A 57,671-nucleotide genomic window follows, 5' to 3' on the forward strand; every position below is an offset into this window, starting at 1 on the left:
GCGCCAGTGAAGATACCCGACGATGAGACCTCCGGCGATGGGTCCGAGCATGGGCGCCACTAGGGCTGGTATAGAAACAAAGCTCATGGTGCGCAGAAGATCTGACTTGGCAAATGTTCGCACCAGGGTGAGCCGGCCCACCGGCACCATCATCGCGCCGCCGCAACCTTGCAGGATGCGACAGGCAACCAGCAAGTGGATGTTGCTTGATATTCCGCATAGAAAGGACCCGAGAGTGAATAGACCAATCGCAGATGCGAATACACGACGGGTTCCGAACCGGTCCGCCATCCAGCCACTGATTGGGATGAAGACCGCTAGGCTGAGCGTATAGCTCGCCAGCACCGCCTTCATGCTAAGGGGAGCGACGCCGAGGGCGGAAGAAATCGCGGGAACGGCCGTATTGAGAATCGTTGTATCCAGCGACTCCATAAAAAAGGCGACAGCAACGAGCCACGGTAGGAGCCGTTTGGAGGCCTCTGAGGGATCGGATGAAGATGGAGGCGCGATCAACGGGCCGGCTCGGTTCATATGTAGGAAACGGCGGGAGGCTTCTTCACCTCGAACATGTTAGCGGATGTGTCCGACCCATGGTTTCTTATGTACGGGGTTCCGCTAATAGCTAACCCCGGTTAGTCGGACAACTGGAAGCTATCCAGAAACGGGCTTCTCGGAAGTTGGCCGGATTTGTACCGGGAAGCCGGGCTTATGGGAAGTGATCACGATTGGTTCCGGTTGACGAGCAATTCGGGCACAACCCCGATACGGCCGCTAGATAGCACCTTGGCTCTCGTCGAGGCCGGGGGGCTACAGCGGCAGGCCCATGCGTCGCAGCAGGTCGGCGTAGCGAGGGTCGGAACGCAAGCCATCAAAATCATGCTCGGCTTTGATCCAAGTCAGCCAGATGTCGCGCTCTGCATACGCTTTGTCCAGATAGCGGAAGGCCTGCGTTTTATCACCCACGAGCGCATAGTAGTCGGCGATGCCGTAGGGAGAGACATATTCCCGATTTGAGCGTTCGATGTCACGATCCAACGTCTTCTTCCAATAACCTTTCCATCCCTTTGTCTGATAAGCCGCGTGCAGCGATTTGACCCAGTTTGGGCTGGTGCCTTCGAGGGCCATCATCTTCTCATATTGGGCCAAAGCTTCTTGCGGCATTCCCTTGTGGCGGTACGCCTCGCCCAGAAAAAGAATCGCGTCATGGTAGTTGGGGTTAATCCGCAGTGCCTTGTGTTCCTGCTCGATTGCCAGATCGTACTGTCCGGTGGCCAGATAGTAATATCCGAGATGATTGTTGGCTGCCACCGAGAGAGGGTCCAGCCTGAGATAGAGTTCGCTCTCCCTCCGAGATTCTTCGCTCCGGCCCATGTAAAGGACGAAGTGCGAGTACATATGGTGCGCGAGCGTGTCGCCGGGGTTCAGATCGATGGCTCGCTGGAATTCTTTTTCCGCTCCGGCCCAGTCCCAGTCCCCCAGGAACTTCACCTGGGCCAGCGCGGCATGGGCGTCGCTCAAGGTGTCGTCCAGTCGTAGGGCCTTCAGGGCGGCGGCGCGAGCTAACGGAATGGCCATCTTTGGATCCAAGTTGGGATTCCCAAAAACGTACGTATCGGCCAGCCCGGCGTAGGCCGGCGCGTAGTTCGGGTACTCGGCAATCGCTTCCTGAAAATTTTTGCGGGCCAGCGACACCGCGTCCGGCGTCCAGTTTTCGAAGGAGAGGCGTCCCCGGATGTATAGCCGATAAGCTTCGGGGTCAACGGGCTCGACGCGGGCCAGCCGGGCTCTTTCCTCTGGTGTCAGCTTGATTTTGATCTGGTCGGCGATGGCTTTCGCCACATCGCGCTGCAAGGCCAGCACGTCGGGAAGTTCGCGCTCGTAGCTCTCGGCCCAAAGATGCTCCTCCGGCGCCGCCCTGACTAATTGGGCCCGGATCCGCACCTTGTTTGTGGACCGCCCGACCGAGCCTTCCACTACCGCGTCTACATTAAGTTCCCGGGCAATCTCGGGTACCGTCTTGCGGGTGCCTTTGTAGTGCGCGGTCGACGTCCGGGAAATGACGCGCAGACTAGAGATCGAGGCCAAGTCCGTAATCAGTTCGTCCGTCATTCCATCTGCGAAATACTCCTGCCCCGGATCGCCAGAGAGGTTCTCCAGGGGTAGCACAGCCAGCGATGTGATGTGCAACGGACTTGTCGCCCGCCTCTTCTCCCAGGTCCAAATCCATGTACCCAGCAAGGCCACAACCAACGCAAACACGAAGAACTTGCCGAAGGGGCTCCTGGCTTTGAATCGCCCGGCCATTGCGGCCTCTTCCGGCTCCGTTTCAGTTAGTGCGTTTGGATTCTCGGTGCCGGAACCGCGTTCCCGGCCCTTGACTTCCGTGACCGGAGCCACAAACCGGTAGCCCCGACGGGGTACTGTTTCCACAAAGCGTGGACTCTCGGCGGAATCTCCCAGAGCCTCACGCAGCCGGTTGATGGCGGCATTGACGCTGTTATCGACGTCCACGAAAGTATCTGCCGGCCACAGCTGTTGCCGCAGTTGCTCCCGGGTAACGATCTCGCCGGCATGTTCCAGGAGAAATGCCAGGATCTGAAACGGCTGCTCCTGGAGCTTGATCTGCATCCCCTGCTTGCGGAGCTCGCGGGCATGTGTGTCCACTTCGAAGACTCCAAATCGGAACACACGCGCTGTTATGGGTGACAGCACCGGCCAAGAACCTCTTCATTTTTGGGGGGCAGCCAAGTTTATCCCAACTTGGAGATTTCGAGTGCGTGTAATGCCGCTTTGCAAGCTCCTGCCGGCAAAGAAGTTGACGCGTAAGAAACATTCAATTTCCAGACTATGGACGCTAGTCGGCCTTCAAGCGCACGGTCGCAAGCGTTGCTGGCGAACTCGGGCTGGGATGGAGGGTCTATGAAAACCAGTTACGCGATCAAGAAACGAGCCACTCAAACGTGGCAATGGGGCGTCCTTTGGCTATTTGCGCTTTGCCTGATGCTGAATACAGCCTCCGTCGCGCAGGACGCCGTCACGGAATGGAATCTTAACGCTGAAAAGGCGGTCCTCTCCAGTGCCATTAACTCAGACGCAGTGAGCACGGCGCGCGTCTATGTGCTGATGCACGCCGCCATCTTCGATGCCGTCAACGGCATTGAGCGGCGCTACACACCCTATCATGTGGACGTCGCAGCCCCACGCGGGGCTTCGCGGCGCGCAGCGGCCATCGAAGCCGCTTACACCACGTTGGTGGCTCTCTTCCCATCGCAAAAATCGACGCTGGATGCGGAGCTGGCATCCTCGCTGAATTCCCTTTCGGCTGATGATGAAGATTCGCAAGACAGCGAATCGATTGCTCGGGGGCTAGCTTGGGGGCAGCAAGTTGCCAACGACATTCTGGCCTGGCGCAGCGACGACGGATTCAACAAAGCATTGCCCCCGGTTACTGGGGGACTGGCGCCAGGACAATGGCGGCCAACTCCGCCCGCTTTCCAGTCTATGGCCCTCCCGCAAGTTGCGACCATGTTGCCATACGCGATTGCGTCACCATCACAGTTCCGTCCGGCGGGGCCTCCGGCCTTGAACAGCGCGCAATATGCGGCCAATTTCAACGAGACCAAGACGCTGGGAAGCGCCACCAGCTCGAGCCGAACAGCGGAACAGACGCTGATCGCGCGTTATTGGGCCGGAAACGCCTCCGTCTCCTGGAACCGCGTGGCCTCGTCGCTAGCCATCGCCCACCACACGACGCTGTCGGAAAATTCGCGCTTATTCGCGCTGATGAATCTTGCCTTGGGCGACGCGACCGTCGCCGGGTGGGATTCCAAGCTCCACTTTTTGTCGTGGCGGCCGGTCACTGCCATTCCTCTTGCAGATAGCCTCAACCCGGATACCGCGGCAGATCCTAATTGGAAGCCCCTGTTGAACACCCCCCGCCATCCCGAGTACGTTTCCGCGCATTTGATTTTCAGCTCGGCTTCGGCGGGTGTGCTAGCGATCTACTTTGGCGACGACACGACCTTTTCTCTCGAAGCTGTCAGCCTGCCCGGAGTGTTCCGGACTTACAACAGCTTCTCTTCTGCGCTGGACGAAGTCACGCTGGCCCGAATTTACGCCGGCATTCATTTCCGCTCGGCCTGCGTGGATGGCAGGACCATAGGGACAGCGATCGCCCAGTATGTGACCGAGCATGTAGCTCAAGCGGACCATGGAGAAAAACGGGGACAAGTGAAACACGATCATCCTGAAGGCGAAGGCCTAAGTGTTGAGAACGCAGACCCGGATAATTGATACCCAACCTTTGATACCCAACCTTGAAGTTCGAGCAGGATGAGCGAGCCCCAAACGATGGTCCACAGGAAGCAGGCCTCCGAACTTAGCGAATGGTTACCTAAGAGAACCCTGTGGAGGGTAAAACAATGAAAGCAAGATTGCTTATTTATACGCTGTTGAGTGTTGTCCTCTTACATGGATGGTCAGGCGCCAGGGCGCAAACCTACACGGTTACCGACTTCGGCACGCTTGGCGGTACGAAGAGTCAGGCCAACGATATCAACAATCGCAGTCAGGTCGTGGGCAATTCGACCCTCCCTGGGGACACCGTTAGTCGCGCCTTCCTATGGCAAGACGGCGTGCTGGGCGACCTCGGTTCGCTCGGCGGCACGTTCACCACTGCCAACGCGATCAATAATCGCGGCGAAGCCGTTGGAGCATCAGAAACAACCGGCAATACGGCGCGTCATGCGGTTCTGTTCCGCGATGGCGAAACGGTAGATCTCGGCGCACTTCCTGGCAGCCAGTTCGGCACGGCCTTCGGCATTAGCCAGCGTGGCGAAATCTTTGGTGGTTCGACCATCACAGGTAGGGGTCCGTTCTTTCACGCAGTCCAATACAAGGATGGTGAGGTGGTTGACCTCGGCACGCTCGGCGGGCCAAGCAGCTTCGCTGGGTACGCGAATCATCATGGCCAATCGGCTGGAAGAGCGGACATTCCGAGTGGATCCTCGCGAGCGGTTATCTTCGGCGACGGGACGATCACGGATCTCGGAACGCTCCCGGGTGGCACATCTAGCACTGCGAGAGCCATCAACAATCGCGGCCAAGTTTCCGGGATATCGGATACCGCCAACGGCGAGCTTCATGCGTTCCTCTTAAGCGACGGCGTGATGACCGACCTCGGAACGCTCGGAGGCAAATTTAGCGATCCCTTCGGCCATTCGATCAACAATCGCGGTGAAGTTGTTGGCAAGTCGACCACCGCCAGCGGTCAAATGCACGCTTTCCTCTTCGCCGATGGCGTGTTGCGAGACCTCAATGACCTGATTCCCGCGGACTCCGGCTGGGTCCTGACCGCGGCTCAGGCAATAAATGATCATGGGCACATCGTCGGTTTTGGCGCCATCAACGGCCAACCCATGCCTTTCTTCTGACGCCTGATGACGATGACTGAAAGGAGCGAACATGAAGACGAAACACAAGATTCCACTCTGCGTTCATGATCTGGACTTCGGCTTTTCTCACGCTGGCTCTCGTCGATAGATACGCAAGCCGTGGTTTGCTACCCGGCACATAGACGTAAATCACACGCCCCCTAGAAGGGGCTCATTTGGCATTTTGTTTCGGGCCGCTCGCGATCACTCCCGTATCGTCGGCAACCCGGAAACTATCCAGAAACGGGCTTGTGGGAAGTTCTGGGAGGATGGTCGGCTACACGGAAGTTGGAATGTTCTCGTCCTTAGGCGGTTGGCCCACTCTTGTCCCGTTTCGGTTCCCGCATCGGACTTCCCGACATTTCATAAGTGCCATAATGGAAAACGAACAAAGCCTGGGCCGCCCGCCCGGTTGCCACTAGGGAACGGGGACAACGCTTGAATTCTACCTGCATCATCAGCGCACCCTTTTAAAAATCGCAAGACGGTGCGGCACCCGGCCGTCTTCCGCTCCAGACACTGTCATCCCTCACTCCGCAGCGAAGCCGTTTCTCGCGTCGATAATTTCAAGGCGGAGTGGGGGATCTGCTGTTTGTCGGTCGGGGAGCTCACAAAAGCAGATCCCCCGCGCAAAAAGCGCGCGAGGGATGACAGTGCATAAGGAGCGCCATCCCCCTGTCTCCCGGCTCCTGTGAAACACACTGTTCATGCAACCGTGATGCTGCAGAAATGATTCGGGCTTAGCTTCTTCTCGGTTACAAAACTCAGTTTCCCCAAGGAGAAGTGACGATGTCAAAGAAGTTAGCTTCAGTGTCTCTGCTTGGCATGCTGCTTGCTGTTCCGCTTGCTTTCGCCGTAGACGGTGATCGGGACGATGATCGTTCGAAGCACCTCAATGATCGTAAAGGGATTCGCCACGTGTTGCTCATCAGCATCGACGGCATGCACGCAGTGGATTACCAGAATTGCACCAAGGGTGGCTATTGTCCGAATTTGGCGGCGCTCGGCAAAACGGGCGTGAGCTACACAAACACGTCCACTTCCAAGCCGTCAGATTCGTTTCCTGGATTGATGGCGCTGGTCACGGGCGGCACACCGCGTCTGGTGGGTGCTTATTATGACGTTGCTTACGACCGCGTTCTCGCCCCACCGGCTACTACCACTGGAAACGGCAATCTCGCCGGACCCTGTGTTCCCGGCGTGCCCAACGGTACCACCACGGAATATGAAGAAGGCAACGATATCGATCAGAGCCTGCTGAACGGCGGCGCACCCGGAGCCAGCCTGATTGATGGTGGCGTAAATTCTCTCGATCCCACCACATTCCCACGGGATCCGTTTGCCGGATGCTCCCCGGTTTACCCGTGGAATTTCATCCGCGCGAACACGATCTACGGTGTGATCCATAAAGCCGGCGGCTACACCGCCTGGTCGGACAAGCATGCCGTTTATGCAGCGGTTTCGGGACCGACTGGCACCTCTGTCCCCAGCAATGTCGATGATTACTATGCTCCCGACGTCAACTCCAACATTATCGGGCTCTCCGGCTTGACCACAGCCGACGGCCTTGTCTGTTCCGTCGGCGGAAATGCTCCCGACAACAACGGCGGCGCCTGGACCGACAGCTTCCAGAACATCCGCTGCTACGACCAGCTCAAGGTGAACGCCACCCTTCATCAGATCGATGGCAAGACCCACCTTGGCGACAAGAATGCTCCTGTACCGAATATTCTGGGCATGAACTTCCAGGCAGTAAGCGTCGCGCAAAAGCTAATCGAAACCGTCGGTGGAGTGAAGGTGTTCGGCGGCTACCTTGATGCGGCTGCCACTCCCAGTCCCAGTCTCAAGACCAACATTACCTTCGTGGACGATGCCATCGGACAGATGACATCGGAACTGAAAAAGCAAGGGCTGTTGGAGAGCACGTTGTTCATCGTTACGGCCAAGCACGGCCAATCGCCCATCGATCCAACCAAGTTCCAGGAACTCGGCAAGGGCATCACCACTACTCCGGCCACTCTCCTGGCCAACGCGGGATTTTTTCCGCCTCCGCCGATTGGAGGTCAATCGGAGAATCCCAATACGCCAGGTGCAATCGGGCCAACCGAGGACGATATATCCCTGATGTGGCTGGGTACCGGCGCCGATACGAAGGCTGCAGTGGCCCTGCTGCAAGCGAATAGCAGCGCTATTCAGGCCGGCACGATCTTCTCTGGAGACTCATTAGAAGATATGTTCGACAAGCCCGGAATTCCCCCATTCGGCGATCCGCGCACGCCCGACATTATCGTGCAACCGGTCCCCGGCGTGATTTATACCGGGAGTCACAAGAAGCAGGAAGAACACGGAGGGTTTGCTCATGACGACACCAACGTGATGATCCTGCTATCCAATCCCAATTTGGGACCGAAGACGGTGAGCACGTTCGTGGAAACCAGACAGGTTGCTCCTACCATCCTGAAAGCGCTCGGCCTTAATCCCAATCGCCTGGACGCAGTGCGGAAGGAAGGTACGGAGGTCCTACCGGGTGTGGAGTTTTAATTTCAGATAGTCCGCTTCCTGTCATTCAGAGGACGGGTGACCCAGCTTCTCTCCGCAGGCCACCCGTCCGATCTGAGCATCGGCGCATACAGAACCACCTGCCGTCGCGGATGGTACAGTTGGTGTTGGGCCGCCCGCCACTCGTCCACAAATAGATCAGGGTATTCTTGTACTGCTACTACCTTTTTGTGCAGCCCTGATTATTCTTGCCTTGGACGCAAGTGGTGCCACCGGGCCCTTGGGCTACGCCTTTTCCATTCTTGGTCTTGGCTTTGGCACCGTTGGCGGTTTGAGTAGTTGTTACTCCGTTTTGATTCTTCTGGGCGACAGCAGCATTGCCCGTCCTCGGGTTGACGGCAGCGGCAGTCTGGCCATTCTTGCAAACCGTCTCACCGCGCCGGTTCTTGACGCAATCTTGAGAAGCTTGAGCAACGGTGCTCAAAGCAAGAAACACACACCCGATCAACACCAAACTTTTCATTTGCATCCTCATTTATTAAGGTTCTGTTCGACTAGACCGACGTGTCAAAAACGGTCTCCTGCCTCCGGCGGTGATTGAGGAACTCAATACTCACAATAATCTGCACTTACAATAAGTTGCGATTCGGCGTCACGCTACTGGCAGAAAGGGCAGCAGGCGCACACAAGTCGAGCTTCACTATGGGATATCTGATTGGGTTGATATTGGCCTTGACGGTGGCTGGCCTAGCCGCCGTTGTGGGCTTTGACCGCAAGCGTGTGTTCTATCCGACGCTGCTCATCGTAATTGCCTCATACGATGCGTTGTTTGCCGTGATGGGAGCCTCGTACTCCGCAATCTGGAAGCCCAGCGGGCAGGCAGAAGCGCGGTCCATCCACTTCGGTATCCTTCCTTCAAGAAGCGCTTATCATGAAGTAGAAAAGGATCTGCTTGCTTATGCTCTCCCGCTTGCTATGTAGTGCTGTGACTCTGGGAGTCACGGTTTCTCTTCTCTCCTGCACTGCCAATGCGGCTCCGAAAGCGCCGATTCCTGCGCCGACAGCCGACGCTTCGCTCACCGCGACTTCGGGCAAGCAGAGAGCGGTATTCTCTGGCGGCTGTTTTTGGGGAACTCAGTCGGTATTCCAAAGGGTGAAGGGCGTAATCAAGACAACGGCAGGATATGCCGGCGGCTCCGCATCGACCGCCACGTACGATCAGGTGACGACGGAGACAACCGGGCATGCCGAATCGGTGGAGGTTCAATACGATCCATCCAAGATCACTTATGGACAGTTGCTGCGTATCTTCTTTTCTGTGGCTCACGATCCCACGCAGCTCAACCGGCAGGGACCGGATGTGGGCACGTCGTATCGTTCCGCAATCTTTTATGCGAATGACGAGCAGCGGCGCATTGCTACCGCTTACATCGCGCAACTGGATGCTGCCAAGGTTTTTCCGAAGCCGATTGTCACCCAGGTGACGCCGCTGAAGGGCTTCTACCGCGCCGAGGACTACCACCAGGACTATGCGCTCCATCATCCTGACAATCCCTACATACTCGTCTGTGATCGTCCCAAGATCGGCGAGTTGAAAGAACAGTTTCCTGATTTGTTTGTGGAGTACAAGGGACATTGATCGGGGGCCGGGTTTTCACCACGGAGGCACGGAGTACACGGAGGGAGATTAAGAACAGGGGAGGACGGTCTGTGCGGGCGGTGGGGAGAACGTCTTGTTCCTTGATACTGGTGCTGCGCCCCAAAGACGGCTTTCCGGCGCCCCTTCGTGACCGGAAAGCGAGACTCAATCCGTGCGCCCAGTAGCAGAAGACAAAAGTGGCGTCATCAGGAACCCAGTTCGGCGATCTGGCGGTCTAGTTCAGCTAGCGCTTTCTCCAACATCTGGCGATGAGCTGGGTTGGTGGCCGAGTTGAGTTGCGATTGGACGCTCGTTCGGGATAGCAAGAGGCCGTCGAGTTTGCGCCGTCCCTCCATCTCCTCTGGGGTAAGGATTTGATTTTGGGCAGGCTCGCGTCTGGCTTCGGACTGTTGCTCTTCTACCGATTTGCTTTCAAAACCTCGTGCCATAAAAGCTCCTATTGGGGGAACTCCCGGCATTCGGTTCTACGTGCAGCCGAAGACGCAGCCCGCTGTGGCGGGCGTCTACCGAGAACCTACTTAATCTGAACTGTGAGAAGCTGCGCGCCTGAGACTACGTAGTCCATCGGCGTGGAAGTTTCGTCTACGGCGGACTCTCCGCTTACATACATGTCCTGGCCGCCGCGCATGCCCTGCATTACGTTCATCACCGACAGGGGAAGCGTCGGCATCACTTTGTCTTCAACCATCGCTTCGGGATTCGCCTCGAGAAGCGAGACGTACAGGTTGTTGTTGGCGTGCTCTTTATTGAGCAGATCGATGGTGGATCCGAGCTGCAGGGTGCGTCCGAAGGCGGAGGGTAACTTGCGGCTGCGGTCCAGTGTCTCGCTGTCGCTAACCAGAATTCGCAGTTGGCCTTTGGGTACGGACGTTGGAATCTTCACCGGAATCTGGCGAACGATGGGATCGCCGCGATACGGACGCAGTACGGCTTCGATAGTGATCTCATCCCCCGGACGCGCCTCAGTGACATCGGTGCGTGCGGTTTCCAGGCGCGCTGTGCGGCGTTCCGGAGTCACGTCGAAATTGAGATTCACGCCTTGGATTCCCGGTGTGGTGTAGGGGTTCTCGAAGATGCGTCCGAAGTGATCCCCAAGATTGAGCGCAGCGAGCACGGAACTGGGAGCGACGTCGCTCGAGCTGAACATGTTGTGCATGTGCACTGAGGGGAAACCGTTCACCGCGATGTCGCCATTCATGCGGTAAGTGACCTGATCGCCGTACTGATTCTGCGACTGCAGCGCCTGGTAAACCGCAGTCATCATGATCAGCGGCGTGAGTTTCGCGTTGTTCAGCACTGAAAAGTTCATCTGCTTCGGTTTACTGCCGCCATGAATCGTGACCGTTACGGGAATCATCTTCGAGGCTTCGCCGAAGCGTCCGAGGATTCCGCTGTGTCGGTCCTGGACGAAGGTGCCTACCTCGTCGGTAGTGTTGACGATCTTGTACGCGTAGTAGGGCGAGGCCAGCGTCGCGATCACATTGGCCTTAGTCATCGGCATGTCGACCATGCCGTACTGGGTGAGTGGATGTCCGCAGGCGAGCAGCCTCTGGGGATCGATATATGTAACTGTGCACGTCGCAGCGATATCGAGGTCGCCGCTCACGAGCACAGCGCTCACCGCCGAGCCGGGCTCGATGGGCTCAGGCTGGTGCTCGTTTGTTGCCGATCCCACTCCCATTACGGGAACAAGTCCGGCTTGCGCGAACTGCGATGCGAACTGGCGAATCGTACCTTCGCTGAACCCGCTGAAAACGAAAGGCGCTTCGATAGGCTGCATCAGCGATGCGAAGTTCTTCAGGTCACCATCGCCGGGGACGTCACTTCCCACCGACGTTTTGCCGATTGCTTTGGGTACTCGCGCCGCGCTCATGGGCTCAGGCTGCGTGCGATCGAGTGCGTCGATCTCGAGCATCTCCTCGATTGGCGTAATGCCGCAAATCGGCTCCTTGGAAAATTGCCCGATACGATACGAGATCGCGCCCACCAGCTTGCCGTCGATGTACACCGGGCTACCGCTCATGCCCGCGACTACGCCTGTGTACTCCACCTTTTGGCCATGGAGACGAGCAAGGATCAGATCGCTCTTGGGGCCATTGAGGTTGGGAAGAATGCCAAGGACTTCAACCTCCATGGGCTCGGGCTTCGTTCCTTCAAAGACGGTGTAAGCGACGCCACGCATTCCACGGTGGATTTCGCTGACCTTCAGGATCTCCGGAGCTACGCGAGGCGCCGAAACCGGAGTTGCTGATTGCGCAACCGCCATACTGCACACAAAAATTAAGACCGAAATCCGACCGAGGAAGGCGAAAATACTCTTCATACTTGACCTGCGAACGACTCGGCAACGAGGGATGGATTTAGCGGGACAGATTGGCCGGTGAAGGCCAAACACGCCCAATCCAGATGGTTTCCGGGTAGTTCGACATCTATACTAATACAGAGACTCAGCCAAACAATAGGCAAAGAGTCTGTAGGAAGGCACAGGAAATGTCCCTTAGCGGTACTAAGGTGGGGGGCTCGTGGCTCTCCAAAATCGTCATCATCGGCCTGTTCTGCCTCGCATTTGCAACATTCCCCAGCCCGGCGCAGAACTCCCAAGGTTCATCGCAGAACCCGCAGACCCAAACTCCCCCAGAGGCGGGAGGCCCACAGGGTGATATCGGCCCAATGGCCGTCCCCAAGAAGAAGCCAGAGGACGAAAAGCCGGTAGAGCGCGCTCCCAAGGTGAAGAACCCGGTGGAAATAGGCACGTTTTCCCTGAAAGTTGACGTGCCACTGGTGAACCTGCCTATCAATGTTGTCACCAACAACGGCCAGTTCATTCCTGGACTCAGGCAGGAGAACTTCAAGGTCCTGGAAGACGGTGTCCCCCAGAAGATCGACACCTTTTCCCAGCAGAACGACAAGCCAATCACTGCCGTAATGGTGATCGAGTTTGCCTCAAACAGTTACGCCTTCATGTACGACGCGCTCAATGCCGCGTATTCGTTTACTGGCCAGCTCAAGAAGGAAGACTGGATTGCAGTTGAATCGTACGACATGCAGACGCACCTGCTGGTGGACTTCACCCAGGACAAGAACCAGGTGATGGGGGCGCTGGGCCAGCTTAGGATTCCAGGTTTCAGCGAAACCAACCTCTTCGACGCCCTCTACGACACAGTGGATCGCCTCGAGGGAGTTGAAGGCCAAAAGTACATTGTCCTCATCTGCAATGGCATTGATACGTTCAGCAAGCTGAACTACGACAAGGTACTCAAGAAGCTTCAGGGCTCGAAGAACATCACCATCTTCTGCATCGGAACCGGGCAGGCTTTCAGGTTATACCTGGAGGGGCGCGGATACATGGGGCCGCTCGCCAACCTTGATTTCCTTCAGGCCGACAATCAGCTCAGAACATTCGCCAAGATGACCGGCGGCCGCGCGTACTTCCCCCGATTCACGGCGGAGTTCCCCGAAGACTTCGCTGATATTGCTTCGGACATCCGCAACCAGTACGTGATCTCATATCGCCCAAGCAACACCAAACAGGACGGCACCTGGCGGAAGGTGAAGGTCGAATTGGTGGATCCACAGAACGGGCAGCCACTCATCGTGCAGGATCAGCGCCGCAAGAAACTTAAATACGAAGTGATCGCACGAGATGGGTATAAGGCGAAGAACGAAGTGGAATAGCTCTTTATTCTTTTGTCATTCCGAAGCGAAGCGAGGAATCGCTACCGTACCCACGCATTCTCGTGTCAATAGGGATTCCTCGCTACGCTCGGAATGACAACCGCCTTACATCCTGAACCAATAATCCAGCACCAGCAGCACCGCGACTCCTACAAAAACCAGCAGCGCTACCTTGATCCCCGGCTCCTTGTTCACTTCGGGAATCAGATCCGACGCCGCTACGTACAGCGTCACGCCAGTCGACAGGGGCAGTCCCACGTGCAGCATGGGCGATAGTACGCGCATGGTAAGCACGCCGAGCAGAGTCGAAGCTCCGAGAATCACGGAGGAAATAAACGCCATGCGACGCGAGCGGCCGCTGGCTAGCATCACCGAGCCTACTGTGAATCCTTCGGGAATTTTGTGGAGAAACACCGCCAGAAAGATCAGCCAGCCGAGCCAGTTCGAAATTAGGAATCCCGATGCAATGGCTATGCCGTCGAAGAAGGTGTGTACGATTAGCCCGAGCAGTACGGAATAACTCTTGTGAGAGTGAAGGAATTCGCCCTCGTGAGTTTCTTCACCGAAGTGGAAGTGCATGGTAAGGGTGTGCTCGAAGAAGTGCACGAGAAAGTAGCCGAGCATGATGAACACCGGCGCGCGTTCGGGAGCAACGCGAAGGCTCTCGGGAAACATCTCCACCAGGGCAGTGGCGAGCATGAATCCCGAGCCTACTGCCATGAAGTAGCGCAGATAGCGCCGCTCCCAATGGCGCTGGATAATGATCAGCCCGCCAACTCCGTCGGCGAGCGCCGCGGTAAGCCCGAGGATGATGGTGAGCGCGAGCGGAGACATGTTTATGTAGCGGAACGGTGCATGGTAGAACGTCCGTCGCGGCGGACTGCGTTTCTACGAAGATGTATGTGCAAAGCCGATTTCACCCGCTGTGCCGGATGTGCATTACGTCGCCGTCCTGCACGATATAGTCTTTGCCCTCCAGCCGCAACGTGCCACGTGAGCGCGCGTTGGCTTCAGATCCCGCATCGAGGAGCTGATCCCAGTGAATGGTTTCTGCACGGATGAAATGCTTCTCGAGATCGGAATGAATTGCTCCCGCAGCGGCTTGCGCTCGTGATCCGCGTTCAATCGTCCACGCGCGGCATTCGTCCTCGCCCACGGTGAAGAACGAAATCAGGCCGAGCAGTTCGTAACTCTTGCGGATCAGGCGCACCAGCCCACTCTCGGTGAGTCCGTAGCTGGCAAGGAATTCCCCGGCTTCTTCGTCGGGCATCTCGGCTAGCTCGGCCTCAACCCTACCGCAGATTGCGGTCACGCCGGCGTTTGGACGCGAAGCATATTCAGTTAATTTGTACTTTGCCGGCGACTTCTCGAGGTCATCGCCAAGTGAAGTGCTCTCATTGACGTTAAGCACATACAGGATGGGCTTTTGACTGAGAAACATGAAGCCGCGGATTCGTTTCTTGTCCTCAGCCGACATTTCCATCTCGCGTAGCGGCCGCTCGGATTCCAGATGGGTCTTCGCGCGTTTGAGCAGGTCAAACTCGCGTTCGAGCTCTGCGGTCTTCATCTTCTTAAGATCTTTTTCGAGACGCTCCAATCGCTTCTCGATCTGTCCTAGATCGTTCACGACCAGATCGAAATCGACATTCTTCGCGTCGCGCAACGGATCGATCTCGCCTACATGTGGGATCGACGGCTCGTCGAAGGCGCGCAACACGTGAATCAGCGCGTCGACAGTCCGCAGATTATTCGCGTAAGCAGATTCCTTAAGCGCTTCCTGGCCGATAGCGGCCACATCGGAGTATTCCACTGTGGCATGAACCAGCTTTTTGGGATTGTAGAGAGCTGACAGCTTATCCAAACGCTCGTCGGGAACTTTCGCTACACCAAGATGAGCTTCGCGCGGATTGTGTCCACGCTCGGCGACATGCGCCTTGGTGAGGATCTTGAACAGCGACGTCTTGCCCACTTGAGGCAGGCCGATAATGCCAGTTTTCATGAATGCGGAGTCCTACAGTGCTGAAAATCAGCAGGAACAGAATTTTCTATCTTAGCAGTGCCTGTGCTGGAGTGCTCAGCATCAGCGGCGCAGATGTAATTGCAGTCCCGCTCTTGCGACCAGTGGCGATGCAAGTGTGACCACAGTCGTGCGTGCAACCATGTAGCGGTCGTTCAGCAGATTTTCCGCCGCGATGTAGACATCCGCGTACGAGTTGAGCCGCCGCGATATGAAAGTGTCGAGCTTGAAGTAAGGATCCAAGGTCAGCGTATTACGATCGTCGTCGAACACCGAGCTGTTGCTGCGTCCCTGAAATGCCACAGTCACGAATCGAGGATTGCTGTAGCGCGCCTGGAAAGTGAATTCGTGGCGCGGTACCTCTGGAACCTGCAGCCCAACCAGCGTCTGATCGGCGGGGAAGGAAGTTACAACCGCGTCGACGAACTGGTATTGAGCAGAAATCTCGATCCACTTCATCATCGCCCAGTCCGCCTGGGCCTCGACTCCGCGTGCTCGTGTGCTGCCAAGGTTCTGCCGTTGGCGCGTGATGAGCGCCGGAGTCGAACTCAGAGTCACGTTCGCAATCGGCCGGTGCACAGTTGCCCAGAAGAAACCTTGCCGCAGGTTCAGCCTGCCGTTGACCAGCTTCTCAGTGGGTCCAAGTTCCCAGCCAGTGAGCCGTTCCGCACGTAGTTGCGGATTGGCGGTCGTCATAATATTCCCTAATCGGAACGAACGGTACAACTCGTTCAGCGTTGGAGAACGGAACGATCTGTAGGCGGAGGCTTTCAAAGCAATGCGATCGTTCAAGCGAAACGTGGTTGCCAGTTTGGGGTTCCATGCTGTTTCAGAGCGGTCAGGGAACGGTGTCAGTACTGTGCTGCCTGAGGGCAGCGTGACGGTTCGCGTGAATCCGCTCACTGGTCGCCAATCATCGAAACGGACGCCGCCGGTTAGAAGCCAGCGAGGTTTTATGCGCGCGATATCTTCCAGGAAAACACCGGTGTTGCGAATGATTCCGCCGGCATTCACAAGGCTTGAGGGTTTGCCCGCAGTGAAGACTTGATCGTCGCTCTCTCCCGTAACATGGGAGAACTCCCCACCGGCAAGCAATGTGTTCCAGCCAACCGTCCGCGAATATTGCGCGCTCAAGCCGAACTGCCGGGACGGAACCTGTTGCACGCGGGCAAGGGTTTCGGTGTTGCGGTCGGCAGCAATTGAAGCGAATGTCTGGTGATAGGTTTCGGTTCCGCCGTATCCGCGTACTTGCAACAACGAGTCGGATGGCCCTTCAAGATCGAGTCCTGTAACCGCCTGCCAGGCCCGCGTACGATTTATTTCGATGATAGTCCCGTTATGGCGTGAATCGTCGTAGCCAAGTCCGCGAATGAAGAAGCGAGATCGTTGCGAAAGCTGTCGTTGAACTTGTAGCTGGCCGTTGCGGTGCAGTGAGTTTGCCGGATCATCAACGGCTCCGCGCTGCGAGAACTGCACAGGAATATAACCCGCAGTGCGAAAGTACTCTGCCGCGCCAGACGTTATCCACCTTCCAAAACTGTGGCCGAGATAACCGGAGACGTTTGGAGTTTCCTGGTTGCCGTAGGAGAGATCCAGGCTCGCGTCGGTTCCCTCCTGCGTTCTTGTCAGCAATTGAGTCACGCCGCTGAGTGCTTCGCCTCCGTATAGGTCGGAAGCGCCGCCACGCAGCATCTCCACACTCTCGAGCGACTCGCGAGGAATCTGGCTCCAATTCACCCAGCCGCCGAACGGATCAGTAATCGGCACTCCATCGAGCAGCACGAGTGCGCGGCTGGCACCGCTTGATCCCATGCCCCGCATAGACACGCCCTGCGTAGTTGGATTCGACGTGCGGCTGCTGTTGCGGCGAAACTGGTCGAACCCGGCGACCTGGCGCAACACGTCGTCCACTTCAAGCGCACCACTGGTGCGAATATCGGCTGGGCTCAGCACTTGAACGCTTTGTGGCGAGTCATCCAGAGACAAAGCAGTGCGCGAGGCTGTGACTTCTATTTCTGTGTTTACCGTGTCCGGTTGCAGGACGATGACGAGGTTCTCGTCGCTAATGCCTGCCGGTATCGCGCGTCGCGTCGCGGCGAACCCACTCGCCGAAATTGAGATTTCCAGCTTGTCGTTGCTGAAATTCCTGAATTCGAACGTGCCATCCCGACCGGTAGTTGCCGTGAATTCGGAGGACCCTTGCTTGAGAGCTACTGTGGCGTTGCTGATGGTGGCGTGAGAAGCGTCTTCAACGACACCGCGAATTTGCCGCGGCGATGGGGATTGCCCCAGACAGAGGCAAGTCCAACCAAGCCAAAGAGCGACTACGGCCTCGAATCTGAATCGAGGTCTCCCTTGGATATAGCTTGGACAATCTACTCGCACGGAACTCCGAATACGATGATGCATCCAGCAGCTCAGGATGCAACTAGAACACCATCAAAGCACCAGGATTGTCGAGTAGCTGGGAGCAGAATGCGTCAGTCGCGCGGTTCCCTGGAGACGAGTACAACGGCACCAACTCCGGCAAACAGCACGATTCCTTCAAGGATGACCGATGTTTGATGCAAACGGTCGAAGGTCGCCCGGCCTGCATCCTGACGAGGAAGTGCCTGAATCGGCCCGCCGACTGCAGCGCGGATCCGTTCCATCTGTGGTGTGATTCTGAACTGTGAGAATGCTGTGCAGAGGAGCATCAGGCCGACAAGTCCGCGCAACATTCTCGGCTGCCTGAATGTTCCCAGGAACGTGGCCGCCAAAAAGATCACTCCGCAAGCCAGACCGATTCGGTGAAGTGCTCCCAAGGATCGACCGACAATTGTGCCTGCAATATCCTGCGCCGGCAACGCGGAGAAAACCGTTGGCGCCACAACGAACGAAAAGAAAACGATGCTGCCGATCCAGACTACGAGGGAAACAATCAGAAGGAAACGAGCGAGAGATTGCATCTTACGACGGCACCGGCACGTTCTCGATGATCTCGCCTACAATGCGTTCAGCCTGCTCCGAGGCTTTGAGGGTGGAACTGTAGCGCGCGTTTACGACCACACGGTGCGCGAAGACCGGCACGACAAGCCGTTTGAAATCGTCCGGCGTCGTGAATCTACGTCCTTCCATGAAGGCCATTGCCTGTGCGGCGCGATACAGCATGAGCGAGCCGCGAGGCGATACTCCCAGCGAAAGCTGCTCCGACTGGCGCGTCTTGTTTACGATTTCCAACGTGTAGTTCACGAGCGATTCGTCGACTCGAATCTTTTTTACCTGCTCCTGCATTTCGATAACGTCGTCACCGGTCAGCACCGGGCGAACTTCGCCCAGACGCGCAGCGCCCGCTTCTGCGCGCAGGATTTCACGCTCGCTATCTGCAGCCGGATAGGTCATCTGGACTCGAACCAGAAAGCGATCCATCTGCGATTCCGGCAAAGGATAGGTTCCGTGATGTTCGACAGGATTCTGCGTAGCGATTACGAGAAAGGGTCGTGGAACCTCACGCGCCTGTCCTTCTACAGTCACCTGGCCTTCATTCATTACTTCCAGCAACGCAGACTGCGTCTTAGGCGTGGTGCGGTTGATTTCGTCGGCAAGCAGGACGTTCGTGAAAACGGGCCCGGGCTTGAAGTCGAAGCGCTCTTCGGCAGCGGAATACACCGACGTACCGAGCAGGTCGCTGGGCAGCATATCGCTGGTAAATTGAACGCGCTGAAAAGTGCAATCCAAGGAACGGGCGAGTGTCTGTCCCAAGGTGGTCTTGCCCACTCCCGGAACACCCTCAATTAATAGATGCCCGCGGGCAAACACCGCCACCAGAGCCAGGCGAACTACCTCGTCGCTTCCGCGGATCACGACTCGAAGGGCACCTTCCAGGCGTTGGGCGCGCTCATGCAGCGAAGCAATCTCATTTTCGAGCAGGCGAGGCATCTCGCGTGATTGTACCGTCTCCTATTGGGATTCCGTAACCCTATGGTGCAGTGAACGGTCGCGCGAGCTCACTTTGCAGAAAAACTTGCACCACAGAGGACACTGAAGTGCACGGAGGAGCTAAAAGCCTACAGCAGGACGGTCTTGCTCTCCTTGTGCGGTTGAGATCTGGTGCAGAAGACTCAGATTGAGTCTGGTGGACGCCCGGTCAGCCGCGCAATGCGCTTGGAAATCGGAGGGTGCGTAGAGAACAGGCTCGCGAGAGTCTCTCCACCTAGCATCGGCGCCACAATGAACAGGTGCGCCGTGGATGGCGACGCCTGCATTGGAAGGCGTTTCGAATAAGCATCCAGCTTCTCCAGGGCTCTTGCCAGAGCGTAGGGATTGCCGGTTGTCTGGGCCCCAGTGTGGTCCGCCTCGTACTCACGGGAGCGCGACACCGCCATTTGAATCAGCAGCGCCGCAATTGGTGCCAAAATCATCATCAGCAATTCCATGAGACCACCACCGCCGCGCTCACGGTCATTGCGATCGCCGTAGCCACCAAACATGCCGGCCCACATTGCCGAACGAGCCAGGAAGGTGATGGCTCCTGCGATGGTCGCTGCCACCGAACTGATCAGGATGTCGCGATTGCGCACATGGCCCAATTCATGAGCGAGGACACCCTCGAGCTCCTCATCGTCCAGCAGATTGAGAATGCCTTGCGTCACTGCGACGGAGGCATGTGAAGGATTGCGGCCGGTGGCAAAGGCGTTTGGCGACTCGTTAGGGATGACATAGATCTTTGGCATCGGCAAGCCGATGCGCTGCGTCATGTGCTCGACTACGTTGTAAACACGAGGCAACTGTTCCCGGCTCACAGGCTGCGCACCGTACATGGCGAGCGCGAGCTTATCCGAAAAGAAATACGCAAAGAAGTTGCCGAACGCTGCAAACGCCAACGCAAACGCCATTCCGCGCTGTCCACCCAAGGCCTGTCCTACAAACATCAGGAACAGAGTCATTCCGGTCAGCAAAGCCACCGTTTTAAGATTATTTCCCATAAGCTTTGTAGATGTAGATGTTCAAGCCTGGCGCAGGATTCGGGGGCTTGTTGGCGCTGATTAATGATACGCCGCCCAGCTGAGACACCTATCCTTGCTGCTAAATACGCATGAACACTAGCAAATGTTCCATCCGCAGAAACAACAAACCCGGCTCCGAAGAGCCGGGTTCGAGACAATTCTGGATGAAGGACTTAGGCGACTCGGCGGCGAGTTTCTGCGTTGCTGGATCCCTGTTCGAAATCAGTCAGGCTCTTGACGGCCGCAAGACCAATACCGATTCCCTGGAAAAGCTTCGATTCGCGCTCTTCGGAGAAGCGGAGCAGATTAGGGAGCGAGGCCACGAGAGCAGAGACGCCAGTGTCGATCTTGCCGTGAGTTTCGAAGCTGATCTTCTTCCATACTCCGCCCGGGCAGTCGGTGAGGAAGATGAGGCTGCCAATCAAGTCCGCACACAAGTAAGAGGCTAGTGCGGCACGCTTGTTCTTGCCCCAGAGTAGTGCGCCGGCAGCAACAAATGCGGCGGCAGCGCCCCAATCGATAGCTGCATGCATTCCGGGGCTGATCGCCTTGGGCAGCGGCTTGGTTGCAAGTTCTGCGAGTCTGGTAGAGATCGGCATTCGTGTTCACTCCTCTGAAGGAGATGCTTTGGCGCAACGGCAAGTTGGTATCTGCCCGCGTTAACGCCTTGAAGTTACCTGCAGCTCCCCTTCGCCAGCTAATGCCTGCAGAGACTCTGCATACGGGGCTTTCGCAATGCCTCGCTCCGTGATGATCGCTGCTACGTAACGGTGCGGCGTCACATCGAAAGCAGGATTCTCGACTCGAACCCCATCAGGTGCGATCTGCTTTCCCGCCATGTGGGTTATTTCCCGTGGCGAGCGCTGCTCGATTGGAATCTGATCGCCGTCCGGAGTCGAAAGATCGATCGTTGACCATGGCGCGGCCACATAAAAGGGAATCCGATGTTCCTTGGCGAGCACGGCGACCGTGTAGGTTCCGATCTTGTTTGCCACGTCGCCGTTGGCTGCGATCCGGTCTGCGCCAACGACGACCGCGCTTATCTTGCCCTGCTTCATCACTGCGCCAGCCATATTGTCAGAGATTACCGTTGTGGGAATTCCATCTTTCATCAGCTCCCATGCCGTCAGGCGCGAACCTTGGAGAAACGGGCGCGTTTCATCCGCGAAGACGTGGATCTTCTTCCCGGATTCCACCGCGGCGCGAATCACGCCGAGAGCCGTGCCGTATCCGCAAGTAGCCAAGGCTCCGGCGTTGCAATGGGTGAGCACGCTGCCGGATGCAGGCATCAGCACCGCTCCGTTACGTCCCATCGTCTGGCACGCTGCGATGTCTGCCGCATACATCTGCTGAGCTTCATGGATGAGCCCTCGTTTGATTTCGTCAATCGAGAATGACGAAAGTTGCTCGAAACGTTCGCGCATACGCTGGATGGCCCAGAAGAGATTCACGGCCGTCGGACGAGTTGCAGCAAGGGTTCCGCAGATCTCCTCAAACTCTGGCCGAAGTTCGTGGTAGTTTTTGGCCCGAGAGTCGCGCACACCAAGGGCGATACCCATCGCCGTCGTCACGCCGATGGCAGGGGCACCACGGACGATCATGTCGCGAATCGCAGTAGCGACCTCAGCGTACGTGCGACAAGTAACGTAGATCTCTTCAGTAGGTAGGCGCGTTTGATCGATAAAACGCACGCCAGCATCGGTCCATTCCAGGGTTTTGACCATGTTCTTAAATTCTAAAGGCGTTTCGGGTTTCAGGTTTCAAGTTTCGACGAAGCCTGCTCGCGATTCCTAACGAGAGGGTGTGGCGGGGCTTTGTCCACAGTGAGACCCGAAACTTGAAACGCTTAGGCCGTGGCCTTTTGCCCAAGATGGGCGGCTCGCACTTCGGACGCTTTGAAGATGGAAACGAACTCAATTCCACCGGCGGCTTTTTCGACCGCTGGGCGCCCGCCGGCTTCCTCCCGCTCGACGAGACACGCAACCCCGGCAATGTCGAATCCGAATTCGCGCGCGGCTTCAATGGCCTGAATAGTTGAGGAGCCCGTGGTGCACACGTCGTCGACGATCACCACACGCGCACCCTTTTCGCGAAAACCCTCTATACGTTGGCCGGTTCCGTGCGTTTTTTCCTGCTTGCGAACCAGGAAGCCGTGGATGAGAAACTCCGAGACGTCTACTGGTTTCGGCCGGGCAGGCGCGCGTGTCTGTACGATCTGGGCGGTGAGAAGAGCAATACCGGCAACGATTGGATCGGCGCCCAGCGTCATTCCACCGGCCGCGCGCGGCTTCCACTTTTTGCTTTGAATCACGTCATAAAACACGCGGCCAGTGAGGCGCATGCCTTCCGCGTCCAGAGTAGTTGTGCGGCAATCGATGTAGTAGTCGCTCATCCCGCCAGAAGAAAGCTTGAACTCTCCGAGTCGAAACGACTTGCGCGCGAGCATGTTCAGCAGAAGTTCGCGTGAGTTGGGCATTATCGATACATTAGCATTAGCGAAAACCAGCCGAGTGTTCAGTTTTCAGTAATCAGTTCTCAGTAGAGGCCACGCTGACCAGACTGGTATTCGCCTTTTCTGAATACTGAGAACTGATTACTGACTAGTTTCCTACCGAAGCTTGTCCATGTGAACGAACCCGCCGGTCGCGACAAAGATCATCCCAAACAAGAACGCGTTGTATCCCGAGTGAACAAGAAAGCTGCAAGCTACCGATTGTGTTCGGGCGCGCACGTACGTCAGGACCATGCCTACCGTGAAGAGCACGAGTAGCGGCGCCCAGGCATGCGCGAGTTGTCCTTCGTGGGTTAGGGCAAACAGTAGGGAATTCACTACCATGGCGGCAAGGTAGCCGATGCGGCGAAATAGCACGGGATACAGAAAGCCGCGGAAAAAGAGCTCTTCGAATAGCGGTGCGATGAAGATCCCGAAAAAGGCAAGCACCCAGGCTGCGTGCGTGGTCTTAAAAAACTCGTCGATTGGAAGTGACTTCGGGATGGGCAGAAAGCTTGACACCACTTGAATTACGAGCGAAAGACCGAGCCCTAACGCCGCATAGGGCATGGCAGCAACCGGCCATCTCCACTTTGCCGCCCGCCAGAAGGGTGCTGTTGTCCCTCTCCGTACCACCAGCATCATGAAGAAAAGAGTGACCAGATAACCCATCGCCTGCGGCGGGATTACTGCCAACGGCTCAGCCGCGAGCTGCGCAAAGGTGTAGTGCTTCCATCTCGGCACGGCATGGATGGCGCCGAAGACAATTGCAGTCAGCAGTCCTGTAGCGATGACGTAAAAGACTACGATCAGAGCAACGTCAATGAGCCCCCACGGGGGGGCTTCTGCTGGCGCCGAAGTTGAGGGGATTACTTCGATTTCGCGTGTGTCGGGTCCCGGTTCAGATACCGGATCGAACGGAGGATTGGGGGTCAGCGACACGATGTGCTGAGTTGAATCTACACGAAAGAAAACCTTTGAACCACGGAGACACAGAGCCACGGAGAAAACAACCGGAAAGCAACTTTAGCCTAGAACCTTGATTCAGTAATCGGTACGCAGGCTGGTTGGCAACTGAGAGAAAAACCTCAATTGCCTTTCTCCGTGCCTCCGTGTCTCCGTGGTGAAGAACCCGCAGGAGCTGTCCACTTTGAGTGGGCCATGTACTCTGCCAGCGCTTGCCCCGTGTATGACTTTTTTGCTCGCGCGATCTGCTGCGGAGGTCCTTGCGCGACTAGCCGCCCGCCGTCTTCTCCGCCTTCGGGACCTAGATCGATAATCCAGTCGGCGTTGCGGATCACATCAAGGTTGTGCTCGATGATGATGATCGTGTTGCCCAGATCGGTCAGCCGGTGCAGTACATCGAGCAGTTTCTTTACATCCTCAAAGTGCAGACCAGTCGTTGGTTCGTCGAGTAAATAGAGAGTGCGTCCGGTCTGGCGCTTGCTCAACTCCCGTGCCAGCTTGATGCGTTGAGCTTCACCGCCAGAGAGTGTGACCGCGGATTGCCCGAGTTGGATGTAGCCAAGACCCACATCCACGAGTGTCTGCAGCTTCTGACGGACCTGCGGAATGTCTTCAAGAATCGGCAGGGCATCTGCTATCGATGTCTCCAGCAAATCGGCGATGGACTGTCCTTTGTACCGGACCTGTAGAGTCTCGTGGTTGTAACGCTTGCCGCCACAGACCTCGCAGAGCACATACACGTCTGGCAGAAAGTTCATCTCAATGCGGCGCTGGCCTTCACCCTGGCAGGCCTCGCAGCGTCCACCGCTTACGTTGAAAGAGAAGCGACCTGCCTTGTATCCGCGCTCACGCGATTCCGGCAGCATGGCGTACAGATCGCGAATCTGCGTGAACACTCCTGTGTACGTAGCGGGATTCGATCGCGGCGTTCGCCCAATCGGTGTCTGATCGATGCGAATAACTTTGTCCACACTTTCTATTCCAGTAACGCCCTTGTGGGCACCGGGCTCTTCCCGTGAGCGATAAAGACCCTTCGCCAGCGCGCGGTAGAGAATGTCATTCACGAGTGTGGATTTCCCCGAACCGCTTACGCCAGTCACTACCGTCATTACGCCGAGAGGGAAATTGATGTCGAGATTCTTGAGATTGTTTTCACGTGCTCCCAGAACGGTAATGGCTTTTCCGTTCGCCTGGCGTGGCTCGAAGCGAGCACCAATGTTTACTTGCCCCGAGATGTATCTGCCGGTCAACGACTCGGGTGCGTGCTCGATCTGCTCGGGAGTGCCCTGTGCGACTAGTTCTCCACCGTGGCGTCCTGCCCCGGGGCCGAGATCGATGACGTAGTCGGCACGTCGGATTGTTTCCTCGTCGTGCTCGACCACGAGGACGGTGTTGCCGAGATCGCGCAGGGATTCGAGTGCGGTGATTAGCCGATTGTTGTCGCGATGATGCAATCCGATGGATGGCTCGTCGAGCACATACAGCACGCCACGCAGCTTCGATCCGATCTGTGTCGCCAGGCGGATGCGCTGTCCTTCGCCGCCTGACAGCGTTGCTGCCGATCGGTTGAGCGAGATGTATCCCAGTCCAACGGCGTTCAGGAATTGCAAACGCTCGCCGATTTCACGCAACACGCGACCTGCAACCAGTTGTCCGCGTTGGTCCAGCTTGATCTTTTGCGCCGCCTGTAAAGCATGGGACACGGGCATGCCAGTGAAATCGGCGATGCTGATTCCGTTCACTCGCACTGCCAGACTTTCCTGACGCAGGCGCTTGCCCTGGCACAACGCACACGTTGTGGCAGACATGTATTCGAGCAGCCACTCGCGATAACTTTCCGACGAAGACTCCTCCAGGTTCTGTTTCAGGAATGCCAAAATGCCATGAAAGCCACTGCGTGCGGCTTCCCGTTCGGGAGGTCCATAGAGAAGCAGGTTCTGCTGCTCGGCAGGCAGCTTCTCAAATGGAATGCTCAAATCCAGCTTGTACACCTGCGCAGCAATCTCAATCAGCCGCTGCAAATAGGTCGAACCTGAGCCCGGTCCTAACGCGCCTTCAAGCAACGGCTTCGACCAGTCGACAATCAGCTTTGCAGGATCGAAATCGTACTTGCTGCCGAGCCCATGACACTCCGGGCACGCACCATAAATGCTGTTGAAGGAGAATGACCGCGGCTCCAGCACAGGCACACTAATGCCGCACTCCGGGCACGCCATTTTGGCGGAGTACATACGCTCGTCGCCATCAACTACCGCCAGAGTTACCAAGCCATCTGCAAGCTTCATCGCAGTCGCGACCGAATTTTCCAGTCGCTTTTCGATGCCAGGTTTCACCAGCAGACGATCAACGACGACCTCGATCGTGTGGTTCTTACGCTTATCGAGCTTGATCTCATCGAGCCCATCTTCGCCGCCATCGAGGTTGCGCAGCTCTCCGTCGATGCGTGCTCGCGTATAGCCTTGCTGCGCCAGTTTCTCCAGTTCCTTTTTGAACTCGCCTTTTCGTCCGCGCACAATAGGCGCAAGCAGCATGACGCGATCTTCGGGCTTCAGCGACATCACCTGCTGTACGATCTGCTCCGCCGACTGCCGGCTGATCTCTCGCCCACACTTCGGACAATGCGGCACGCCTACGGAGGAATACAGCAGACGCAAATAGTCGTAAATCTCAGTGATTGTGCCTACTGTCGAACGCGGATTGCGCGTCGTAGTCTTCTGCTCAATGGCGATGGACGGGCTGAGTCCATCGATGGCGTCTACTTCAGGTCGCTCCATTTGGTCGAGGAACTGCCGGGCATATGCGGAGAGTGTTTCGACATATCGCCGCTGGCCCTCTGCGTAGATAGTGTCGAACGCTAGCGAGGACTTGCCCGATCCGCTCAGCCCCGTGATTACCGTAAGCGTATTGCGTGGGATCTCGACGTTGATGTTCTTCAGGTTGTGTTGACGAGCCCCGCGGACCCGGATCGAGGTAATTGGCATTTAAGAGAGTGCAGACCTACAGGAAACTTCTTTGAGCAATGAACGCAACTTTACATCCGTATCTTAGTTGTCAACATCAGGCAGCGTCAACGCGGGTTACATTTGGTTTCCCGGTCGTCGGTCCGCCACTAGTGACGATCGTGCGTGGGCATTACCTGCGTAATCTGGCTGGATTCAACCACTTGGCGCATAACACTAGAGTGTGCGGTCGCGCACTCTGGGTACATGAACCATGGAGACGGATGCGTTTTCCGGGTTCAGGAGCAGAATGTGCGAATCAAGCCGGGTTAACCAACTGGCTTCTGCGCATCGACATCAAAAGGCGGACAGAGAGTGAATCCTCAATTGGTAAGTTCGGCTACTGTGAATAACTTGATCCTGAGCACTATCGTATTTGCCACGATTATTTCAGCCATGTTTCTGGGTGTTTATTCCGGATACGTAGCCGTAAGCGGGATCCTTCGGGTGATGAGCCGGAAGCCAGCCAAGGCTTCAGCAACCGTGATCGAATTTCCAGCCAACGCCGCCAGCTAAAGTTTCCTTACAAACGACGTTACCTCCCCAAAAGATCAAGCCTCCCCCGTGGGGCTTTTTCTTTTTGTGGGAATAGTGTCTCTACCGAGGGACGTTGCCGGGCTGCTGGGGCTGTTGTTGCTGCTGTTGCTGGCGCAGACGTTGCAGCTCCTGAAGCAACTGCTCAGGCGTCTTTACCTGCTGCTGTTGTTGCCCTGGGGGCTGTACCTGCTCTGAGGGCACAGGCGGAGGGGCTTGTTGCTGAATCACTGGCTGTTCCGCAACGTCGGTGTCCTCGTCGTCTGGATTGGGCGTTGGAACGTTCTGCCGAGTGGCCATCTGGCCGGGGCTAGCCCCGACAGCCGGAGCGGCTCCGTGTGGACTGAGCATGATGCGTTCCACGCTGCCTGGATCGTCCACTGCGCCCACGAGAATGAAGTCATAGCGGGTTCCGTTCAGGATTGAGTTCAAAACCTGCCGCGGAGCCCCCGGTCCAAACTGCCCAAAAACCCGCTCGGCATTGGGCTGAGTGCCCTCCAGAGTGGCGTGCGTCACGTTGCCTACGGCCTTCAGAATGTCGGCGAGCGTTGAATTTTCTGCCGCTACGGTGAGCAAACCACCCATATAGCTGATGCGCGGCGGATTCGGTGGCTGCTGTTCCGCCCCTGCTGGAACCTGAGGCAGGGGACAAACGCCTTGCTGATTCGCCGGTTGGGGCGATGCTGGCGGCCGCTGTTCCGCCCCAAGTGGAGCTTGAGGCTGAGGACAAACGCCTTGCTGATTCCCCGGTTGCGCCGACGTTGGCTTCGGTTGTTGGGCACCAAGCCCGGAAACCTGAGGCTGTGGATTCGTCTGTTCCGACGGCGCAGGCGGGTGCGGAAACCTGATAGGTTGACGCTGTCCCGGCGAAGCCGGCGCCGCCTGATCCGGCGGAAACTGCTGCGCAGGACTAGGGAATTGCTGAGCCTGCGTCGTGGGCTGCTGCGTCTGCGAAGGGGGAATGCGGCGCATGCGCCCATACACCGACGACGACGGCTGGGCCGGCTGCCCAGTTTGCGGTGCACTGCTCTGCGTCTGCTGGCTGCTCAGGACCGTAGTAGAGAGCAGAAGCAGCGAGAACGCACTAATGGAAACACTTTTGGACACGCGGGTTTATGCTACTCCAAAGGCGGGTAGCTCACCAATAAATCGAGCCACCCGTATGAGAGAACGCCGAAGACTATCCGAGTTGCAGGATTTCGCATCTTACGACGTAAGAAAGCTGCTGACTGGCAGCCGTGTCTTCGCTTTTGAGAGGAACATGATTCGCACTTATTCACGTTTGCTTGCTGCACTTTTTTTGACCGTTCCAACGCTGTTAGTGACTTCGGCGCAAGCCGCAGAGAGCTGCTACACGGCTCCTGACATGGAGGCGTCGGCCCGCATGGGGATCGAGTCGGCTGTACAACAGCTCTTTAGCGCGGCAGCTGCTGGCAATACCGCCGCCATGCAGCAGAATTCAATAGCTGCGATCGCAAATAATTTTCAGGGAATCACGAATGTAGTTCAGGCGAACAAGGACAAGATCGCCGGCGGCCAAGCGCGTATCCGCAATGAGTGGGTCCTCGACGCGCCAGGAACGACGCCCTATCAGCGCGCCGAATTCTACTGCGGAACCTTCAATTCACTGCAACGATCGTCGTTTGTGATCCCCGGACTGCCGCCCGGAAAATACGCCGTTGCGATCCAGGACGTTACGGGATCAAAGCAGCCGTTCACGATCACCTACATTCTGCAGCAGGAAGGCAGCCAGTGGAAGCTCGCCGGATATTATGCCAAGCCGCGCCAAGTGGGCCCACACGACGGACTCTGGTACTGGGTGCAGGCGCGTGATTTCAAGAAACGGGGCAGCCAGCACGTGTCGTTTTTCTATTATTTGACCGCTGCCGACCTTCTCGCCCCAGTGAATTTCATGAGCACGCCGCAACTGGAAAAGCTTTACGAGGAACAGCAAGCCGCTATCCCGAAGGATATTCCACAAAATCCGCAGCAACCGGTACCTTTAACGCTGAACGGATATACCTACAACATAGTTCAGGCCTTCGTTGTGCCAGATGAAAAACAGGGTTTGAACCTGGTTTACAAGTACTCATCGCCCGATATCTCCGATCAGGTGAAGACCTTCCAGCAGAATATGGCTTTTATCAAGGCGTTAGCGCAGCAATATCCGGAATACAAGCAGGCGTTTACGTCGATCGTGGCCCGCGCGGTTGGGCCGAATGGACAGGATTTTGGGACTCAGCTTCCGGTGAACGACATTAAATAGCTCCCTTTTTTCACCACGGAGACACGGAGTCACGGAGAACGGCCGGTTCGAGGTGGTTAACCCCGTAGACCCAAGCCTCCTAATCGCCTCAAGACTTGTCGGTATATCCAAAAAACACGCCCATTCATGCCTTTCTCCGTGTCTCAGTGTCTCCGTGGTGAAAGGGTCTTTAGCGTCGAAATCCGGATAGCGGCATCCGATGGAGCTAACATAAAGTGCTTCCATGAGCACCGCAGCCGTGACGCAAATCAGCAATCCAGCCGAACTTTGGGATGCCGTAGTCGTCCGCAACCGCAAATTCGATGGCGCCTTGTACTACGGAGTGAGCACAACGAGCATCTATTGCCGTCCGTCGTGCCCATCTCGACGCCCAAAACCGGAAAACGTGCAGTTCTTTTTCGATCCTGACAGCGCTGAGCGCGCCGGATTTCGTGCCTGCCTGCGTTGCAAACCGCGCGAACAAGCTGGCTCGCAAAAGCTTCAGTTAGTGCGGAACGTGTGCCGCGCGGTTGAGAAAAACGTGGATTCGCCTCTGCCAATGAAGCAGTTAAGCGCTGAGCTTAAGATGAATGCGGCCACCCTAGACCATACTTTTAAGCAGAGTACGGGAATCACCATCAAGCAATACGCCGAGGCGCGGCGGCTTTCCTTGTTCAAAACTGCTCTCCGATTCCGGCAAGACGTGACCACCGCGATCTACGAAGCTGGATATAACTCCAGCAGCCGCGTCTATGAGCACTCGAATGCGAGGCTCGGAATGACGCCCGCGGCATACAGCAAAGGCGGAGATGGTGCGACAATTCGCTACGCAATTGCGCCTTATTCAGCGGGAAGAGCGCTGCTTGCGGTCACGGACAAGGGCATTTGCGGCGTCAAATTGGGAAACGATCCCGCCCGATTAGTCCGCGAACTTGAAGGCGAGTATCCCAAAGCGGAACTTGTGCATGCAGATGGCGAGCTTCGCGACTGGATGAGCAACCTCTTGCGGCGTCTTGAGGGCGAAGTTGATCTACCTGAGCTGCCCGTTGACGTGCGCACAACGGCCTTCCAACGCCGTGTTTACGAAGAGTTAAAGCAAATTCCTGCCGGAGAAACGCGCACTTACTCACAGATTGCGAAGAAATTGGGCGGAGAATCGGGCCGCAGAGCGGTTGCCCGAGCGTGCGCAACCAACAATGTAGCGGTGTTTATCCCATGCCATCGCGTCGTCCGCAGCGACGGCGGAATGGGTGGATACCGCTGGGGATTGGATCGAAAAGAGGATTTACTAGCGCGAGAACGTCAGAACCGGCGGCGGTAGCTGCTGGGTGAGTGTGCCCCGATCCATAAAACCAAAGCAATAATGGCAGCCAATCAAGGCTGCCATTGTCGTCTTTAGGGCGCAAATACGCCGCCTGCAGTGCCAGCTAACTACTTTACGGCGACGGTTTTAAGGCGCGCGCTGAGGCGGGATTTGTACCTGGACGCCGTATTCTTGTGAATTGTGCCCTTCTGGACGGCCTTATCGATCACCGAAACCGTCGCTCCAAAGCTGGATTGCGCATCTTTACGGTCGCCTTTAGCGATTGCCTCGCGCAATCCGCGCAGCGCTGTGCGCAGTCGGGACTTGTTTGCGCGGTTCACTAGCGTACGTTTTTCGGTCTGACGGGCGCGTTTAAGCGCGGAAAAATGGTTTGCCATGCCTTACTTTTGTTCCTTTAAGGGAGCTTAAATTGCCTAATCGGGTGGGATTTGGCGCGTAAACACCTGATTTTAACACGCGTTAAGGCCGTCTGGTCAAACCGAATGCAGCAGAAAATCCGCACTTTTGCGGCGCTGGAACACCAGTCTTGGGGTGCTGAGAGCCAGGTTTTGAGGCGCTTTAGGCGCAATTCCAGCGCACTCTTGAGGCACTCAGGAGCGCCTTTTGGGGCTTTCTCGCACTCGTTCCGGCGCCTTCTGGCGCCACCCGGCCTGCCATTTCAAGGCACGAAAGCATCTAATAAGCATCTGAAATCAGCCGCCAAGATTCGGAAATTTTCTGTCCCAGGAGCGTCCAAAAGGACAATGAACAATTGACACTCCGTTTATTGACTTCGAGGCGGACCGGGGATACTCTACGCCCGATGGATGTGCTCCACGAACGTGGACAACATTCCGCAGTTCCTCTGCTCGACTCAGCCAACAACTGTGATCGCGAATTCGGGCGCGCCCGCGTCTCTGGAGATTTTTTCACCACGGAGACACGGAGACACGGAGGAAGACAAAATAGGGCTGACTCTCGATATGAGCAATCTTCTTTGTTAAATCCGACAAGCATAGGAAAAAAGAAGACCGACCCTTTCCTGTTTTCCTCCGTGCCTCCGTGTCTCCGTGGTGAAAAAGAAGTGTACGTGAATCCGTCAGCTAAATTTCCCCTTCCGGGAGGACGAACCCTAACTAATCGATGAATAAGCAGCTTGAGATCACTCCGAACCTGGAGGCCCTGTTTGGTACCAGGGATGAAAACCTTCATCTGCTCGAAGGTGGATTGAACGTCTCTATCGACCTTCGCTCCGACCACATTTTCCTCGAAGGCGCGGCCCGCGACTTAGCTCGCGTGGAGCAAGTTTTCGCCGACTACGAGCATCTGCGCAAGACCGGATACACCTTCTATAACGGCGACCTCGGATCGATGTTGAAGATCGTGATCTCCGACCCGTCAGCCACACTGCGCGGACTCGCCGAAGCGGGACGTCAACGTTCGTTCGGCAAGCGCGTCGTGCAGCCCAAGAGCTTGAATCAGCGCCGCTATATCGAGGCCATCGAGAAGAACGACATGGTCTTCGGCATCGGCCCAGCCGGCACCGGCAAAACGTATCTTGCCGTCGCCATGGCCGTTGCTGCCTTGGTCAACAAGCAGGTGAACCGCATCATCCTGGCGCGCCCAGCGGTGGAAGCCGGCGAGCGCCTCGGATTCCTGCCCGGCACTTTGCAGGAAAAAGTTGATCCCTATCTGCGACCGTTGTATGACGCGCTCTACGACTTGCTCGACCAGGAAAAGGTCGATCGCTTTCTCGAGCGCAACATCATCGAGATTGCGCCCATCGCCTTCATGCGCGGACGCACGCTCAACGACAGCTTCATCATTCTCGACGAGGCACAAAACACGACCTCCGAGCAGATGAAGATGTTCGTCACGCGTTTAGGCTTCAATGCCAAAGCGGTAATTACTGGCGACATCACGCAGATCGATTTGCCCAATGCACGCCGTAGCGGACTGATCGAGGCGGCCGAGGTTCTCAAGAACGTAAACGGCATCTCGTTCAACTTCTTCGACGAAGGCGACGTAGTGCGCCACGTGCTCGTGCAGCGCATCATCCGCGCCTACGACGATCACAAGCAGCGGCTCGAGCAGCAGCTATCATTGTTGCCGTCCGGGGCTCCAGCGGAGCCGATGGTGGAGAGATCGAGTCCGTCGCCCGTGCTGGAACAGTAGTCAGTACCGGCGGCGGTAGCTGCTGGGTGAGTGCGTATACCTGATAACACTGACCTGGCGGCTACTGCCGCCGGTACTGATTATTCCCTATGAAAGACCCAGACCATCCCGCCAGTAGTTCCCAAATAAAAACAGCAGGATTGCAGCGTTTTCTGCGCGCGGCCCAGCGAATGGCTGGGATCTCTGGAGAGGTGAACGTCCTCGTCACCTCCAGCGCGCAGATGCGTCGCCTGAATCGCAATTTTCGTGGCAAAGACAAGGCCACGGATGTTCTGTCGTTTCCAGCCACCCATAATGGGAAGGTCAAGCTGGCGGGGGACATCGCGATTTCGAAAGAGATCGCGCGAAGGAATGCGAAGTCTTTGGGACATTCGCTGGAAACCGAACTGAAAGTTCTCTTGTTGCATGGCCTTCTTCATCTGGCAGGCCACGATCATGAAAAAGATCAAGGCGAAATGGCCGCCGTGGAGCAGAGGCTGCGCGCAAAGCTGAAGCTGCCGACCGGATTAATCGAGAGATCGACGCTGAGCGGAGCTACAGTCAGAAAAAGGAATCCCTCCTTTTCCTCTGTGTCCTCCGTGTCCTCCGTGGTGAAAAATGGCGCCAGGAGCACCCCATGCTCATAGCCATCGTCATCGCGCTCGTGATCCTGTCGGCTGTGCTGGCGCTAGTTTCTTACGTGGAACGCCTTTATGCCGAAAAGGGAAAGCTCCTGTCGCGCGATTTTGAAGAGAACATCGAGGCTTATGAGCAGCGGGTTGAGCCCAGACTTGGAGTAAGTTCGGCGCGGGCCGCGCTCTCAATGCAGTTGCTCTCGCAGCTCCTGACCGCCTCGATTGCTCTCATCATCGGGTACGCTACGTTCATGGAGGGCCGCTGGACGTGGGGCGAGGTAGTCCAGGCGGCGGTTTCGATCATCCTCATCATCGTCGTCTTCAATCGGCTGATCCCGTATCTGCTTTTTATCCGTACGAAGGGAGACTGGCTGACGAAATCTATTCCCGTTCTGAAGCTCTTGATCTGGTTCGCTCTGCCGCTCACGATTCTTCTCGGCTTCAGCATGTCCGTTGCGTCGCTTGCCGAGCCACAAGAAGCCGAGCAGGAAGAACACCACTCAGAAGCAGTCGATGCGCTCCTCGAGGCAGGCACGGAAGAAGGAATCCTCGAAGAGAGCGATCGCGAGCTGATCCAGTCGGTGGTCCAGTTTGGCGACAAGATCGTCCGCGAGGTAATGAAGGCGCGGCCTGACATGCTTGCTGTGCCTGCGAATACCACCATCGAACAATTGACCGAACTGCTGCGGAAGCAGCCGCACTCGCGAATTCCGGTGTACGATCCCGATCTCGACCACATTCAGGGCGTCGTCTTCGCCCAGGATGTGCTTCAAGTACGCGATGAAGACGCCCGCACCGAGACCGTGGCGAAGCTCATGCGCCCAGTCCACTTCGTTCCCGAAATGAAAAAGGTGAGCGAGTTGCTGCGCGAGATGCAGCGCGAAAAGATCCAGATGTCCATCGCCATCGACGAATACGGCGGCGTGGCCGGCCTGGTCACGCTCTCGGACCTGCTCGAAGAGATCGTCGGCGATATCGGCAGCGAACACGAGCGGCGCCCCCAGATCGTGCGCGAAAGCGAGAGTTCGTATGTATTGCCCGGCGCCACCGATTTGGACATGCTGGAAGAACTGTTCGACTACCGGCCCACCGACGTAGAGGCCACAACGGTAGCCGGACTCATAAGCGAGCTCGCCGGCCGCATCCCACAACCCGGCGAACAGGTCGAACACGACCACCTGCGCTTCGACGTCCTCGAATCTACAGATCGCCGCATAGAACGCGTCCGCGTAAGCAAGCTGGTAGCCGAGCCAGAACCGCAGAAGTCAGGAGCGGCCTAGGAATCGGGTGAGCGAGCAGTACCGGCGGCGGTAGCCGCTGGGTCAGTGGGAGCGCAGCGACTACTGCTCGTCGTGCCCGCCACTACTGCCGCCGGTCTGCTGTGCCTCGCCCGACGCCGCGGGAACGTCGTCTTGGTTCGTCCAGCTCCGGGATTGGGCCGTCTTGGTCATTGATCACGTACTCCTTGGCGCGTCCGATTCCCAATTCGGTCCATATATAGCGCTTACCGCCGCGCTCTGACCAGGGGCTGTTCAGGCTACGCCATAAGCTGGCATCCCGCAGCCGCTGCGTTGAATGTGCCTTCAGGGCATTTAGCACACGGCTCGGCTGAGTGGTTGCGCTAGCAATCAGGGAATGAGCGTGATTCGTTCTCACATTAATTGCCAGAACAGTCCAATCGTGGAAGTCACAAGTCTCGCGGATCGCCGCTTCTACGCACTTACGTTGTGCATCACTCAGGCTAACTGGCGCTTGCTTTAGGCGGCGGACGTTGTACCCGTGCCAGCGGTCATTGCTGGGAATGAATGCTGCGCCGTATTGATTGTGGTGGCGATCGGTCGCTCCTCGCTCATCGCCATGTAGCCACGTGCCATAACAGCGAAACGTGATGAGGTAAGCGAGAGGAAGGTCTGCACTCATGTTCCTGCGAGCGGCGGCCGCCGCGCGCGAGGCAGTGTAGCACCACGCAACTACTTGGCACGAGAGTCGTCGGGCAGTACCGACCGCAGTGGCAACCGAATCTGCGGGGGCATACCGAGCATCAGTCGCTGCGCTCCGATTGACCCAGCGGCTGCCGCCGCCGGTACTGCCGCTGCAGCCGCCGACCGACTGACTCCAGCGTCCCGACTGGATAGACCTATTGCTTTCCCATAGGACTCGTGTCATGCTCTATGGGATTCCAATAGGAGATCGCAATGAGGGAGCAGTACCGGCGGCAGTAGCCGCCGGGTTCGCGAGGCATACCGAGCGGTAGTCGCTGCGCTCCGATTGACCCAGCGGCTGCCGCCGCCGGTACTGCCTAGAGCATCCTCTATGGGATCCCAATAGGAGACTGCCATGGGCGAGAAGGAAGTGCGTCAGGGGACGTTGGCGCTGATGGTTCTCAAGACGCTGGAGAGCATGGGAACCCTGCACGGTTACGGCATCGCGCGGCGCATTGAGCAGATTAGCGGCGATTTGCTGTCGGTCAACTATGGGACGCTCTATCCCGCGCTTCTGAAGCTCGAGCAGGAAGGGTACATCGCGTCGGAGTGGGGAGTCTCTGAGAACAACCGTCGCGCCAAGTACTACCGGCTTACTCGGGCTGGCAAAAAGCAGGTTGAGCGCGAGATGCGTGATTGGCAGGAGACCACCGCGATCCTGGCGCGGTTCCTGGCTCCGGAGGAATCGCAATGAAAAATCTTCGTGCCCTGCTTGCCCGAGTTGCCGGTTTCTTCGACCGGGATCGTCGCGATTCTGAGTTACACGCAGAGCTTGAGAGTCATCTGCAGATGCATATCGACGACTCCGTCCGCTCGGGCATGTCGCCCGAGGAGGCGCGGCGACGGGCGCTACTTAAGCTCGGCGGCGTGGAGAAAGTGACAGAAGCTTATCGCGAACAACGAGGACTGCCGTTTCTCGAGACGCTCGCACAGGACGTCCAATTCGCGTTTCGCGGGATGCGCAAGAACGTCGGATTCACCTGTGTTGCGGTTGTCACACTTGCATTGGGTATTGGCGCAAATACGGCCCTGTTCTCTGTGGTGAATGGAGTACTGCTGAATCCGCTGCCGTATCCCGAATCGGAACGGCTGGTCATTGTGTACAGCTCCTCAAAAACATTCGACCATTCTTCAGTCTCATATCCGAACTTTCTCGATTGGGAGAGACAGAACAAGAGCTTCTCCTCAATGGCTGCCTTCCGTAGCGATGACTGGAATCTGACCGGACAAAGTGAGGCGGAACGTCTGCGCGGCTACATGGTTTCGTCCGGCTTCTTTGCGACGCTGGGGGTGGCTCCAGTAATTGGTCGCACCATCTCCGTAGACGAGGACAGAATCGGCGGAGCTCCCGTGGTGATGATTGGACACGGATTGTGGCAGCGAAAATTCGGAGCTTCCGCTGACGTCCTGGGAAAGACGATGATCCTGAACGGTGTGGGATATACCGTTGTAGGAGTCGTCCCCGCCAGCTTTCGCTTATATAGCGGCGACAACACTGAGATTTATGTTCCGCTGGGACAATGGGATGATGCGACATTCCGCAACCGGCGTGTCGGAATGGGAATGCGGGTACTCGGACGCCTTAAACCTGCAGTTACAGTGGAGCAGACGCGGGCCGACATGGAGAGCGTCGCGCGCAGCCTGGCAGCCGCATACCCCGAGTCAAATGCCGGTTCAAGCGTGAGCCTGACTCGCTTGAAGGACGACATGGTAGAAGGCACGGGACCGATGCTCCTGGTATTGTTTGCTGCCGTCGGCTTCGTGCTTCTTATCGCGTGCACCAACGTCGCCAACCTGCTGCTGGCCCGCTCGACGGGACGCAGTCGCGAGTTTGCCGTGCGCAGTGCGATGGGAGCGAGTCAATCCCGCCTGGTGCGTCAGCTGCTGACGGAAAGCGCGCTGCTCGGCCTGATAGGCGGAGCGCTTGGGTTGTTGTTCGCAGTAGAAGGCATGAAACCCTTGCTTGCCGCCGTTCCACATGCTCTGCCTCGGTCGCGCGAGATCGCGGTGGATGGCCGGGTGTTGTTATTCACTTTGGGAATGTCTATTGCAGCCGGCATTCTTTTCGGCCTCATTCCGGCGTTGAAAGTCTGGCGGACGAATCTGCAGGAGACTCTGAAGGAGGGCGGTCGCGGTTTGTCGGGCACGCGGCATCGCGCGCAAAATGTTTTTGTAGTAATCGAGATGGCGGTCGCACTGGTGTTGCTGGTTGGCTCCGGGTTGATGATCCGAAGCCTGGTCGTCCTATTGGGAGTGAATCCCGGTTTCGATCCGCACAACGTGCTGACCCTCAATGTCACGATGCCTCCGGGTCTCACGTCCGATGCGCCCCACATCCGCGCTGCATTGCGTCAGTTGCATGATGTCGTCCGAAACACGCCGGGAATCGAGTTTGCCTCTCTGGACGGCGGCACGCTGCCGATGGATGGAGACTCGGAACTTCCGTTCTGGCTCGAAGGTCAACCCAAACCCGCCACCGACTCGGAGATGAATTGGGCGCTCTTCTACCTTTCGGAGCCGGATTATCGGCAGGCGATGGGAACTCCGCTACTCCGAGGACGGTTCCTAACAGAGGCGGACACGGAACGCTCAGCGCCGGTTGTAGTGATTGACGAGTTCCTCGCGAACAAGTTCTTCCCGAATGGGGACGCAATCGGAAAACATCTTAATCTTGGCATTCTTGAAACACAGCCAGAAATCGTTGGCATCGTGAGCCACGTGAAGCAATGGGGCCTGGACACGGATTCGCAATCCAAAATCCAGGCGCAGATCTATGTGCCTCTGACGCAGGTGCCCGACATATTCATGCCACTCATAAAACGCGGAATTGGTTTGGTGGTGCGCTCGGAAGCAGCGCCGTTGTCGTTAATTCCGGCAATTCGGCTCTCGATTTCGCAGGTCAACAACGAGCACGTGGTCTACGGCGCCCAAACGTTGGAACAGATTGTCTCGGATTCTCTCGCGGACCGTCGTTTTGCCATGGTGCTGCTTGGCGCGTTTGCTGGTCTGGCTTTGCTACTTTCGAGCATCGGAATCTACGGTGTGATTTCGTATCTGGTTGGTCAGCGAGTCCAGGAGATCGGCACGCGCATGGCGTTGGGAGCGCAGCGCAAGGACGTTCTGCAACTCATACTCGGGCGCGGCGTGATGCTCGCAGCGATTGGCGTGGTCGTAGGAGCCGCACTCGCCTTGGCACTTACCCGGCAAATGCGAAGCATGATCTACGGCGTTAGCGCCGCCGATCCCATGACGTTCCTGGCTGTGTCACTGCTGTTGATGCTCGTTGCCGTTGCAGCCTGCTATGTGCCGGCACGACGCGCGATGCGCGTCGATCCCATGATGGCGTTGCGGTATGAGTGAGGGAGGAAGGCAGTACCGGCGGCGGTAGCCGCTGGGTACGTACGCCCGGGCTACTCACTCACGCAATACGGTGTCGGAGTCTGATGGACCCAGCGGCTACCGCCGCCGGTACTGCCTTGTCAGGCCGTACAATCAGACAAGTTCTTACTTCACCCGATGACCCGATCACCCGATCACCCGATTTCTGCCATCCACCATGTCCTTTAGATCCGGCTTTGTTTCCATCATCGGTCGTCCCAATGCGGGAAAGTCTACGTTGCTCAACGCACTGGTAGGCGAGAAGGTGGCGATTGTTACGCATAAGCCGCAGACTACGCGGCATCGCATTCAGGGCTACGTCAACGTGAAGGGTGGGAAGGGAAGACCACCCGGACAGATTGTGCTGATCGACACCCCGGGAGTGCACAAGCCCGACTCGCCACTCGGCAGCCGCATGATGCGGGAGGTGAATGCCGCGCTCGAAGAACGCGATGTGGTTCTGCTGATCGTCGACGCCACGCAGCCGTTCGGCAAAGGCGATCAGTTTGTTATCGAGTTGCTCGATAAGGTCAGCTCGCCCGTGATCTTGCTGTTGAACAAGATTGATGTGATCGAGAAGCCAAAGCTACTGGAGATTATCGATCGCTACTCCAAGCTGCGTGACTTTGCAGAGATCATCCCCATCTCGGCCACGAAGCGCAAAGGATTAGACGAGTTGATTGATGCAGTCATCAAGAGATTGCCTGAAGGTCCGCGCTACTTCGACAAAGATCAGATCACAGACCAACCAGAACGAGCGCTCGTGGCGGAGATGATTCGCGAGCGCGTGCTGATTGAGACGGGCCAGGAAGTGCCATACGCCACTGCGGTGAAGATCGAGCGGTTCGAAGAAGGAGACAAGCTAACCCGCATCGCCGCGGCTATCTATTGCGAACGCGAAGGGCAGAAGGCGATCCTTATCGGGAAGGGTGGGGCGATGCTCAAGCGCATCGGAACATCGGCGCGCAAACAGATCGAACGCTTGGTGGGAACGAAGGTATTTCTCGAGTTGTTCGTGAAGGTCCGCGAGAACTGGCGAAGCTCTGAGGCAGCGCTGGATGATCTGGACTGGCGGAATGAAGTGGGGAGTTTGGGGAAGACCAAAAGCTAGAACAAGGAGTCGGAGGCTTAAAAGCAAAAGCAACACCAAAACCAAAAGCTAGAACGCGGATCGAACGGATTTAACGGATCGGACGGATAAAGCGAGGGGGGATGAAACACGAGGCTCTGACTGAAAAGCTGATTGGCGCGTTTTATGCGCTTTACAACGAACTTGGTCATGGATTTCTGGAGAGCATTTATCAGAGGGGATACGCGTTTATGCTGAAGGACGAAGGGCTTCCATTCGTTGAGCAGGCTCCCGTCCGGGTGACGCATCGCGGTCGCGATCTGGGCGAGTTCAAGATGGATCTCGTTGTGGAAAATCTCGTACTTGTAGAACTGAAGGCCGTGAAAGTTCTAGATGCTTCGCACGAGAAACAAGTCTTCAACTATCTGAAGGCCACAAGTATCGAGGTAGGCCTCCTATTCAATTTTGGTCCCCGGGCTCAGGTCAGGCGAATCATACTTGAGAACGAATACAAGCTTCAGCACAAGGCGGCTGCTGCAATCTCCTGAGGGTTATCCGTCCGATCCGTTAAATCCGTGTTCTGGTTTCTTGCTGTTCAGCCGCACACTTTCCGAATGATCTCTGCAGCCTGTTCGCAATCGGCGCGGGTTACATCCATGTGCGTCAATAGCCGAACGATCGAATCGCTTACTGCGCTGCCGATCACGTTCTGATCGCGCAGGCGGCGGAGAATCTCGTCGGAGGTCATTCCGGTTGCGCTTACGTCGAAGATGACGATATTGGTCTTCACCTTTTCGGGGTTAATTCCTAATGTGGGAATCTTAGCGAGAGCGTCTGCGAGGAGTCTTGCGTTGGCATGGTCTTCGTGGAGGCGCTTCGGCATTTCTTCGAGCGCGATCAGGCCGGCTGCGGCGAGAACTCCTGCCTGACGCATGCCGCCGCCCAGTGCTTTGCGGACTGAGCGTGCCTGGTCGATGAAGCTGCGGCTGCCTACCAGCATGGAACCAACCGGCGCTCCCAGGCCCTTTGAGAGACAGAACATTACTGAATCAAACTTGTGCGTCACGTCGGCTACAGGCATCTTCAGCGCGACTGCAGCGTTGAAGACGCGGGCGCCGTCGAGGTGCACGGGGATTCCGCGATCGTGGGCGGCGTTGCAGACTTCTTCCATTACCTCGACTGGACTGACCGTGCCTCCGGCCATGTTGTGGGTATTTTCGATTTCGATAAGACCGGTCTGCGCGCGGGCGTAGCTGTAGGACGGAATTTTCTTCTTGATCTCCGCCCAGGTGAGGATGCCGTCGTCGCCACGGAGCGTACGCAGGACGCATCCGGAGAAGAGAGCGGGCATGCCCATCTCCCAGTCGAGGATGTGAGCGCGCTCTTCGCAGATGATCTCCTGCCCGGGGCGAGTGTGCACCTTAATCGCGATCTGATTACCCATGGTGCCGGTCGGGACGAAGAGCGCGGCTTCGCGCTGGAAGATGCGGGCGGCGCTAGCTTCCAGGCGATTCACGGTGGGATCTTCGCCATAGACGTCGTCGCCGACTTCGGCTTCGGCCATGGCTTTGCGCATAGCCGCCGTAGGACGCGTCACGGTGTCGCTGCGTAGGTCGATTACGGATTTGGTTGTGCGCTCTTGAGGTTCGAGCAGTTGAGTGGCGGTCTTAGTCATGAGTACCTCATGGAGGTCAGTACCGGCGGCGGTAGCCGCTGGGTCAGTCCTATGGTGATCAACAGTGTTGTAGCTAACGCTCACTCACCCAGCGGCTACCGCCGCCGGTACTGCTATGAAACGCTCAAACACTTCGTTCGACAACAATCTGCCTCGGGAAGTGAGTCGCAGCGAAGTTCCCGATTGCTCGAGCAGCCCCAGATCGCGGAGCTCATCAATCTCCCGTTTGAAACATTGCGCTACCGCGGGCTCTGCGTTGAGATCGATTCCTCTATTCAGGCGCAGGCCGAGAAACATCGTTTCTTCGCCGGCGCCTTGATGATCAACGAAAGTTGTCTCCGGTTTGGACGAATCTGCGAAATACGCAGGCAGATCCTCTGTATTAGCGAAGCGGACCGCTTCGAACTTCGGAGAGGTCTTGCTCGCGAAGAGCATCGAGTGCGCATCGAGGCCGAGGCCGAGATATGGCTGGCGCGTCCAGTACTTCAAGTTGTGACGGGACTCGCAGCCTAGCCGTGCAAAATTCGAGATCTCGTACTGCGGGAGCCCCGCACCGTTCAGAAAATCGATCGCTTCAAGATAAAGATCGGCAGCTAGATCCGAATCGGGAACATGATGAGCATGATAGCGCTCGCCGCCTGCAATCAGTTCGCGTCCTAAACGTGAATCTTCATCGATTTCGAGGATGTACACGCTGGCATGCGGCACACCTGACTCAACGAGTTGTTCGAGAGAGGTACGCCACGTCTGCGTAGTCTGGTGCGGCAGTCCAGCTATTAGATCCACATTGATACTGTTAATGCCGGCTGCGCGCAATGCGGTGATCTCGGCTAAGGTCTGTTGCGCAGTGTGGAGGCGGCCGACCGACTTGATTTCCTCATCGACGAACGACTGCGTTCCCAGACTGACCCGGTTCGTGCCTCCGTTGAGCATGGCTTCGAGGATCTCGGGACTTAGGGTTCCAGGCGCGCATTCCACAGTGATCTCCGCGTCCGCTTGTACGTCGAATTCATTTCGAATCGCTTGAAAGATACTGGCGAGTTGATCTGGAGCCAGCGTGGTGGGAGTGCCGCCGCCGAGGTAGATCGAATCGACTGTGCGCTCGAATTTGGCATCGAGGCTCTCAGCCAGTGCCTCTGCACCCGCGATTTCCTGCTGTAATCGCCCGATGTATCCGCTCATCTTGTCGCGGGAAAACACACCGGAAGCAAAGTTGCAGAAACTGCACTTGGAGCGGCAAAACGGAACGGAGACGTAGAGGCCGAGAGGCATGAGGAGCTAAGCTTCATTATAGGGAAGCAGGAATCGGGCGATCGGGCCATCGGGTGATCGGGCGAAGTAGAGGCTCCTTGCCGCGTCATCCCGTGGTTCCAGACCAACTTCGCGATAAGCGCATAGAATCGAGGGCTGAGGGCCACACATGGTGAAGCGGGCGGTGATCACGGGCATTGGGGTTGTGAGTCCGAACGGGACTGGGAAAGAGGAGTTCTGCAGGGCGATCCTGGCGGGAAAAAGCGGAGTGAAGAGGATCACGCGTTTTGATGTGAGCGATCTTCCTGTGCAGATCGCGGGCGAGATTACGGACTTCAACGAACTGGCCTGGATTGATCCGCGCGAGCGCAAACACGTGTCGCGAGCCGTGCCTCTGGCCGTTGCTGCCTCGACAGAGGCTTTGCGTGACGCGGGAATCGATTGGGATTCGATGTCGCTGGAGAAAAAGCGTGACATTGGCGTGATGCTAGGCAGCGGGGGTGGAGCGCAGGAGTTCAGCGAGCAGCAATACCGCCATTACTTTCAGGGTACGGTGAAGCAGGCGAGCTTGTTCAGCATCCCCAGCGGCACAATGGGGACGCTCTCCAGCGAAGTGAGCATGCGTTTCGGCTTCCGCGGATACAGTCATGTCTTTACCACTGGTTGCACTTCGTCCACGGACGCATTGGGCTACGCGCTGCGTCAGATCCAATTTGGATCGCTGCCGGCGATGCTAGTCGGCGGGGTGGATACCCCACTTGCTCCGGGAATCATGAAGGGCTTTTGCCTGATGAAGATTATGACGCCGTCGTGGAACCAGAATCCTGAGCGCGGATCGCGTCCGTTCTCTCAAGATCGCGACGGATTTGTTGTGGCTGAGGGCTCGTGGATGTTTGTGCTCGAGGAGTACGAGCATGCGCGCGCACGAGGGGCCCGCATCTACGCCGAAATCGCCGGATACGGTTCCACCTGCGAAGCCTTTCATCGCGTGCGCCTGGCGGAGTGCGGCGAGGAGCCGGCGCGGGCCATGCAATTGGCCATGCAGGAAGCCGGTGTTTCAGCCGACAATGTGGATTACGTGAATCTGCACGGAACGTCTACGCAGCTTAACGATCGCATCGAGACGCGGGCGCTGAAGCTCGCGTTGGGAGATCGTGCGAGGTCTACTCCGATGTCGGCGCTCAAGTCCCAAATTGGGCATCCACAAGGAGCCTGTGGAGCGGCGGGGGTAGCGGCGACGGTGATCGCAATGCATCATGGCGAAATTCCGCCGACCATCAACCTCGATAATCCTGATCCCGAATGTGACTTGGACTATGTGCCGCAGCCTGGACGCAAGGCTCAGATCGAGCATGCTGTTTGTAATTGCATTGCGTTTGGCTCGAAGAACTCGGCATTGGTGCTGCGACGGCTTTGAGGTGTCATTCCGAACGAAGTGAGGAATCCTTAGGTGCTCCCATGCGGCGTGGGTACAGTAGGGATTCCTCACTTCGTTCGGAATGACAAAACGTAAGTAAAATGCTGACATGAATCTCGACGCCATTCAGTCTGCGCTCAAGGAGCGGAAGTTCAGCGCCTGGCTTTTCTACGACCATCACCATCGTGATCCTATTGCGTACCGCGTGCTCGGATTACGTCCAAACATGATGGTTACGCGGCGCTGGTTTTATTTGATTCCCACCGAAGGCGAGCCGCAAAAGCTCGTTCATCGCATTGAGGCTGGCCACCTCGATGATTTGCCCGGAAACAAGCGGAGCTATTCGTCGTGGCAGGAACTGCAGCGATACTTGCAAGAAATCGTTACGCCCTATCGCAATCTCGCGATGCAGTATTCACCGCAGAACGCGATTCCGTACGTCGGCCTTGTGGACGCAGGCACAGTGGAACTCGTGCGCAGCTTTGGAGTGAACGTTGTCAGCTCCGGCGACTTGGTAAGCCAGTTCGAAGCTGTACTTAACGACGAGCAGATCGCCAGTCACTTTCTCGCGCGTGATGCAGTCGACCGCATTACTGCAGAAGCGTTCAAGACGATTGGCGAGCGCGTCCGCAATGGCGGCACGCACGAGTACGAGATGGCCCAGTGGATCCTCGAGGCTTTTCGCCGCGAAAATCTTATTTCGGAAAACTCGCCGATCGTCGCTGCGAACTCGCATAGCGGCGATCCGCATTTTGAACCGCGCCCTGATCGTTCGCAGCCCCTGAAGGAGGGTGACTTCGTGCTGCTCGATATCTGGGCTAAGACTAAAGCGCCGGGCGCTTGCTACTACGACATCACGTGGACTGGCTTCATCGGGCAGAATCCGGGAGAGCGTCAGCGTGAGGTATTCGAAATCGTGCGCGACGCGCGCAAGTTAGGCTGCGAAACGGTGAGAAAGGCCTTCGCCGACAGCCGCAAGATCGCGGGTTGGGAGGTCGACAAGGCCGTGCGCGAGTTCATCCAAAACAAAGGCTTCGGCGATCAATTCGTGCACCGCACCGGACACAACATCAGCAATGCGATCCACGGCAACGGCGCCAACATCGATAACTTCGAAACCAAAGACGAGCGTGAGATCCTTCCCAACACCTGCTTCTCCATCGAGCCAGGAATTTACTTGCCCGAGTTTGGCGTTCGCAGCGAGGTGAATGTGCTCACGCGTCCAGGCAAGGCGGAGGTGACGGGGAGAGAGCAGGAGGAGATCGTATTGATCTAGCTGCTGAGCTTCTAAGCTTCTGAGCCTTGTTTCGGAGGACTCGAGGTTGACTGACTTCAAACAGCTCAAGGTTTGGCAAAAAGCTCACGATCTGACGCTCGCGATTTATCGAACGACTTCCACGTTTCCCAAAGAAGAGCTTTATGGACTGACCTCGCAGATGCGGCGTTGCGCTGTATCAATCGGTTCCAACATCGCTGAGGGTCGGGGCCGAGACGGCGATCCAGATTTTCAGCGCTTCATTGGAATTGCGATAGGTTCAACGGCGGAGCTTGAGTATCAGATGTTGGTGTCACGAGACTTGGGATATCTCAACCCCGACCAGTATCAAACGCTGCTAGCTTCACTCTCCGAAGTAGGAAGAATGCTTGTAGCTCTACGATCACGAATCAGAGCGACAGCCTCGTAACTAACAGGGTCCTCCCTAAAAGAACCAGTAAATCAAGGTTAATAGATTCAATGGCTTAGAGGCTAAGCAGCTTAGAAGCTGAGCAGCTTGGTTACATTTTGCCGCTTCTAACGTGGCATAATGTTATGCAGAATCTATGACCGCTCTTCATCAGCAGCTTGGGCAGTGGTTGGGCGTTCGCCCTCCCGAATCGGAACAGGATGTGCTCGATCTGATTGAGCGCCAACTTCCGGCTTCCTCCATCAACCGTCTGGTGACGCTTGGTGTTACTCGCTCCGAGGTAGGCGCGCTGGTAATTCCGTTGCGCACGTTGCAGCACCGGCGCTCGCGTAGGGAGAAGCTTACGATAGAGGAGTCGGATCGCTTGCTTCGGCTCATGCGCGTTCTTTCCCAAACTGAAACTCTCTATGGATCGCGCGAACGGGCGCTGAAGTGGCTGCGCCGGCCGAATCCGCGATTGGGCAACCGCTCGCCCTTTGAGTTGTTGAAGACCGACGCCGGCAGCCGCATTGTCGAGGAACTGCTCGTTCAAATCGACGAAGGTATGTTTGTCTGATCCAGCTCTGGCGCATCAGCAAGCACAAAGAGTTGAGTGGGACCGGCGGTCTGCGTGCTCCGGGCCGCTGGCATAATGCCGGCTCACCGATCGTCTACTTGGCCGAGACTCCGGCCGGCGCACTGCTCGAAGCTTGCGTTCACACCAGCGCCAATGATTTCCCGCCGAAGTACACGTTGCTGTCGGTCCGCGTCGACGATCAGATCCGCACCGAGATCTTTGACGGCAAGATGCTGCGTAAAGACTGGATTGGTCACTTGGACGAGACGCGAGAGATTGGGTCAGCGTGGCTAAAGTCGCAACGCTCGGCCCTGCTGCTCGTGCCTAGTGCGCTGGTGCCGGCAACATCCAATGTGCTGCTCAATCCGCTGCATCCAGACGCAGCGCGAATCCGCATTGATTCCGCGTATGAGTATCCATTTGATATGAGGATTAAGAAGTAGCTGATGAGCTATCTTCCCGGGCCGACATTTTCATCGGAGTCCGGATCCCAGGTGAGTTCCACTCCGGAACCTTCCTTTACTTTGCCAGTGAAGCCGGTGGCTTCTTCTGGTGGGAGTCCTGCCAGTTCGCGCTTGCGTTTCTGAATTTCGCGCAGTTCGCGCAGAATTTCGGTTTCCTGCTTGACGTATTCGTCTTCGGTAATCGTGCCTTCCTCGAGCTCCACCTGAAGGTGTAGCAGACGTTCCTTGATCGAAGCGTCGTCGGTGTACTGTTCCTCAGCGACTTTGGCTAATGTCCGGAGAATGGCCTTGAAGCCGGTGATCGGGAGCGCGAGGAGGTCGTCGAGGATAAGCATAATGTGATTAGGGAATCGGGTGATCTGCTAATCTGGTGATCGGGTGAAGTAACAGCCAAACACTGTCAGATCGAAAGCCTCCGGTTTTCACTTCGCCCGATCACCCGATCATCCGATTCTTCTTAGTTTGCGCTTCCCCTCTCCAATTTCAAGCGTATGTTCACGAAGTTATATGGCGGCCATGGGCCGGTGTATTTGAAGTTCAAGCGATCGCCAAACTTTTGCGCAACCGCGTTCACTGCAGCGTCAAACTCCGTCTCTTTATCTTTCTGGATGAGGAAGGCGGCGTTCATGATCATTTTGTCGCCGATAACCTTATTGTCGCGTGAGGCCACACATACGGTTCTTAGTCCGTCGTAAATTTCGCGGACAACCTCTGCTGCGCGCTCGGAGAGGGCTTTATCAATCATGCGTCCGAGCTGCATGCGTGCAAAGTAAGTGGACTGCAGGTGTTTGCGCGTGAGTTCGTGTTGGAAGCGGTGAATCTCTTCGTTCTCGCGCTTCAGTTCTTCGACGATGCGATCGCGGTCCCAAGTGACCTTAAGGCCGAACTCCAGCTTGTTGGCCATCTGCTTGAGCACGTCTTTGAGTGACGGATAAATGCTCTTGAGCACCTCCCGGATATCGTCGTCGGTGCGGAAGACTGTACCGAAACTCATGGGGATGATCGTGTTCGACTTCATCACCGTCTCGATCACGTGCTCGTGGGCGAGTGCGTTTTCGCGCGTGGGATCGAAGATGAAGACCGGAGTCTTGCTCACGACCGCCGCCACGTCGCCGTGCTGGACGCAATAGACGCTCTCGCCCATACCGCCAATGCCGATCTTGCCGAAGCCGACGTTGTCGCGGGCTTCGATCACGCCATAGACGTAGCGGCCTTCCTGCTGCTGCGACTGGGGCTGACCGTTAGATTGCCCGAGTGCGGGAGCGTCGACCGGTTCCAGGCTGTGTACTTCCTTCCGCGCTGCTTCCTTCTTCGGCCGTGCGGGGATTGAGCCCGCTTTCTTCTTCGTTGTTTTCGAGGGGGTCATACTCTTCTCTCAAAAGTTTATCGATCGTCGTAAAGAACTCTTCAATGTCGATTGGCTTGTACAGAATGGCAATGCCATCTTTTCGCGCTTGCTCGGCGGTCTCTCTGCTTGCGTATCCGGTGAGAATGGCGGCCTTGGTGCTTGCCTGCTTCTTCCGCCCGTAGTCGATGACCTCAAAGCCGGTGTGCTCCTGTTCCAGGGAATAGTCGCAGAGCAGCAGGTCGAAATCGCGGCGATTCAGCGCCTGGATTGCCTCCACAGACGAGATCGCAGTTTCGACGTCGTATCCCTTGCGCGACAGGATCAGACCGTAGGTGGTGAGCACCGCGCGCTCATCGTCCACTACGAGAATCGAGAATTTCTTGTCGGTCGGCACTAAAGTCAAAACCCTTTCACCACGGAGACACGGAGGCACGGAGAAAGGCGTTGGGAGTTCTGTCTGGCCTCTTCCTCGAACTTGGTATGCACAATAGAGCGGACGGTTCGACACCCAGGCGCTCCCAAGGATTTTCTCCGTGTCTCCGTGTCTCCGTGGTGAATAACCCTCATCTCGTTGCAGGCAATTCGATCTTGAAGATCGTGCCTTTACCTACCTTACTCTTGACTGAAATCTTGCCGCCGTGGTTGCCGATGATTCCGCGGACAATCCACAAGCCCAGCCCAGTGCCTTTCTCGCCCTTTGTCGTCACGAAGGGTTCGAAGATCGTCTTCCGCAATTCCCTGGGAATTCCGCTTCCAGTATCTGCAACCAGAAGCCGGATACTTCCAAGCGGATACTCTTTACCGTGCCGCACATGACGAGTACGCAGTTGCAGCCGGCCACCCTCGGGCATGCTGTCCTTGGCATTGATTACCAGGTTCGAAAGCACCTGGCGCAACTGGTCGGCAGCAACAACCGCGTCAGGCAAGTCGCGCAGCTTGGTCTTCACTTCGATATTGCTCCGCTGTAGCTGGCGATTCAGCAGCAGGACCGTGTCTTCTACCAGCGTGTTGATATTAACGGGCTTGACCTGCTCGTTGTTTCGATACAGGCCAAGCATTTGCCGCACGATGCGAGCAACGCGCTCGGTCTCTGACTTCAGGATGTCGTAGACCGGCTGCGCATCGGCTTTCACCGAATCTGCCAGCAGATAGATCGCGTTCTTGATCGCCTCCATGGGATTGTTGACCTCATGGGCGATAGTGGCGGCGAGGCGTCCCGCGGCAGCAAACTTCTCGATTTCCAGCATGCGACGCTCGACTTTCAACTGCTCTACGCGGCGGAGCGCCGTCAGATCTCGTAGGACTGTGACGGTAAAGGCCACTTGTCCGCGCTCGTCGTAGATCTTGCCGGATCGCGTGTCGTATTCGATCTCCTGCTTCGTATTGGGATCGCTTAGTTTCAGGATGCCACTTTCCTTATCCGCAAAGCCAAAGGTGAACGCAGTGACGTACGCGTCAAGTTGCGCCTGATTTTTGACGCGAACCGTATCGGATAAGGTTTCTTTCTCGTTAATGCCGAACAAGTTCTGTGCCAGAGGATCCAGCAGCGCGACTTTTGCCGATCCATCACACACAACAATTGGATCGCCGACGCTCTCGATGATCACGTTCAGGCGGTCGCGATCCTGACGAACCAGCTCTTCGGCAGCGCGCAGTTTCTCGTAGTTGGTACGCAGCTCCTGGTCGGCGCGGCGCAGATCGGTGACGTCGCGCATCACGGTTACCATGCCTATCGGCATACCGTCGCGTGTGAACGTTGGCGTACAGACGGCCTCGAAGAGCATCTCTTCGCCTTCGATGGCATCGATGAGAGTCAGATCGCGCGAGGCCTCCACGCCCGAGACGGCCACGGAAGACAGCGCTGCGGAGAAGAGCAGGTTATTCATCTCCACCGCGCGCGCCAGGCCTTCGGTAAGCCCTTCTGCGACTGTGCTGTCTGGAACCTTAAAGAAACGCTCCGCAGCCCGGTTCTGAACGATTACCCGGTAGTGGTTATCGGTAAGGATTACCGGATCGCTCATCGATTGCATGACGGTCTGCAACTGGGCGATGGTTACGTCCATGTCCGTCATGCGGTTGTAGTAGTGCTCAACCTTAAACAGCCGGGAGAGATAGCGGTTGGCCATCTCGATCAGGTTGCTGAGCGGGATAAGTTCCGGAGTGGCCTTGGAGGGCAGTTCCACTGCCACCAGCGCGGCATAGGCGCGCATGTTGCAGGTGCCGCAAACCTGGCTCTCCAGACTCATCTTGCGGCGCCTGAGGTTGTTGTCGACCGCCAGACACTCGGCGCGTCGCTCGCGCTCGGCCTCCCAGCAAACGCTGGTGTTGCCGTACATGATGGGATGGCAATAGAGGGAGCGATGGTGTAGGGAAGAGTCTCTTACCACGCTCGGGCGCTGTGAATTCAGCACGTCTACTACTGCATTTTCCGCGGCGAAGAGCGAACTGCGAAACCGGTCGAGGTAATTCTTAGAGCAGTTCAGCGAGGCTGAAGGGAGGACCTCGCCGGTTTCAAAATCGACGGCAACGATGAATGTACGCTGAAAGCCTAGGCCAACGATCTCTTCCAGCAAGATCGGGTAGACCTCTTCGGAGCGCTCCGCCTGTAGGAGGCGTAACGCTGCTGGAGCGCCGCGTGAAGCGACGCGCAACCGTCGTTTGACCGGCTCTGGCTTGTGCAGACGAAGTTCAGGCGTTGCCATGAGGACCCTTGTGGGCGTGCAGGCTTACCGCCGACCTCCGCCCTTCTTGGGCCTGCGAGCTCGCGGAGCTGGTACGAGGTCCTCACCCTCTTCTTCCTCGCCTAATCCGCCTTGCTCACCACCTGAGAGTTTCGGACGGCTAATGGTGGGCATCAGTCCGACTGCGTCGGCGTACCGCAGGTAGGTCTCGATGGACGCAACCACAACGCGAGCCTCCACCGTAATGAGATCAATACCGACCAGGGAGATACGCACCCACGCGTCTATGACCATGCCTTTGTCGAGAATGCGATCAAGAACATCGATCAGGCTTGATCCGCCGGATACTCTCTCAACAGCCATCTGGGCCCCTCCTCAATCTCTCCACTTTTGCTTGTTTCATAGTTATTGTTATTTCTTTCGTAATCCCGGTTTTGGCCGTGTCATAGGCGGAGTCGCGGACCGCCGCGGTCTCCCCCCTAAGACAGAAGCAACGCTGCGGTTTTGCGTCGACGCAGGCAGACTGCGCGTCCTTGTTTCTGTCACCTGGCGTGTAAGGTTCGGATCGAACTTCCACCAGTTCATTCCGATCTGCTCCGCCTTGTCGACAGAGCAAATCAACAGCCGAATGCGGATGGTCAGCAACTCGACATTGGCCAGGGAAACGCGGATGTCACCCGCAATCACCAGACCCTTGTCGAGGATTCGATCCAGGATGTCTATAAGGTTTGTGGTGCCGGAAACCGTAGGTGCTCGTTCCATCCGTCGAGTCTCTCTATAACATCAACGCTAAAAAACACGAACTGCTCACTGTACAGAAAACAGCACCAAACAGCCAAGGCTGTAGACCTTGTTAGACAGAAAAAAATGGAAATGCGCCAAGACGGGTGCGGGGAAAGCATCCGCGGGGAGTGCCTGACAATTCCAATAAACCGAATGGTTCGATGCGGGTCAGCAGGGCAGAGTTGCCTCTGGAAGAAAAATCCTCTCTGCAGGATTCGAGGATTAGAGCTCGAGGATTAAGTCTCTCCAGTGATTGACCTGAGTGGTCCATCGTCCTCGTAGAGACGCAGCATGCTGCGTCTTTACTATGCAGACGGTAAATCCGTCGCGTGGGTTGCGTGCTATTGCCCGCGCGGGGAACTTACCGCAACATCTGTTCCAATCGCTTCGCCGGAGAGCACCAATTCCACGCGCCGGTTCCGCTGTCGGCCTTCTGGCGTGTCGTTGCTGGCGATAGGCTGCATCTTTCCCAAGCCTCGCGCTGTCACGGCGGCTGAAGCGACACCCTGGTTTACGAAGTAATCACGCACAGCTTGTGCGCGTTGTTCGGAGAGCCGCTGGTTATATTCATCGGTTCCGACAGCGTCGGTGTGTCCTTCGATCGCAACCTTCAGGCTCGAATAGGCCAGCAGGATACCCGAAACTTTAGCGAGGCGCTCGCGAGCCTCCGGCTTCAGTTCGTACTTGCCAGTCTGGAACAGCACGTCGCCCATGTTGGCGATCAGGCCGCGTGCGGTGTCGTGCGTCTCAAGCACAGCATTGAGCTGCTGCAACAGGCGCGCGCGAAGATCCGCTTTGTCCTTTTCAGCCTGTTGACGGAGACGGTCGGCTTCCTGCGCGGCAGCCCGGGCTTTATCGGCTTCCTGTGCTAGCTGCTGCTGTTGCGCCAGTGCAGCCTGACGGGCAGAATCTGCTTCTGCTTTCGCTTGTTCAGCCTGAGCCTTGGCTTGTTCAGCCTGCTGCGTCGCTAATTCGGCTTCCTTGCGCATGCGCTCAGCTTCGCTTCGCGCTGCTTCTGCTCTAGCGCGATCTTCTTCCGCCTGAGCGCGGCGCTGTGCTTCTGCCGCTGCCTGAGCGCGGGCTTGCGCTTCGCGCTCGCTCGAATCACGGGCCAGGCGCTCCTCTTCCTGCTTCTTGAGTGACATCACACGGGCGTCTTCAGCAGTCTGGGCAGCGTCGCGGGCATAAGTTGCAACCGACGATTTCTGCTTATTGCGATATGCCGTTTCGGCGTTGGATAGCGATTTTTCAGCATTGGCCAGAGCACTGGCAGCGTACTTGTCAGCACCAGCATTGCGCGCGATGCGTACCGCATTGCGTGCTTCAAATAGGCTCAGCGGAGTACGCGGATCGATTCCGAAAATGGCATTTTCAATGCGCGCGTTCGATGACCTATAAGCGTCACGTCCCAAGAGCTGGTAACTGAACTGGATCTGTTGCTCCATTCCCGCGGTGTCGGAGCGCAGCATGTTCTCAGAGATCACGAGACTTCCCGGCTGCGTCACGGCAAAGTACGGCTCAGCCGTAACCACCAACCCGAAAGTCTGCAATTCCGTAGTGGCCTTTACCTCTGTCTGGCCATGACTGAGAACCAGTTCCCCTAAATTTACGGCGCGACCCTGCGGGCTGATGGCCCACAAAACATAGGTCAGGTACTCCATGCCGAACTTGTTGGCGGGCTCCAGGCCAGCCATCATGAGTTCCACTTCCACACGTCCCTTGCGGCTCTTGACCTGCGCCTCACCGCCGGCGGAGGGCATTAGCTCCGTGCCCTGCATGTTGACCTTCGACGACGAAGAATTGCGATAGTTGATCGCCTTCATCTGGTGAGCGACAGAAGGTTTGCCGATAGATGCGGCCTGTGAAGACGCGGTCTGAGCGGCAGCCGTAAAGCTGAGAGAAGCTGCCAGTGCAAGATGGACAAGTGGTTTCATTGACCTCTCCGAAATGGCGCATTCTGGGGGAGGACAGAGAATCGCCTGAAGGATGTTATGCATTGCGGGTGTGACAGAGAACGTCACAGGGGTGCTAGAACGGTTGGGTGTTGCCACTGAAGGTGATTGTGATGGCGGGATTTAGGGGATGGCGGGAGACGTGCCTCAAATGGGATCTTGAGAGGATCGTGCGCAAAATAGAGCCCGAACTTCGGTCATTCTTCGAGCGAGGCTAAATCGGCTCACGTCACTCGCTCCGTGCTCTGCAAGAATTGAAAGCGTGAGTTTCCATCATAACGACGGAAATCACGCGGCGTCCTCGCGAAAAGCCGAAAGAGGCATCTTTCTGCCGTAACTCTTTTCTCCAAAACCGCCATTAACTATCTGGGGCATTGTGTGTGCGCACAGCCAGAACACGGTGCAAGACTCTAATCTGAACGCGTTCATAGCACATAATGCTGGCTTCTTTATCACTTTGAGGAGTCACACCCATGATCGAGCGGCTTCGTTGTTTTGTGGTGTTCTTGCCTTGTATTTCTCTTTGCGCCCAACAACCTGCCAATTCGTCTCCGGTAATGCGTGCGAGCGCGCCGGCTTCCATCACAATCTATAACCAGGATTTTGCGGTCGTGCGGCAGACGCTGCCACTGCAGACCAAATCGGGAGTGAACGATATTAGCTTCGATGATGCCACCGAGCAGGTGGAACCCGACTCCGTAATCCTGCGCGATCCCACCGGCAAGCATACCGTCCAGGTGCTCGAGCAGAACTACCGCGCAGAGACTGCCAGCCAGCAACTGCTGCTTTCCCTCTTCGAAGGCCAGACCATCGATTTTGAAGTTCGCCAGCAGGACCGCACCGAGATCGTCAAAGGCAAGATCATTCGCAGCGGCTATGTCGATCGGGCCGGCTTGGCCCGTCGTTATGGTCCTGGCTACAACCAATATCTGCTTAATCAGGCGTACAACAACACGCAAATCCCTCCCGGAATGGAACAGCCTCTGATCGAGGTGAACGGCGCTTTGCGATTCTCCCTTCCTGGGACGCCGCTCTTCCCCTCACTGCCGGACAGCACCATCTTGAAACCGATGATGAACTGGAAGCTGCAGTCGAGCGGCGGGAACTTCAACGCCGAACTGGGATACATCACCGGCGGAATGAGCTGGGAGGCGGACTACAACATCACAGCGTCGCCGAACGGGGACACGCTGGAACTAATCGGCTGGGTGACGATCGACAATCACAGCGGCAAGGGATTTCGCGATGCCAATGTGGAGTTGATGGCGGGCGAGGTAAACAAGGTGCAGCCGAATCAAGCTAGGTATGGAGGAGGTTTTGGCGGCGGCATAGCTTCGATGGCCGGCCCAGTCCCCGCACCCCAAGTCACACAGAAGACTTTCGACGAGTATCACCTCTATACGCTTCATCGTCCCTTGAGCATCACCAATCGCGAGACGAAGCAAGTGGAGTTCTTGCGTGCCGGCGGCATTCAGGCGAAGCGGATTTACGTGTACGACGGATTCAGCCCCGATCCTCAGTATCAATACCAGAACTGGCAATATCTACGTCAGAGCCGCGAGTTTGGCGCGACGTCTGAGAACAAAAGCGTCTGGGTAATGCAGGAATTCAAGAACTCCGACGCGAATCATCTGGGCGTGCCATTACCCAAGGGAAGAATGCGCTTCTACCGCCGTGGCGACGCAGAGCAACTGGAGTTCATCGGGGAAAACACGATTCCGCACACGGCCAAAGATGAGACCATCCGCGTGTACACCGGCAACGCCTTTGATTTAGTAGGAGAGCGCCGCCGTACTAACTTCAAGATCGACAATAACAGCAACTATGCCGAGGAGTCATTCGAAGTCCGAGTGAGGAACCATAAGAAAGAGGCAGCGAAAATCGTCGTCGTGGAACATCTGTATCGCGGAGCAACCTGGGACATCACGCAAAACTCCAACGACTTCGCAAAAAAAGACAGCCAAACCATCGAATTCCCCATAGACGTGCCTTCCGACGGCGAGCAGAAAGTGATCTACACGGTCAGGTACAACTGGTAAGTAAATTCTTCATAGGAGAGCAGACTACTTCTTTTCGTCAGTCCACAACTGGCCGAGAGGTCCCAAATCGAGATTTAGATCTTCCGGTTTGAGCCCGAAGTGTTGGGCCAACTCGCGGATCTTCTGCTCCAGTTTCATGAGCGCGAGTCCCATCTCCTCGATCTGCGCGTCGGCGAGAGCGCCGCCCTCCATGCGGCGAATCGCTTGACGTTCGAGAAGCTTGCGTAGGAGTTCGATGAGACTGAGCACAAGGCGGGCCAGTCCTTGCTCGATGTTCTCAGAGTTGCAATCGAGGCGCTGCGTTGTTCCGCTGGCGATAGACGCGAGTTCCCGATTGAGACCCTGGATGGCTTGCTCCATCTCGTCAGGCGCAATCTTCTTGGGTTCGTCGCTCAGGGTTCAGATCTCCGCGGAGACTCCAGGAATTCGGTTGCGGGCCAAGGGCCACTCCAACGCACATTGATCTGGTGCTCGCACTTGCTCAGTCTCTCACGGAAGGCCGCGATATTCGCTCGGTCAACGAGTGCGTACAGGCGAAATCCTTGTGGAGTGTCGCGCTCACGCCACTCGATCGCCTCGGATGAGAGCAGCTTCTTCACAGTCTCTGCTGTATTGCGAAGGTGCCGCGACTCAGCAGCTCGGGCCCGCAAATGCTCTGTTCCTGTTTTCGCATCTGCTACAGAGCCAGTGGGCGGAGGTGTCACCCGCACCTCCATTTGCGCATGCTGGGCATGCCTACTAAGAAACGTCGAGTAGCGCAGCGATTCTTGTTGCAAGTGCTTGCTAAGTTCCGGCGATGTAAGCCATGTAGGAAAGCGAAACGGCACCACTGCGGCATGGCTAAACACTGCATGTACCGCCTCATGGAAGTCCAGGGCTGCCGATTGAAATGTTTTTGGCGAGATGTCGCTCTTCGACAGCTCGGAATAGAGGACTAACAGATCACGCTCGATGAGCTGATGAATACGGGAATTCAGTACTCCCGTTTCGGGAAACGCCGCAACGGAATCGCCAAGCAGAATGCAGTAGGGAAGCACCGTCATTCAAGAGCTCAGGAGGAAGGAGACCGTTCAATGTGTTTCATCGCCGTCTCGACAGAGGTGAGAACGGCATTCAATCCGAGATAAACGAGATCGACTCCAGCTACCGAGATCACCAGGCTTCCGTGCAGCACGACGCCCGCGTTCAACACGTGATCGAGGATGTCGAGCAGGGAAGCTTCGTCCTCCCCGGACTTTGCGGGAGTGAGAATTGCGTCGGCTGTGGTTTGGGTAGGCATTGGCAATCCAGATTACATAGTAACTGCGGCTGAGTTCGTTCAGCAGCAGTTGCAGGATTTGCTCGCTCAGCGTCGTCAACATTCCTATGGCAGTCAGGCCGCTGGTAGTATATTGGTAGTATGAAAGAGAAGACGTCTATCACACTCTCGACCGAGGTTCTCGCGGACCTCGACCGATTGGGAGGAAAGCGGCGATCTCGTTCAGCCCTGATTGAATCGATACTGCGCTATTACCTAAAGCAAAAAGAACGCAGCCGGCTTCATGCTCGCGAGCTTGAACGGCTGAATGAAGCGGCTGAACGCCTCAATGAAGAGGCCGCCGACGTACTTGAATATCAATTCGGCGAAGAGTGATCGGGAGCTGATTGGTGAGGCGTGGCGACCTATATCGCGTTCAGAGACCCGGTGGAGATCCCAAGCAGTATCGCAGTTTCGTGGTTGTTAGCCGGCAAGTGCTGATCTCTTCAAAGTTTTCTACTGTAATTTGTGCTCCTGTATTTACGTCTGGGCAGGGTCT

The 57,671-nt window shown here is 56.7% G+C and carries 55 protein-coding genes (1 of these 55 running past the window's edge); 24 read left to right on the forward strand and 31 right to left on the reverse strand.

Features of this window, described 5'->3' with window-relative positions; all coding sequences use genetic code 11:
- Together VNX88_22355 and VNX88_22360 are read right to left on the reverse strand one after the other, a co-directional pair.
- On the reverse strand, positions 1-531 hold a 531-nt coding region (locus VNX88_22355), incomplete at its 3' end, for an MFS transporter (GenBank protein ID HWY71426.1).
- Positions 532-807: 276 nt separating this feature from the next.
- Positions 808-2,664, reverse strand: a complete 1,857-nt coding sequence (locus VNX88_22360) for a winged helix-turn-helix domain-containing protein (protein ID HWY71427.1) — start codon at positions 2,662-2,664, stop codon at positions 808-810.
- A 255-nt stretch (positions 2,665-2,919) separates the two neighbouring features.
- Here VNX88_22360 and VNX88_22365 point away from each other — a divergent pair, with 255 nt between their 5' ends.
- From VNX88_22365 to VNX88_22375, 3 genes are all read left to right on the forward strand, one after another.
- Entirely contained in the window at positions 2,920-4,293 is a 1,374-nt protein-coding gene (locus VNX88_22365; GenBank protein HWY71428.1) for a vanadium-dependent haloperoxidase, read from the forward strand.
- 128 nt (positions 4,294-4,421) lie between these two features.
- Complete coding sequence (locus VNX88_22370) at positions 4,422-5,432, forward strand: hypothetical protein (GenBank protein HWY71429.1); 1,011 nt, start codon at positions 4,422-4,424, stop codon at positions 5,430-5,432.
- Between the two features lie 789 nt (positions 5,433-6,221).
- Positions 6,222-7,973, forward strand: coding sequence for an alkaline phosphatase family protein (locus tag VNX88_22375; GenBank protein ID HWY71430.1), 1,752 nt, complete (start codon positions 6,222-6,224; stop codon positions 7,971-7,973).
- Between the two features lie 178 nt (positions 7,974-8,151).
- Here the strand turns inward: VNX88_22375 and VNX88_22380 are convergent, their stop codons facing one another.
- Positions 8,152-8,454 carry a hypothetical protein gene (locus tag VNX88_22380; GenBank protein HWY71431.1) on the reverse strand — a complete coding sequence of 101 codons (303 nt, stop codon included), beginning with the start codon at positions 8,452-8,454 and terminating at the stop codon, positions 8,152-8,154.
- Between the two features lie 179 nt (positions 8,455-8,633).
- Here VNX88_22380 and VNX88_22385 point away from each other — a divergent pair, with 179 nt between their 5' ends.
- A complete protein-coding gene (locus tag VNX88_22385; protein ID HWY71432.1) occupies positions 8,634-8,912 on the forward strand; it encodes a hypothetical protein in 279 nt (92 codons plus the stop codon).
- The gene (msrA, locus tag VNX88_22390; protein ID HWY71433.1) at positions 8,890-9,570 is read left to right on the forward strand and encodes a peptide-methionine (S)-S-oxide reductase MsrA; all 681 of its coding nucleotides are present in this window, start codon (positions 8,890-8,892) and stop codon (positions 9,568-9,570) included. Before VNX88_22385 ends, msrA begins: the two co-directional genes overlap by 23 nt.
- A gap of 206 nt (positions 9,571-9,776) precedes the next feature.
- On the opposite strand, the gene VNX88_22395 is transcribed toward msrA, so the two are convergent.
- Both VNX88_22395 and VNX88_22400 read right to left on the reverse strand, forming a co-directional pair.
- Positions 9,777-10,019: a hypothetical protein gene (locus VNX88_22395; GenBank protein ID HWY71434.1), complete on the reverse strand. Its 243-nt coding sequence runs from the start codon at positions 10,017-10,019 to the stop codon at positions 9,777-9,779.
- A gap of 86 nt (positions 10,020-10,105) precedes the next feature.
- Positions 10,106-11,914, reverse strand: a complete 1,809-nt coding sequence (locus VNX88_22400) for a SpoIVB peptidase S55 domain-containing protein (protein HWY71435.1) — start codon at positions 11,912-11,914, stop codon at positions 10,106-10,108.
- Positions 11,915-12,081: 167 nt separating this feature from the next.
- Here VNX88_22400 and VNX88_22405 point away from each other — a divergent pair, with 167 nt between their 5' ends.
- Positions 12,082-13,266 (forward strand): VWA domain-containing protein, encoded by a 1,185-nt coding sequence (locus VNX88_22405; GenBank protein HWY71436.1) that lies wholly within the window; start codon positions 12,082-12,084, stop codon positions 13,264-13,266.
- 105 nt (positions 13,267-13,371) lie between these two features.
- Here the strand turns inward: VNX88_22405 and VNX88_22410 are convergent, their stop codons facing one another.
- The 11 genes from VNX88_22410 to uvrA form a co-directional block, all read right to left on the reverse strand.
- Positions 13,372-14,100, reverse strand: coding sequence for a ZIP family metal transporter (locus tag VNX88_22410; GenBank protein ID HWY71437.1), 729 nt, complete (start codon positions 14,098-14,100; stop codon positions 13,372-13,374).
- Positions 14,101-14,182: 82 nt separating this feature from the next.
- Positions 14,183-15,265: a redox-regulated ATPase YchF gene (gene ychF, locus VNX88_22415; protein ID HWY71438.1), complete on the reverse strand. Its 1,083-nt coding sequence runs from the start codon at positions 15,263-15,265 to the stop codon at positions 14,183-14,185.
- An 81-nt stretch (positions 15,266-15,346) separates the two neighbouring features.
- Positions 15,347-17,692 carry a TonB-dependent receptor gene (locus tag VNX88_22420; protein HWY71439.1) on the reverse strand — a complete coding sequence of 782 codons (2,346 nt, stop codon included), beginning with the start codon at positions 17,690-17,692 and terminating at the stop codon, positions 15,347-15,349.
- 71 nt (positions 17,693-17,763) lie between these two features.
- Entirely contained in the window at positions 17,764-18,231 is a 468-nt protein-coding gene (locus VNX88_22425) for a DUF4149 domain-containing protein (protein ID HWY71440.1), read from the reverse strand.
- 1 nt (position 18,232) lies between these two features.
- Complete coding sequence (locus tag VNX88_22430; protein ID HWY71441.1) at positions 18,233-19,201, reverse strand: MoxR family ATPase; 969 nt, start codon at positions 19,199-19,201, stop codon at positions 18,233-18,235.
- Between the two features lie 182 nt (positions 19,202-19,383).
- Positions 19,384-20,247, reverse strand: a complete 864-nt coding sequence (locus VNX88_22435; protein HWY71442.1) for a zinc metalloprotease HtpX — start codon at positions 20,245-20,247, stop codon at positions 19,384-19,386.
- A gap of 194 nt (positions 20,248-20,441) precedes the next feature.
- Positions 20,442-20,867, reverse strand: coding sequence for a hypothetical protein (locus VNX88_22440; protein ID HWY71443.1), 426 nt, complete (start codon positions 20,865-20,867; stop codon positions 20,442-20,444).
- Between the two features lie 60 nt (positions 20,868-20,927).
- Positions 20,928-22,025: an S-methyl-5-thioribose-1-phosphate isomerase gene (gene mtnA / locus VNX88_22445; protein ID HWY71444.1), complete on the reverse strand. Its 1,098-nt coding sequence runs from the start codon at positions 22,023-22,025 to the stop codon at positions 20,928-20,930.
- 89 nt (positions 22,026-22,114) lie between these two features.
- The gene (gene pyrE / locus VNX88_22450; protein HWY71445.1) at positions 22,115-22,744 is read right to left on the reverse strand and encodes an orotate phosphoribosyltransferase; all 630 of its coding nucleotides are present in this window, start codon (positions 22,742-22,744) and stop codon (positions 22,115-22,117) included.
- Positions 22,745-22,876: 132 nt separating this feature from the next.
- A complete protein-coding gene (locus VNX88_22455) occupies positions 22,877-23,701 on the reverse strand; it encodes a type II CAAX endopeptidase family protein (GenBank protein HWY71446.1) in 825 nt (274 codons plus the stop codon).
- Between the two features lie 146 nt (positions 23,702-23,847).
- On the reverse strand, positions 23,848-26,706 hold the full coding sequence (gene uvrA, locus VNX88_22460) for an excinuclease ABC subunit UvrA (protein ID HWY71447.1): 2,859 nt from the start codon (positions 26,704-26,706) through the stop codon (positions 23,848-23,850).
- 333 nt (positions 26,707-27,039) lie between these two features.
- On the opposite strand from uvrA, the gene VNX88_22465 reads away from it, so the two are divergent.
- Complete coding sequence (locus tag VNX88_22465; protein ID HWY71448.1) at positions 27,040-27,240, forward strand: hypothetical protein; 201 nt, start codon at positions 27,040-27,042, stop codon at positions 27,238-27,240.
- 81 nt (positions 27,241-27,321) lie between these two features.
- Here the strand turns inward: VNX88_22465 and VNX88_22470 are convergent, their stop codons facing one another.
- Entirely contained in the window at positions 27,322-28,365 is a 1,044-nt protein-coding gene (locus tag VNX88_22470) for a hypothetical protein (GenBank protein ID HWY71449.1), read from the reverse strand.
- Positions 28,366-28,420: 55 nt separating this feature from the next.
- On the opposite strand from VNX88_22470, the gene VNX88_22475 reads away from it, so the two are divergent.
- Together VNX88_22475 and VNX88_22480 are read left to right on the forward strand one after the other, a co-directional pair.
- The gene (locus VNX88_22475) at positions 28,421-29,524 is read left to right on the forward strand and encodes a hypothetical protein (protein HWY71450.1); all 1,104 of its coding nucleotides are present in this window, start codon (positions 28,421-28,423) and stop codon (positions 29,522-29,524) included.
- Between the two features lie 223 nt (positions 29,525-29,747).
- Positions 29,748-30,824 carry a methylated-DNA--[protein]-cysteine S-methyltransferase gene (locus tag VNX88_22480; GenBank protein ID HWY71451.1) on the forward strand — a complete coding sequence of 359 codons (1,077 nt, stop codon included), beginning with the start codon at positions 29,748-29,750 and terminating at the stop codon, positions 30,822-30,824.
- Positions 30,825-30,934: 110 nt separating this feature from the next.
- Here VNX88_22480 and rpsT read toward each other — a convergent pair whose 3' ends face one another.
- Positions 30,935-31,204 (reverse strand): 30S ribosomal protein S20, encoded by a 270-nt coding sequence (rpsT, locus tag VNX88_22485; protein HWY71452.1) that lies wholly within the window; start codon positions 31,202-31,204, stop codon positions 30,935-30,937.
- Positions 31,205-31,949: 745 nt separating this feature from the next.
- Here rpsT and VNX88_22490 point away from each other — a divergent pair.
- From VNX88_22490 to VNX88_22500, 3 genes are all read left to right on the forward strand, one after another.
- Complete coding sequence (locus VNX88_22490; protein HWY71453.1) at positions 31,950-32,981, forward strand: PhoH family protein; 1,032 nt, start codon at positions 31,950-31,952, stop codon at positions 32,979-32,981.
- A gap of 89 nt (positions 32,982-33,070) precedes the next feature.
- Positions 33,071-33,607: an rRNA maturation RNase YbeY gene (ybeY, locus tag VNX88_22495; protein HWY71454.1), complete on the forward strand. Its 537-nt coding sequence runs from the start codon at positions 33,071-33,073 to the stop codon at positions 33,605-33,607.
- The gene (locus tag VNX88_22500; GenBank protein HWY71455.1) at positions 33,598-34,875 is read left to right on the forward strand and encodes a hemolysin family protein; all 1,278 of its coding nucleotides are present in this window, start codon (positions 33,598-33,600) and stop codon (positions 34,873-34,875) included. Before ybeY ends, VNX88_22500 begins: the two co-directional genes overlap by 10 nt.
- A gap of 82 nt (positions 34,876-34,957) precedes the next feature.
- Here the strand turns inward: VNX88_22500 and VNX88_22505 are convergent, their stop codons facing one another.
- A complete protein-coding gene (locus VNX88_22505; protein ID HWY71456.1) occupies positions 34,958-35,761 on the reverse strand; it encodes a transposase in 804 nt (267 codons plus the stop codon).
- 171 nt (positions 35,762-35,932) lie between these two features.
- Here VNX88_22505 and VNX88_22510 point away from each other — a divergent pair, with 171 nt between their 5' ends.
- The 4 genes from VNX88_22510 (at position 35,933) to VNX88_22525 (ending at position 40,572) form a co-directional block, all read left to right on the forward strand.
- The gene (locus tag VNX88_22510; GenBank protein HWY71457.1) at positions 35,933-36,271 is read left to right on the forward strand and encodes a PadR family transcriptional regulator; all 339 of its coding nucleotides are present in this window, start codon (positions 35,933-35,935) and stop codon (positions 36,269-36,271) included.
- Positions 36,268-38,937 carry an ABC transporter permease gene (locus VNX88_22515; protein HWY71458.1) on the forward strand — a complete coding sequence of 890 codons (2,670 nt, stop codon included), beginning with the start codon at positions 36,268-36,270 and terminating at the stop codon, positions 38,935-38,937. Before VNX88_22510 ends, VNX88_22515 begins: the two co-directional genes overlap by 4 nt.
- Before the next feature lie 196 nt (positions 38,938-39,133).
- Positions 39,134-40,066, forward strand: a complete 933-nt coding sequence (era, locus tag VNX88_22520; GenBank protein ID HWY71459.1) for a GTPase Era — start codon at positions 39,134-39,136, stop codon at positions 40,064-40,066.
- A gap of 101 nt (positions 40,067-40,167) precedes the next feature.
- On the forward strand, positions 40,168-40,572 hold the full coding sequence (locus VNX88_22525; GenBank protein HWY71460.1) for a GxxExxY protein: 405 nt from the start codon (positions 40,168-40,170) through the stop codon (positions 40,570-40,572).
- A 47-nt stretch (positions 40,573-40,619) separates the two neighbouring features.
- Here the strand turns inward: VNX88_22525 and VNX88_22530 are convergent, their stop codons facing one another.
- Together VNX88_22530 and hemW are read right to left on the reverse strand one after the other, a co-directional pair.
- Entirely contained in the window at positions 40,620-41,699 is a 1,080-nt protein-coding gene (locus VNX88_22530) for a GntG family PLP-dependent aldolase (protein ID HWY71461.1), read from the reverse strand.
- Positions 41,700-41,783: 84 nt separating this feature from the next.
- Entirely contained in the window at positions 41,784-42,971 is a 1,188-nt protein-coding gene (gene hemW / locus VNX88_22535) for a radical SAM family heme chaperone HemW (GenBank protein ID HWY71462.1), read from the reverse strand.
- Between the two features lie 148 nt (positions 42,972-43,119).
- Here hemW and VNX88_22540 point away from each other — a divergent pair, with 148 nt between their 5' ends.
- The 5 genes from VNX88_22540 (at position 43,120) to VNX88_22560 (ending at position 47,051) form a co-directional block, all read left to right on the forward strand.
- Positions 43,120-44,367, forward strand: coding sequence for a beta-ketoacyl-[acyl-carrier-protein] synthase family protein (locus VNX88_22540; protein HWY71463.1), 1,248 nt, complete (start codon positions 43,120-43,122; stop codon positions 44,365-44,367).
- A gap of 109 nt (positions 44,368-44,476) precedes the next feature.
- Positions 44,477-45,643 carry a Xaa-Pro peptidase family protein gene (locus tag VNX88_22545; protein HWY71464.1) on the forward strand — a complete coding sequence of 389 codons (1,167 nt, stop codon included), beginning with the start codon at positions 44,477-44,479 and terminating at the stop codon, positions 45,641-45,643.
- A gap of 46 nt (positions 45,644-45,689) precedes the next feature.
- Complete coding sequence (locus VNX88_22550; GenBank protein ID HWY71465.1) at positions 45,690-46,052, forward strand: four helix bundle protein; 363 nt, start codon at positions 45,690-45,692, stop codon at positions 46,050-46,052.
- Between the two features lie 136 nt (positions 46,053-46,188).
- Complete coding sequence (locus VNX88_22555) at positions 46,189-46,608, forward strand: antitoxin Xre/MbcA/ParS toxin-binding domain-containing protein (protein ID HWY71466.1); 420 nt, start codon at positions 46,189-46,191, stop codon at positions 46,606-46,608.
- 14 nt (positions 46,609-46,622) lie between these two features.
- Positions 46,623-47,051, forward strand: a complete 429-nt coding sequence (locus VNX88_22560; GenBank protein ID HWY71467.1) for an RES family NAD+ phosphorylase — start codon at positions 46,623-46,625, stop codon at positions 47,049-47,051.
- 8 nt (positions 47,052-47,059) lie between these two features.
- On the opposite strand, the gene VNX88_22565 is transcribed toward VNX88_22560, so the two are convergent.
- The 7 genes from VNX88_22565 to VNX88_22595 all read right to left on the reverse strand — a co-directional run bounded on the left by VNX88_22565 (position 47,060) and on the right by VNX88_22595 (position 53,818).
- A complete protein-coding gene (locus VNX88_22565) occupies positions 47,060-47,407 on the reverse strand; it encodes a gas vesicle protein GvpG (GenBank protein HWY71468.1) in 348 nt (115 codons plus the stop codon).
- 122 nt (positions 47,408-47,529) lie between these two features.
- Positions 47,530-48,399, reverse strand: a complete 870-nt coding sequence (locus tag VNX88_22570) for a GvpL/GvpF family gas vesicle protein (GenBank protein HWY71469.1) — start codon at positions 48,397-48,399, stop codon at positions 47,530-47,532.
- Positions 48,314-48,814, reverse strand: a complete 501-nt coding sequence (locus tag VNX88_22575) for a response regulator (GenBank protein ID HWY71470.1) — start codon at positions 48,812-48,814, stop codon at positions 48,314-48,316. The genes VNX88_22570 and VNX88_22575 overlap by 86 nt, the downstream gene beginning before the upstream one ends.
- Positions 48,815-48,983: 169 nt before the next feature.
- Positions 48,984-51,122 carry an ATP-binding protein gene (locus VNX88_22580; GenBank protein ID HWY71471.1) on the reverse strand — a complete coding sequence of 713 codons (2,139 nt, stop codon included), beginning with the start codon at positions 51,120-51,122 and terminating at the stop codon, positions 48,984-48,986.
- A gap of 24 nt (positions 51,123-51,146) precedes the next feature.
- Positions 51,147-51,464 carry a gas vesicle structural protein GvpA gene (gene gvpA, locus VNX88_22585; protein HWY71472.1) on the reverse strand — a complete coding sequence of 106 codons (318 nt, stop codon included), beginning with the start codon at positions 51,462-51,464 and terminating at the stop codon, positions 51,147-51,149.
- 48 nt (positions 51,465-51,512) lie between these two features.
- Positions 51,513-51,863, reverse strand: a complete 351-nt coding sequence (locus VNX88_22590; GenBank protein ID HWY71473.1) for a gas vesicle protein — start codon at positions 51,861-51,863, stop codon at positions 51,513-51,515.
- Between the two features lie 362 nt (positions 51,864-52,225).
- Positions 52,226-53,818 carry an OmpA family protein gene (locus tag VNX88_22595; protein HWY71474.1) on the reverse strand — a complete coding sequence of 531 codons (1,593 nt, stop codon included), beginning with the start codon at positions 53,816-53,818 and terminating at the stop codon, positions 52,226-52,228.
- 491 nt (positions 53,819-54,309) lie between these two features.
- Between VNX88_22595 and VNX88_22600 the strand changes: the two genes are divergently transcribed.
- Positions 54,310-55,875 (forward strand): hypothetical protein, encoded by a 1,566-nt coding sequence (locus VNX88_22600; protein HWY71475.1) that lies wholly within the window; start codon positions 54,310-54,312, stop codon positions 55,873-55,875.
- 24 nt (positions 55,876-55,899) lie between these two features.
- On the opposite strand, the gene VNX88_22605 is transcribed toward VNX88_22600, so the two are convergent.
- Genes VNX88_22605 through VNX88_22615 form a run of 3 tightly spaced genes read right to left on the reverse strand, consistent with a single transcriptional unit; the run spans position 55,900 to position 57,154 of the window.
- Positions 55,900-56,235: a gas vesicle protein K gene (locus VNX88_22605; GenBank protein ID HWY71476.1), complete on the reverse strand. Its 336-nt coding sequence runs from the start codon at positions 56,233-56,235 to the stop codon at positions 55,900-55,902.
- Between the two features lie 32 nt (positions 56,236-56,267).
- The gene (locus VNX88_22610) at positions 56,268-56,918 is read right to left on the reverse strand and encodes a GvpL/GvpF family gas vesicle protein (GenBank protein HWY71477.1); all 651 of its coding nucleotides are present in this window, start codon (positions 56,916-56,918) and stop codon (positions 56,268-56,270) included.
- Between the two features lie 8 nt (positions 56,919-56,926).
- Positions 56,927-57,154 carry a gas vesicle protein gene (locus VNX88_22615; GenBank protein HWY71478.1) on the reverse strand — a complete coding sequence of 76 codons (228 nt, stop codon included), beginning with the start codon at positions 57,152-57,154 and terminating at the stop codon, positions 56,927-56,929.
- 120 nt (positions 57,155-57,274) lie between these two features.
- Between VNX88_22615 and VNX88_22620 the strand changes: the two genes are divergently transcribed.
- A complete protein-coding gene (locus VNX88_22620; protein HWY71479.1) occupies positions 57,275-57,508 on the forward strand; it encodes a hypothetical protein in 234 nt (77 codons plus the stop codon).
- A gap of 14 nt (positions 57,509-57,522) precedes the next feature.
- A protein-coding gene (locus VNX88_22625) for a type II toxin-antitoxin system PemK/MazF family toxin (protein HWY71480.1) crosses the window boundary here: on the forward strand, positions 57,523-57,671 show its 5' portion. The gene runs 175 nt beyond the window's last position; 149 of the gene's 324 nt are visible here — the first part of the coding sequence; it begins with the start codon at positions 57,523-57,525; the stop codon falls past the right edge of the window.

The sequence above is a fragment of the Terriglobales bacterium genome (assembly GCA_035567895.1).
In the GTDB taxonomy this organism is placed as follows: domain Bacteria; phylum Acidobacteriota; class Terriglobia; order Terriglobales; family Acidobacteriaceae; genus Gp1-AA112.

Coding starts and splice junctions, on each gene's coding strand:
- VNX88_22565 (HWY71468.1), bottom strand. CDS start 47,407: ATGCTTATCCTCGACGACCTCCTCGCGCTCCCGATCACCGGCTTCAAG.
- VNX88_22530 (HWY71461.1), bottom strand. CDS start 41,699: ATGACTAAGACCGCCACTCAACTGCTCGAACCTCAAGAGCGCACAACC.
- VNX88_22435 (HWY71442.1), bottom strand. CDS start 20,247: ATGGGAAATAATCTTAAAACGGTGGCTTTGCTGACCGGAATGACTCTG.
- msrA (HWY71433.1), top strand. CDS start 8,890: ATGCTCTCCCGCTTGCTATGTAGTGCTGTGACTCTGGGAGTCACGGTT.
- VNX88_22515 (HWY71458.1), top strand. CDS start 36,268: ATGAAAAATCTTCGTGCCCTGCTTGCCCGAGTTGCCGGTTTCTTCGAC.
- VNX88_22385 (HWY71432.1), top strand. CDS start 8,634: ATGGGATATCTGATTGGGTTGATATTGGCCTTGACGGTGGCTGGCCTA.
- ychF (HWY71438.1), bottom strand. CDS start 15,265: ATGAAAACTGGCATTATCGGCCTGCCTCAAGTGGGCAAGACGTCGCTG.
- VNX88_22525 (HWY71460.1), top strand. CDS start 40,168: ATGAAACACGAGGCTCTGACTGAAAAGCTGATTGGCGCGTTTTATGCG.
- VNX88_22590 (HWY71473.1), bottom strand. CDS start 51,863: ATGGAACGAGCACCTACGGTTTCCGGCACCACAAACCTTATAGACATC.
- uvrA (HWY71447.1), bottom strand. CDS start 26,706: ATGCCAATTACCTCGATCCGGGTCCGCGGGGCTCGTCAACACAACCTG.
- era (HWY71459.1), top strand. CDS start 39,134: ATGTCCTTTAGATCCGGCTTTGTTTCCATCATCGGTCGTCCCAATGCG.
- VNX88_22440 (HWY71443.1), bottom strand. CDS start 20,867: ATGCCGATCTCTACCAGACTCGCAGAACTTGCAACCAAGCCGCTGCCC.
- VNX88_22610 (HWY71477.1), bottom strand. CDS start 56,918: ATGACGGTGCTTCCCTACTGCATTCTGCTTGGCGATTCCGTTGCGGCG.
- VNX88_22400 (HWY71435.1), bottom strand. CDS start 11,914: ATGAAGAGTATTTTCGCCTTCCTCGGTCGGATTTCGGTCTTAATTTTT.
- VNX88_22620 (HWY71479.1), top strand. CDS start 57,275: ATGAAAGAGAAGACGTCTATCACACTCTCGACCGAGGTTCTCGCGGAC.
- VNX88_22430 (HWY71441.1), bottom strand. CDS start 19,201: ATGCCTCGCCTGCTCGAAAATGAGATTGCTTCGCTGCATGAGCGCGCC.
- VNX88_22410 (HWY71437.1), bottom strand. CDS start 14,100: ATGTCTCCGCTCGCGCTCACCATCATCCTCGGGCTTACCGCGGCGCTC.
- VNX88_22480 (HWY71451.1), top strand. CDS start 29,748: ATGAGCACCGCAGCCGTGACGCAAATCAGCAATCCAGCCGAACTTTGG.
- VNX88_22545 (HWY71464.1), top strand. CDS start 44,477: ATGAATCTCGACGCCATTCAGTCTGCGCTCAAGGAGCGGAAGTTCAGC.
- gvpA (HWY71472.1), bottom strand. CDS start 51,464: ATGGCTGTTGAGAGAGTATCCGGCGGATCAAGCCTGATCGATGTTCTT.
- ybeY (HWY71454.1), top strand. CDS start 33,071: ATGAAAGACCCAGACCATCCCGCCAGTAGTTCCCAAATAAAAACAGCA.
- VNX88_22425 (HWY71440.1), bottom strand. CDS start 18,231: ATGCAATCTCTCGCTCGTTTCCTTCTGATTGTTTCCCTCGTAGTCTGG.
- VNX88_22380 (HWY71431.1), bottom strand. CDS start 8,454: ATGAAAAGTTTGGTGTTGATCGGGTGTGTGTTTCTTGCTTTGAGCACC.
- VNX88_22505 (HWY71456.1), bottom strand. CDS start 35,761: ATGACACGAGTCCTATGGGAAAGCAATAGGTCTATCCAGTCGGGACGC.
- VNX88_22540 (HWY71463.1), top strand. CDS start 43,120: ATGGTGAAGCGGGCGGTGATCACGGGCATTGGGGTTGTGAGTCCGAAC.
- VNX88_22600 (HWY71475.1), top strand. CDS start 54,310: ATGATCGAGCGGCTTCGTTGTTTTGTGGTGTTCTTGCCTTGTATTTCT.
- VNX88_22370 (HWY71429.1), top strand. CDS start 4,422: ATGAAAGCAAGATTGCTTATTTATACGCTGTTGAGTGTTGTCCTCTTA.
- VNX88_22555 (HWY71466.1), top strand. CDS start 46,189: ATGACCGCTCTTCATCAGCAGCTTGGGCAGTGGTTGGGCGTTCGCCCT.
- VNX88_22605 (HWY71476.1), bottom strand. CDS start 56,235: ATGGAGCAAGCCATCCAGGGTCTCAATCGGGAACTCGCGTCTATCGCC.
- VNX88_22365 (HWY71428.1), top strand. CDS start 2,920: ATGAAAACCAGTTACGCGATCAAGAAACGAGCCACTCAAACGTGGCAA.
- hemW (HWY71462.1), bottom strand. CDS start 42,971: ATGCCTCTCGGCCTCTACGTCTCCGTTCCGTTTTGCCGCTCCAAGTGC.
- pyrE (HWY71445.1), bottom strand. CDS start 22,744: ATGCCCAACTCACGCGAACTTCTGCTGAACATGCTCGCGCGCAAGTCG.
- VNX88_22500 (HWY71455.1), top strand. CDS start 33,598: ATGCTCATAGCCATCGTCATCGCGCTCGTGATCCTGTCGGCTGTGCTG.
- VNX88_22510 (HWY71457.1), top strand. CDS start 35,933: ATGGGCGAGAAGGAAGTGCGTCAGGGGACGTTGGCGCTGATGGTTCTC.
- VNX88_22375 (HWY71430.1), top strand. CDS start 6,222: ATGTCAAAGAAGTTAGCTTCAGTGTCTCTGCTTGGCATGCTGCTTGCT.
- VNX88_22595 (HWY71474.1), bottom strand. CDS start 53,818: ATGAAACCACTTGTCCATCTTGCACTGGCAGCTTCTCTCAGCTTTACG.
- VNX88_22420 (HWY71439.1), bottom strand. CDS start 17,692: ATGCATCATCGTATTCGGAGTTCCGTGCGAGTAGATTGTCCAAGCTAT.
- VNX88_22405 (HWY71436.1), top strand. CDS start 12,082: ATGTCCCTTAGCGGTACTAAGGTGGGGGGCTCGTGGCTCTCCAAAATC.
- VNX88_22580 (HWY71471.1), bottom strand. CDS start 51,122: ATGGCAACGCCTGAACTTCGTCTGCACAAGCCAGAGCCGGTCAAACGA.
- VNX88_22475 (HWY71450.1), top strand. CDS start 28,421: ATGAGAGAACGCCGAAGACTATCCGAGTTGCAGGATTTCGCATCTTAC.
- rpsT (HWY71452.1), bottom strand. CDS start 31,204: ATGGCAAACCATTTTTCCGCGCTTAAACGCGCCCGTCAGACCGAAAAA.
- VNX88_22490 (HWY71453.1), top strand. CDS start 31,950: ATGAATAAGCAGCTTGAGATCACTCCGAACCTGGAGGCCCTGTTTGGT.
- VNX88_22395 (HWY71434.1), bottom strand. CDS start 10,019: ATGGCACGAGGTTTTGAAAGCAAATCGGTAGAAGAGCAACAGTCCGAA.
- VNX88_22615 (HWY71478.1), bottom strand. CDS start 57,154: ATGCCTACCCAAACCACAGCCGACGCAATTCTCACTCCCGCAAAGTCC.